The 57,671-nt window shown below is 66.1% G+C and carries 43 protein-coding genes, 2 tRNA genes and 1 riboswitch (2 of these 46 running past the window's edge); of the genes, 23 read left to right on the plus strand and 22 right to left on the minus strand.

Annotated elements, in window-relative coordinates; genetic code table 11:
* Window positions 1-1,264: the 5' portion of a TonB-dependent receptor gene (locus tag Verru16B_RS03630; RefSeq protein ID WP_069961009.1), read on the minus strand. 866 nt of this gene lie to the left of the window's left edge; only the first 1,264 of its 2,130 coding nucleotides appear in the window; its start codon is at window positions 1,262-1,264; its stop codon lies beyond the left edge, outside the window.
* A 65-nt stretch (window positions 1,265-1,329) separates the two neighbouring features.
* A riboswitch (TPP riboswitch) is annotated at window positions 1,330-1,442 on the minus strand.
* A gap of 94 nt (window positions 1,443-1,536) precedes the next feature.
* On the opposite strand from Verru16B_RS03630, the gene Verru16B_RS03635 reads away from it, so the two are divergent.
* The 4 genes from Verru16B_RS03635 (at window position 1,537) to Verru16B_RS03650 (ending at window position 9,547) form a co-directional block, all read left to right on the plus strand.
* Window positions 1,537-2,652: an efflux RND transporter periplasmic adaptor subunit gene (locus Verru16B_RS03635; RefSeq protein WP_069961010.1), complete on the plus strand. Its 1,116-nt coding sequence runs from the start codon at window positions 1,537-1,539 to the stop codon at window positions 2,650-2,652.
* Window positions 2,653-2,656: 4 nt separating this feature from the next.
* Window positions 2,657-5,749 (plus strand): efflux RND transporter permease subunit, encoded by a 3,093-nt coding sequence (locus Verru16B_RS03640; protein WP_069961011.1) that lies wholly within the window; start codon window positions 2,657-2,659, stop codon window positions 5,747-5,749.
* A 113-nt stretch (window positions 5,750-5,862) separates the two neighbouring features.
* Window positions 5,863-8,322, plus strand: coding sequence for a TonB-dependent siderophore receptor (locus tag Verru16B_RS03645; protein WP_157772176.1), 2,460 nt, complete (start codon window positions 5,863-5,865; stop codon window positions 8,320-8,322).
* Window positions 8,323-8,797: 475 nt separating this feature from the next.
* Entirely contained in the window at window positions 8,798-9,547 is a 750-nt protein-coding gene (locus tag Verru16B_RS03650; protein ID WP_069961013.1) for an SIMPL domain-containing protein, read from the plus strand.
* A gap of 24 nt (window positions 9,548-9,571) precedes the next feature.
* Here Verru16B_RS03650 and Verru16B_RS03655 read toward each other — a convergent pair whose 3' ends face one another.
* Window positions 9,572-10,759, minus strand: coding sequence for a KamA family radical SAM protein (locus Verru16B_RS03655; protein ID WP_069961014.1), 1,188 nt, complete (start codon window positions 10,757-10,759; stop codon window positions 9,572-9,574).
* Between the two features lie 230 nt (window positions 10,760-10,989).
* On the opposite strand from Verru16B_RS03655, the gene Verru16B_RS03660 reads away from it, so the two are divergent.
* The 4 genes from Verru16B_RS03660 (at window position 10,990) to Verru16B_RS03675 (ending at window position 18,726) form a co-directional block, all read left to right on the plus strand.
* Entirely contained in the window at window positions 10,990-13,662 is a 2,673-nt protein-coding gene (locus Verru16B_RS03660; protein ID WP_083270074.1) for a response regulator, read from the plus strand.
* A gap of 80 nt (window positions 13,663-13,742) precedes the next feature.
* A complete protein-coding gene (gene carA, locus Verru16B_RS03665; protein WP_069961016.1) occupies window positions 13,743-14,915 on the plus strand; it encodes a glutamine-hydrolyzing carbamoyl-phosphate synthase small subunit in 1,173 nt (390 codons plus the stop codon).
* A 213-nt stretch (window positions 14,916-15,128) separates the two neighbouring features.
* Complete coding sequence (locus Verru16B_RS03670; RefSeq protein WP_069961017.1) at window positions 15,129-17,054, plus strand: methyl-accepting chemotaxis protein; 1,926 nt, start codon at window positions 15,129-15,131, stop codon at window positions 17,052-17,054.
* Window positions 17,055-17,190: 136 nt separating this feature from the next.
* Window positions 17,191-18,726 carry a hypothetical protein gene (locus tag Verru16B_RS03675; RefSeq protein ID WP_157772178.1) on the plus strand — a complete coding sequence of 512 codons (1,536 nt, stop codon included), beginning with the start codon at window positions 17,191-17,193 and terminating at the stop codon, window positions 18,724-18,726.
* 34 nt (window positions 18,727-18,760) lie between these two features.
* On the opposite strand, the gene kdsB is transcribed toward Verru16B_RS03675, so the two are convergent.
* Entirely contained in the window at window positions 18,761-19,510 is a 750-nt protein-coding gene (gene kdsB, locus Verru16B_RS03680) for a 3-deoxy-manno-octulosonate cytidylyltransferase (protein ID WP_069961019.1), read from the minus strand.
* Window positions 19,511-19,590: 80 nt separating this feature from the next.
* Between kdsB and Verru16B_RS03685 the strand changes: the two genes are divergently transcribed.
* The gene (locus Verru16B_RS03685) at window positions 19,591-19,887 is read left to right on the plus strand and encodes an HPr family phosphocarrier protein (protein ID WP_069961020.1); all 297 of its coding nucleotides are present in this window, start codon (window positions 19,591-19,593) and stop codon (window positions 19,885-19,887) included.
* Between the two features lie 108 nt (window positions 19,888-19,995).
* Here Verru16B_RS03685 and Verru16B_RS03690 read toward each other — a convergent pair whose 3' ends face one another.
* From Verru16B_RS03690 to hrpA, 9 genes are all read right to left on the minus strand, one after another.
* Complete coding sequence (locus Verru16B_RS03690) at window positions 19,996-20,790, minus strand: TatD family hydrolase (protein ID WP_069961021.1); 795 nt, start codon at window positions 20,788-20,790, stop codon at window positions 19,996-19,998.
* Between the two features lie 134 nt (window positions 20,791-20,924).
* Entirely contained in the window at window positions 20,925-21,866 is a 942-nt protein-coding gene (locus Verru16B_RS03695; protein WP_069961022.1) for a DUF4097 family beta strand repeat-containing protein, read from the minus strand.
* A gap of 59 nt (window positions 21,867-21,925) precedes the next feature.
* Complete coding sequence (locus Verru16B_RS03700; protein WP_069961023.1) at window positions 21,926-22,465, minus strand: hypothetical protein; 540 nt, start codon at window positions 22,463-22,465, stop codon at window positions 21,926-21,928.
* The gene (locus Verru16B_RS03705) at window positions 22,462-22,827 is read right to left on the minus strand and encodes an ArsC/Spx/MgsR family protein (protein WP_083270076.1); all 366 of its coding nucleotides are present in this window, start codon (window positions 22,825-22,827) and stop codon (window positions 22,462-22,464) included. The genes Verru16B_RS03700 and Verru16B_RS03705 overlap by 4 nt, the downstream gene beginning before the upstream one ends.
* On the minus strand, window positions 22,824-23,630 hold the full coding sequence (locus Verru16B_RS03710) for a dienelactone hydrolase family protein (RefSeq protein ID WP_069961024.1): 807 nt from the start codon (window positions 23,628-23,630) through the stop codon (window positions 22,824-22,826). The genes Verru16B_RS03705 and Verru16B_RS03710 overlap by 4 nt, the downstream gene beginning before the upstream one ends.
* 42 nt (window positions 23,631-23,672) lie before the next feature.
* Window positions 23,673-25,481, minus strand: a complete 1,809-nt coding sequence (locus Verru16B_RS03715) for an ATP-binding protein (RefSeq protein WP_069961025.1) — start codon at window positions 25,479-25,481, stop codon at window positions 23,673-23,675.
* Between the two features lie 68 nt (window positions 25,482-25,549).
* Window positions 25,550-26,014, minus strand: a complete 465-nt coding sequence (locus tag Verru16B_RS03720) for a hypothetical protein (protein WP_069961026.1) — start codon at window positions 26,012-26,014, stop codon at window positions 25,550-25,552.
* On the minus strand, window positions 26,011-26,454 hold the full coding sequence (locus Verru16B_RS03725) for a CBS domain-containing protein (RefSeq protein ID WP_083270078.1): 444 nt from the start codon (window positions 26,452-26,454) through the stop codon (window positions 26,011-26,013). Before Verru16B_RS03725 ends, Verru16B_RS03720 begins: the two co-directional genes overlap by 4 nt.
* Before the next feature lie 62 nt (window positions 26,455-26,516).
* Window positions 26,517-30,488 (minus strand): ATP-dependent RNA helicase HrpA, encoded by a 3,972-nt coding sequence (hrpA, locus tag Verru16B_RS03730; RefSeq protein ID WP_069961028.1) that lies wholly within the window; start codon window positions 30,486-30,488, stop codon window positions 26,517-26,519.
* 114 nt (window positions 30,489-30,602) lie between these two features.
* Between hrpA and pyk the strand changes: the two genes are divergently transcribed.
* The 4 genes from pyk (at window position 30,603) to Verru16B_RS03750 (ending at window position 34,827) form a co-directional block, all read left to right on the plus strand.
* A complete protein-coding gene (gene pyk / locus Verru16B_RS03735; RefSeq protein ID WP_069961029.1) occupies window positions 30,603-32,045 on the plus strand; it encodes a pyruvate kinase in 1,443 nt (480 codons plus the stop codon).
* A 71-nt stretch (window positions 32,046-32,116) separates the two neighbouring features.
* Complete coding sequence (locus tag Verru16B_RS03740) at window positions 32,117-32,668, plus strand: hypothetical protein (protein ID WP_069961030.1); 552 nt, start codon at window positions 32,117-32,119, stop codon at window positions 32,666-32,668.
* Between the two features lie 66 nt (window positions 32,669-32,734).
* A complete protein-coding gene (locus Verru16B_RS03745) occupies window positions 32,735-33,376 on the plus strand; it encodes a sulfite oxidase-like oxidoreductase (protein ID WP_069961031.1) in 642 nt (213 codons plus the stop codon).
* Window positions 33,377-33,507: 131 nt separating this feature from the next.
* The gene (locus Verru16B_RS03750) at window positions 33,508-34,827 is read left to right on the plus strand and encodes a thymidine phosphorylase (protein WP_069961032.1); all 1,320 of its coding nucleotides are present in this window, start codon (window positions 33,508-33,510) and stop codon (window positions 34,825-34,827) included.
* 45 nt (window positions 34,828-34,872) lie between these two features.
* Here Verru16B_RS03750 and Verru16B_RS03755 read toward each other — a convergent pair whose 3' ends face one another.
* Window positions 34,873-35,652, minus strand: a complete 780-nt coding sequence (locus Verru16B_RS03755; RefSeq protein WP_069961033.1) for a PilZ domain-containing protein — start codon at window positions 35,650-35,652, stop codon at window positions 34,873-34,875.
* 708 nt (window positions 35,653-36,360) lie between these two features.
* On the opposite strand from Verru16B_RS03755, the gene Verru16B_RS03760 reads away from it, so the two are divergent.
* The 7 genes from Verru16B_RS03760 (at window position 36,361) to Verru16B_RS17750 (ending at window position 40,947) form a co-directional block, all read left to right on the plus strand.
* The gene (locus tag Verru16B_RS03760) at window positions 36,361-37,134 is read left to right on the plus strand and encodes a rolling circle replication-associated protein (protein ID WP_069961034.1); all 774 of its coding nucleotides are present in this window, start codon (window positions 36,361-36,363) and stop codon (window positions 37,132-37,134) included.
* Window positions 37,135-37,277: 143 nt separating this feature from the next.
* On the plus strand, window positions 37,278-37,823 hold the full coding sequence (locus Verru16B_RS17745) for a hypothetical protein (protein WP_083270079.1): 546 nt from the start codon (window positions 37,278-37,280) through the stop codon (window positions 37,821-37,823).
* A gap of 20 nt (window positions 37,824-37,843) precedes the next feature.
* Window positions 37,844-38,341 carry a hypothetical protein gene (locus Verru16B_RS03765; protein ID WP_069961035.1) on the plus strand — a complete coding sequence of 166 codons (498 nt, stop codon included), beginning with the start codon at window positions 37,844-37,846 and terminating at the stop codon, window positions 38,339-38,341.
* Window positions 38,342-38,359: 18 nt separating this feature from the next.
* Complete coding sequence (locus Verru16B_RS18220; RefSeq protein WP_157772180.1) at window positions 38,360-38,590, plus strand: hypothetical protein; 231 nt, start codon at window positions 38,360-38,362, stop codon at window positions 38,588-38,590.
* A 404-nt stretch (window positions 38,591-38,994) separates the two neighbouring features.
* Window positions 38,995-39,489, plus strand: a complete 495-nt coding sequence (locus Verru16B_RS18225; RefSeq protein ID WP_157772182.1) for a hypothetical protein — start codon at window positions 38,995-38,997, stop codon at window positions 39,487-39,489.
* Window positions 39,486-39,683, plus strand: coding sequence for a helix-turn-helix domain-containing protein (locus tag Verru16B_RS03775; protein ID WP_069961037.1), 198 nt, complete (start codon window positions 39,486-39,488; stop codon window positions 39,681-39,683). The genes Verru16B_RS18225 and Verru16B_RS03775 overlap by 4 nt, the downstream gene beginning before the upstream one ends.
* Window positions 39,684-39,693: 10 nt before the next feature.
* A complete protein-coding gene (locus Verru16B_RS17750; RefSeq protein WP_083270080.1) occupies window positions 39,694-40,947 on the plus strand; it encodes a site-specific integrase in 1,254 nt (417 codons plus the stop codon).
* On the opposite strand, the gene Verru16B_RS03785 is transcribed toward Verru16B_RS17750, so the two are convergent.
* The 4 genes from Verru16B_RS03785 to aroC form a co-directional block, all read right to left on the minus strand.
* Window positions 40,910-40,994: transfer RNA gene (locus Verru16B_RS03785), tRNA-Leu, on the minus strand. The genes Verru16B_RS17750 and Verru16B_RS03785 overlap by 38 nt on opposite strands.
* Before the next feature lie 73 nt (window positions 40,995-41,067).
* Complete coding sequence (locus Verru16B_RS03790) at window positions 41,068-42,150, minus strand: bifunctional transcriptional activator/DNA repair enzyme AdaA (protein ID WP_218918810.1); 1,083 nt, start codon at window positions 42,148-42,150, stop codon at window positions 41,068-41,070.
* A gap of 264 nt (window positions 42,151-42,414) precedes the next feature.
* The gene (locus tag Verru16B_RS03795) at window positions 42,415-43,200 is read right to left on the minus strand and encodes a hypothetical protein (RefSeq protein ID WP_069961039.1); all 786 of its coding nucleotides are present in this window, start codon (window positions 43,198-43,200) and stop codon (window positions 42,415-42,417) included.
* A gap of 83 nt (window positions 43,201-43,283) precedes the next feature.
* Window positions 43,284-44,375 (minus strand): chorismate synthase, encoded by a 1,092-nt coding sequence (aroC, locus tag Verru16B_RS03800; RefSeq protein ID WP_069961040.1) that lies wholly within the window; start codon window positions 44,373-44,375, stop codon window positions 43,284-43,286.
* Between the two features lie 512 nt (window positions 44,376-44,887).
* Between aroC and Verru16B_RS03805 the strand changes: the two genes are divergently transcribed.
* Window positions 44,888-45,115: a hypothetical protein gene (locus Verru16B_RS03805; protein ID WP_069961041.1), complete on the plus strand. Its 228-nt coding sequence runs from the start codon at window positions 44,888-44,890 to the stop codon at window positions 45,113-45,115.
* 29 nt (window positions 45,116-45,144) lie between these two features.
* Here the strand turns inward: Verru16B_RS03805 and Verru16B_RS03810 are convergent, their stop codons facing one another.
* Genes Verru16B_RS03810 through Verru16B_RS03820 form a run of 3 tightly spaced genes read right to left on the minus strand, consistent with a single transcriptional unit; the run spans window position 45,145 to window position 50,269 of the window.
* Window positions 45,145-48,222 (minus strand): efflux RND transporter permease subunit, encoded by a 3,078-nt coding sequence (locus Verru16B_RS03810; RefSeq protein ID WP_069961042.1) that lies wholly within the window; start codon window positions 48,220-48,222, stop codon window positions 45,145-45,147.
* On the minus strand, window positions 48,219-49,490 hold the full coding sequence (locus Verru16B_RS03815; protein ID WP_083270081.1) for an efflux RND transporter periplasmic adaptor subunit: 1,272 nt from the start codon (window positions 49,488-49,490) through the stop codon (window positions 48,219-48,221). Before Verru16B_RS03815 ends, Verru16B_RS03810 begins: the two co-directional genes overlap by 4 nt.
* Window positions 49,491-49,549: 59 nt before the next feature.
* Complete coding sequence (locus Verru16B_RS03820; RefSeq protein ID WP_157772184.1) at window positions 49,550-50,269, minus strand: DUF6268 family outer membrane beta-barrel protein; 720 nt, start codon at window positions 50,267-50,269, stop codon at window positions 49,550-49,552.
* Between the two features lie 381 nt (window positions 50,270-50,650).
* Between Verru16B_RS03820 and ompR the strand changes: the two genes are divergently transcribed.
* Window positions 50,651-51,376 carry an osmolarity response regulator transcription factor OmpR gene (gene ompR / locus Verru16B_RS03825; protein ID WP_069961044.1) on the plus strand — a complete coding sequence of 242 codons (726 nt, stop codon included), beginning with the start codon at window positions 50,651-50,653 and terminating at the stop codon, window positions 51,374-51,376.
* Window positions 51,373-52,671 (plus strand): ATP-binding protein, encoded by a 1,299-nt coding sequence (locus Verru16B_RS03830; RefSeq protein WP_069961045.1) that lies wholly within the window; start codon window positions 51,373-51,375, stop codon window positions 52,669-52,671. The genes ompR and Verru16B_RS03830 overlap by 4 nt, the downstream gene beginning before the upstream one ends.
* Window positions 52,672-52,900: 229 nt before the next feature.
* On the opposite strand, the gene Verru16B_RS03835 is transcribed toward Verru16B_RS03830, so the two are convergent.
* Window positions 52,901-52,973: transfer RNA gene (locus Verru16B_RS03835), tRNA-Arg, on the minus strand.
* A gap of 58 nt (window positions 52,974-53,031) precedes the next feature.
* Window positions 53,032-57,671 carry the end of an LEPR-XLL domain-containing protein gene (locus tag Verru16B_RS03840; RefSeq protein ID WP_083270082.1) on the minus strand. It continues 22,189 nt past the right edge of the window, so only the last 4,640 of its 26,829 coding nucleotides appear in the window; its start codon lies off the right edge, out of view; the stop codon is at window positions 53,032-53,034.

Consider the following 57,671-nt stretch of genomic DNA (forward strand, 5'->3'; position numbering starts at 1 on the left):
GGTCGATGCGCTCCGCGCGGAGGCCGGCCACCAGGCGCGTGCGCGGCGTGAAATCGTGACCCACCTGGCCGAACAGCGCGAGGTTGCTCGCCCGATAAATGGTCCGGAGCCCCCGGATGTCCCAGGGATCGGTGTTGGTGTAACGGGAAAACTCCTCCGTGTCGGACAGAAACGCGCCGAGCGTCCACCGGCTGATCCAACCGGCCGCCGGGCCCGGCACGGAGTCGAGGCGCAATTCCTGATTCACCACCCAACGCGTGCGCGTCAGGTCGCTGAAGCCCATGTAGGATGCGGCCGTCCAATCGTCATCATAACTGTACACCGACCGCGTGCGGGCGCCGCTGGTGACGGTGCTGAGGCGCACGCCGTCCCACCCCGCATACGTTCCCCGCAGGCTGGCGGCGAAGGACTCCTGCGCATCGCGGCCGGGTTGGTCGCTGAAGGTGTTCGTGCCGTTGTTATCGAGCGCAAATTCGTCGTAGCCGCTGTCGAGGTCGGCCGCGAGTACGGCCGCTTCCCAGCGCCAGGCCGCGTTGGGGTTCCACGTGAGGCGCAGGCGCGCGGTGAGCTCGTCCCGGGCGTTGGTGTCCCGGCCCAGCGTGACGTTCCGTCGGAAGCCGTCGCTCTCGCTCTGTTGCACGGCGAGGCGCATCATCAGCCGGTCGGGTTGACCTTCCCCCAAGGGCCCGCCAACCGCGAAGCCGCCGCTGCGCAGCGCGTCCTCGCCCGCCGTGAACTCGGCCTGCCCGGTCCAGTAGGGCGTCGGCGCGTTCGTCACGAGTCGCACCACGCCACCCGCGGCGTTGGCCCCAAAGGCCCCCGCCTGCGGGCCGCGCAACACCTCCGCCTGGCTCACGTCAAACGTGCTGCCCAGCCCCCCGAGTCCGGTGAAGTCGAGGTCATCCACCACAAAACGCACGGCGGAGTCCGGCGTCTCGCCCTCAAATTGCGAGTTCTCCCCGATGCCGCGGATCTGCAGGTGACGCGGGCGCGAGGTGCCGCCCGTCCAGGTGAGGTTGGGCAACCGGTCCACGAGGTCGCCGAAATGGCGGACCGCGCCGGCCCGCAGGGATGCTTCATCCTGGACGGTGACACTCGCGGGGATGCGTGCCAGCGGCGACTCCCAGAGGTCCGCGGTGACGCGGAGCGGGGCCAGGATCAGCGGGGCGGCGCCGGCAGGGGCCGGCCCCGGGGTTTGGGCGGGCGCGGAGAGCCACAACAGGCCGGTGAAGGCGGGGAGGAGGAGTCGGTTCGGGATTTGCATTGGGTTTGGATTGCCCGACCCGACCAGACTCCCGACAGAAGGGGCGCCGTGCGCCCGATGGCGCTTCCGCGGCGCCTGCTGTTTCCTTCGTCGGCATGATCCGTTCAGGTTCGAAGGGTCGAGCGGTCGAGCGCACCGCAATCTCAGTCCTCCGCGGAGGACACCCCTACAGGCAAGCCGGACCAAAGTCCGCCGCCGCCTTTACACAAGCCAAAGTTTTCCCGCCCCCTGCTTGCCGCCGGATGCTTTCGCCGCAATATGTTCGGATTCCGATGAATAAACGCATCCTGCTCACGGCTGTCATAGCGCTCGGTGTCCTCGGCGCGATTTTCGGCTTCAAGTATCTTCAGATTCGGCAGGCCAAGGCGGCCATGGCCGCCCGCAAGCCCGCCCCGGCCGCGGTGACCACGACGCCGGCGGTGCAGGAAACCTGGCGATCCACGCTCCACGCCGTCGGTTCGCTCGAGAGCTTCCGCGGCGTCACCTTGCGCGCCGAGATCGAGGGCCGCATCGTGCACGTGGGCTTCGAGTCCGGCGCCCGCGTGCAGGCCGGGGACGTGCTGGTCGAACTCGACTCCCAGGCGGAGACCGCCCAGCTGCGCAGCAACGAGGCCACCGCCCGCCTGGCCGCCCTCAACCTGGTCCGGGCCCGCGATCTGCGCGAAAACAGCACCAACACCCAAGCCGACCTCGATACCGCCGAGGCCACCGCCGCCCAGACTGCCGCCGCTACCGAGGCCACCAAGGCCACCCTCGCCAAGAAGCGCATCGTCGCCCCCTTCGCCGGCCGGCTCGGCCTCCGGCAGGTCAACCCGGGCCAGTTCCTCAACAAGGCGGACCTGATCGTCACCCTCGAGGCCAGCGATCCGATCTACGCCGATTTCTCCCTGCCCCAGCAGGATGTCACCCAGCTGCGCCCCGGCCTGCCGGTGAAGGTGAGCATCGACGCCTTTGCCGATCGCGAATTTGACGGCGTGGTCGAGGCCATCGACCCGCGCATCAACGAAACCACCCGCAACCTCCGCGTCCGGGCCCGACTGCCGAACCCTGATGAAGCCCTGCGTCCGGGCATGTTCGTGCGCGTGGATGTCGTACTCCCGGATGAGCGGCCGGTCGTCGTCCTCCCCGCCACCGCCATCGTCTACAGCCCCTACGGCGACTCCGTCTATGTCGTGGCCAAGAACGAACAGGGCGTGCTGGCCGCCCAGCAACGCTTCGTCCAGGTCGGCCCCAAGCGGGGCGACCAGATCTCGCTGCTCGGCGGCGTGAAGCCCGGCGAGGAGATCGTCACCGCCGGTCAGGGCAAGCTGCGCCCCGGCACGCCGGTCACGGTCAACAACTCCGTCGTCCCGACGAACAACCCCGCCCCGAAACCCGCGGAGAGCTGAGCCGATGAACTTCACCGAGATCTTCATCCGGCGGCCGATTCTCGCGACCGTCCTCAACCTCTTCCTGCTCATCGCGGGCTGGCAGGCGATTTCGGCCCTGGTCGTCCGCCAGTACCCCTACACCAGCAACGCCGTCGTCACGGTCAGCGTCGCCTACCCCGGGGCCAACGCCGACCTCGTGCGCGGCTTCGTCACCACGCCGCTCGAGCGCGAAATCTCCTCCGCCGACGGCATCGACTACGTCGAGTCCATCAGCCGCCAGAACAGCGCCACGATTTCCGCCCGCCTGCGCCTCAACTACGACCCCAACGACGCGCTCACGCAGATCACCGCCAAGGTCAACCGCGTGAAGGGCGAGCTCCCCGCCGGCGCCGAGGACCCCGTCTTCGATGTCGCCGTCGGCGAGACCACGCCCTCCGCCTTCCTCGGCTTCAGCAGCGAGACGATGCAGAGCAACCAGATCACCGACTACCTCACGCGGGTCGTCCAGCCCAAGCTCTCCACCGTGCCCGGCGTGCAGAAGGCCGACATCCTCGGCGGCCGCGTCTTCGCCATGCGCATCTGGCTCAAGCCCGAGCGCATGGCCGCCCTCGGCCTCGGCGCCGCCCAGGTCCGCGCCGCCCTCGCCGCCCAGAACTACCTCTCCGCCGTCGGCCAGACCAAGGGCTCCATGCTCACGGTCAACCTCACCGCCCAGACCGACCTGCGCTCGGTCGAGGGTTTCCGCGACATCATCATCCGCGAGAACGACGGCGAGATCGTGCGCCTGCGCGACATCGCCGACGTGGTGCTCGGCGCCGAGAACTACGACTCGCAGGTCAGCTTCTCGGGCGTGAACGGCGTCTTCATCGGCATCTCCGCCCTGCCGACCGCCAACGCCATCGACGTCATCAAGGGCATCCGCGCCGCCCTGCCCGAGATCCAGGCGCAGCTCCCCCCCGGCCTCGAGGGCAAGATCGTCGCCGACTTCACCGAGTTCATCAACGACTCCATCTCCGAGGTGATGAAGACCCTCATCGAGGCCATGGTGATCGTCATCATCGTCATCTACCTCTTCCTCGGTTCGTTCCGCTCGGTCTTCATCCCGATCGTCGCCATCCCGCTCTCCCTGGTCGGCGCCTGCGCGCTGATGCTCGCCCTCGGCTTTTCCATCAACCTGCTGACGCTCCTCGCCATGGTGCTCGCCATCGGCCTGGTCGTCGACGACGCCATCGTGGTGGTGGAAAACATCCACCGCCACATCGAGGAGGGCCTGACACCGGTCGCCGCCGCCCTCCGGGGCGCGCACGAGCTGGTCGGGCCCATCATCGCGATGACCATCACCCTCGCAGCCGTCTATGCGCCCGTGGGTTTTCAGACCGGCCTGACCGGCGCGCTCTTCCGGGAGTTCGCCTTCACCCTCGCCGGTTCCGTCATCATCTCCGGCTTCGTGGCGCTCACGCTCTCGCCCATGATGTGTTCGCGCATCCTGCGCCACAACCCGAACCCCCGTGGCTTCGAGGCTTTCCTCAACCGCACCTTCGACCGCCTGCAGTCTGCCTACGAGCGGTTCCTCCATGGCGCGCTCAACACCCGCGCGGCCATCTTCCTCGTCGCCGCGCTCGTCTTCGCCTCGATCATTCCCTTCTTTCTCCTGACCAAGAGCGAGCTGGCACCGTCGGAGGACAGCGGCGTCGTGCTCATGAGCCTGGAGGCCGCGCCCACCGCCACGGTCGAGCAGACCCTCCTGTACAGCCGGGAGGTGGTGAAGCTGATCCGGGAAGAGTATCCCGCGGAAACCGCCGAGACCTTTGTCATCGTCGGCCGCGGCGGCGGGCCCAACGGCGCCTTCATCGGCTGGCGCCTCAAGCCGTGGAGCCAGCGCACCCGCAGCGCCCAGGTCCTCCAGCAGGAAATCCAGGGCAAGCTCGGCCGCATCGCCGGCGCCCGCATCTCGACGTTCCTGCGCCCGTCCCTGCCGGGCTCGGCCGGCGGCCTCCCGGTGCAGCTCGTCATCGGCTCGACGGAAACCCACCCGCGCGTCGCCGAGATCTCGGGCGAGCTGCTCCAGCGCGCCATGCGCAGCGGCCTGTTTGTCTTCGGTGACACGAACCTGAAGTTCGACCAGCCGCAGGTGAACCTGACGATCGACCGCGAGAAGGCGGCCGCCCTCGGCATCACCATGCAGCAGCTCGGCGCCGACCTCGGCTCCATGCTCGGCGGCGGCTACGTGAACCGTTTCGCCATCGAGGGCCGCGCCTACCGGGTCGTGCCGCAGGTGACCCGCCTGGCCCGCCTCAACCCCGACCAGCTCGGCGACTTCTATATTTCCACGAGCAAGGGCGAACTGGTGCCGCTCGCCAGCATCGCCACGCCCGAAAGCGTCGTGCAGCCGCGCGAGCTGCGCCGCTTCCAGCAGCTCAACAGCGCCACGCTCTCCTTTGCCCCCGCCCCCGGCGTCGCCCAGGGCGAGGCGCTCGACTGGCTGCGCGCCGAGGCCGCCACGTTCTTCCCGCAGGGTTTCACCATCGACTACAACGGCGATTCCCGCGTCTTCATGCAGGAGGGCAGCTCGCTGCTGGCGACCTTCGTCCTCGCCGTCATCGTGATCTTCCTCGTGCTCGCCGCGCAGTACGAGAGCTGGCGCGATCCCTTCATCATCATGATGTCGGTGCCGCTCTCGATCGCCGGCGCCATGGTGTTCCTGTTCTTCGGCCTCGCCACGCTGAACATCTACACGCAGGTCGGCCTCATCACCCTCGTCGGCCTCATCACCAAGCACGGCATCCTGATCGTCGAGTTCGCCAACAAGCTCCAGGCGGAACAGGGCCTCACGATCCGCCAGGCCGCCGAGCACGCCGCCGCCGTGCGCCTGCGTCCGATTCTCATGACCACCGCCGCGATGGTCCTGGGCGTGCTGCCCCTGCTCCGCGCCACCGGCGCCGGCGCTGAGAGCCGCTTCAGCATCGGCCTGGTCATCGCCACCGGCATGAGCATCGGCACGCTCTTCACCCTCTTCGTGGTCCCGGCTTTTTACACCTTGCTGGCCCAGGACCGGCGCCAGGCGGCGGCGGCCGGGTTGCAGCCGGCCCCAACCCCTGTGCCCCATCACGCCTGAGTGGGTCCTCTGATGGAAACCAAGCCGGCCCGCCGGTCTGGTTTATATCATACACTCCGTCCAGTTGTGCATGGACAAGCCCCGGGGTGCGTGGCGAGATGCGCCTTTTCCTGATGAGGACCTCCGCTTCCACGCTCCTGACCGGCGCCCTGCTGCTGGCGGCCCCCGCCGCCGCGCAGACGAACCCGCCCGCGGGCGGCGAGGTCACCGTGTTGGAGAAATTCATCATCACCGAGAGCGCCGCGTATCGCGCCGGCGAAGTGCTGCCCACGTCGCGCCCGGTGGACTCGGTGTTCGGCCCCGGGCTCTCCGTGCTCGACCTGCCGCGCTCGGTGACCGTGCTCACGCCCGAGCTGATGCGCCGCTTCGACCTGCAGGGCCTCGGTGATCTCGGCCGCATCGGGGCGGGCACGCAGACGGCGAATTATTTCGGCATCGCCGGCACGCCGTACCTGCGTGGCGTCAAGGCCAGCGTGTTCTTCAACGGCATGGCGCGCGCCTACCAGCGCAACGAGATGCCGGTATCCTTCGGTTCGCTCGAGGCGCTGGACCTGGTGAAGGGCCCCGCGCCATCACACCTCGGCCCGGTGCCCGAGGGCGGCTACGCCAACTTCATCCCGAAGACGCCCTACTTTGACCGCGCCCGCGGCACGCTGGCCCTGACGCTGGGCTCGCACGCGCACCGGCGCGCCCAGCTCGACTACGGCAGCCCGGTGCTGCTGGGCACCCGGCCGGCCGCCTACCGGGTCTCCCTCACGGCCCAGGATTCGGGCAGCTATTGGCGGAATGTCGGCAACGACTACGTCTCCGCCTATGGCGCGCTGAAGGTTCAGCTTACCCCGCACCTCCGCCTCTTCACCGGCGCGGAATACTACGATTTCCACAGCAACGAAAACCCGGGCTGGAACCGCGTGACGCAGGACCTCATCGACCGCGGCGAGTACCTCATCGGCGAGCCGCAGAACATTGTCAGCTCCGCCTGGGGCGGCCTCGCCGACCAGTCGCTCATCACCTTCCCCGGCGCCTTCACCGGCCAGCCCGCAAATTTCCGCGCCCTCATCCTGCCCGCGGCCACCGCCGAGGCGAGGATCGCCCCCGGCCTGCTCGCGCTCATGGAGGACCGCCGCGGCCAAGACGGCGGCTATCGCTACACCAGCGCCTACTTCGCCGCCGGCGGCGAGGCCCTGACCGAGTCGATCGACGGCGCCACTGTGCTGGCCGATCCGGATGACTACGCCGACGCCCGCGATTTCCTCTGGTTCCTCGATCTCGTCTCCACGGCGAGCGCCGACCGCACCGTGACGTGGAAATCCCTCGTGGAGAAAATCGCGACCGACAAGCACTCCAGCTACGGGTACGCGGTCGCCACCGAGCAACTGGTCATCGAGAACAAATTGCTCGTGGAGCAGCGGGAGGTCCAACCCGCCGACACCACCCTGACCTATGGCGCTTCAGTGCGCTACAGCTATGGCCGCACCCTGCAGGACTTCGCCGCCGAGCCGTTCAACCGCCGGGACATCACCCGGCCGGTGATCTCCGCCAACAGCCAGGTGCCCGCCGGCACCGACCTCGATCCCAACGGCCGCAACCTGTGGTCCACCAGCATCGGCGGCAGCACCGAATCCGACCTCTGGCAGGGCGCGCTCTTCGGTCTGGCCCGGACCAAGTGGACGGAGCAATTCGACAGCATCCTCTCCGTGCGCGCGGAATCCGTGAACTACCGCGCCGACCTGCCCAAGGCCGTCGGCCGCGCGACCCTGGCCCAGCGGCTGGCCGCCGAGCGCGAGGGGGAGAAGCACCATGGCTCCGGCTCGCTCAGCATGCTGTGGCGCGTGCGTTCCGACTCCTCGCTGTACGCCACCTACCAGCGCGGCACGGCCCTCCAGCCCGGCCAGGGTGGCACCGTGAACAGCCGGAGTAACTTCGCCTCGGCCGAGCTCAAGGAACTCGGCGCCAAGTTCGCCCGGCCCAACGGCCGTCTCTTTGCCGGTCTCGCCGCCTATGAGTGGGAGAACGCCCGCTTCAACGACCGCGAAAACCGCGCGGAGCGCCTGCGGGGCCGCGGGGTCGAATTCGAGCTCACCTGGGCACCCACCGACCGGCTCAACGTGATCGCTTCCGCCGGCTCGCAGCGCGTCTTCCGTCTTGACCCGCTCGGCTTCCGCGCCCGCTACGCCACCGCGGAACGCATCGCCCTCGAGTCCGGCTCGTTTGACGCCGGCGTCACCCCGACCCCGGCGCGCAATCCGTCGCTCGTCTACCCCGGCACCCCCGAGACCCAGGCCAAGTTGGATGTCGCCTGGCAGGTCGCGCCGGCCTGGGGGCTCTCGGTCGGCGCGGTCTGGAGCCACGCCTTCTACCACAATTTCGAGCGCACCCTGGTCCTGCCAGCCTCCGTGGTCTGGCGTGGCAGTGTGCACTGGGCGCACGGCCCCCTGGCCCTGCGCCTGGGTGTGGAGAACCTGTTCGGCGAGGACTACTTCATCGGGGCCGACCCTAACTTCTCGCACAATAACCTGGTGACGAAGGCCCCCTCGACGGAAGGCAAGTTGACGGCGACTTGGAGTTTCTAGGCGCCCGGTCGGGGACCGATCCCTGACCCCGTAAATCATGCAGGGCGCCCCGTGAGGGACGCCCTGTATGACCTAACACCAAGCAAACCGTAAGAACTACTAAGACAGACGCGGCATCGCGCGGAACGTTGAATCGATTTCAGATTATTTTCGGTGGAGGCGTGGCGGCCCCGCAGGCGACACGCGAACCCCAGAAATCATGAAGGGCGCCCCGTGAAGGACGCCCTGCATGACCTAACACCAAGCAAACCGTAAGAACTACAAACAATGTTCGTTCCGTTGAACGCGCACTGATGTCGTTAGGATAGACGCAGCTGATCCCGGAAACGTTGAATTTTTCCGCCAAGATTCTTTGTGAATAAGTATTTGGGAATTCTCTGGCGCTTAGCGCTGGGGACCAGTTGGTTACGCACGGGCAAGGTTCTGATTTCAGGGCACGATGGCGTGCCCCGCCTCGTTATAAACTTACGAAATCATGAATCCCTCGAACGTCTCCCGCCCCCATCTCTTTGGGGTGCTCGCCGGTCTCGCGCTTGCCGCCGGACTGGTTTTCACCGCCCTCGTGCTCGCCAACGCCTGGACCCGCATCGCCGAGTCCCAGGTCATCCATGTCACGGGCTCCGCCCGCAAGAATGTGCGCTCCGACCTCGTCGTCTGGCGCGCCAGCTACGCCGTCGAAGCCCCGACTCTGCTCGAAGCCCAGCAGCGGCTGCGGGCGGATCACGACAAGGTTTCCGCCTTCTTCGCCCAGCGCGAGATCAAGGGCTTCGCCGCCTCCCCGATCCATATCCGCGAACTGACCGCCCGCCAGCGCCAGGACGACGATGACACCGTGACCAGTGTGCGGGTCGGTTACCGGCTGACGCAGTCGATCGAGGTGCACTCGGCGGATGTCGAGTTGCTGCCGCGACTCGCCGGCGAATCCGGCGAGTTGTTGCAACAGGACGTGGCGTTCATGTCGGGCGAGTTTGAGTTCATCTACACCAAGGCTGGCGAGGCGAAGGTGGAAATGATGGCCGAGGCCACCAAGGACGCCCGCTCTCGCGCCGAGCAGATTGCCACGCAAGGGGGCCGTCGCATCAAGGAACTGCGCGACGCCAAAATGGGCGTCGTGCAGATCAACCCGCTCTACTCCTCCGCCACCAGCTGGGAGGGAAACAACGACACCTCGGCGCTGGAGAAGACCATCATCGCGACCGTCACCACGACATTCGCGATGAACTAAAGCCGGGCCGGCCTTTGACCGAGCCTACAGGTGGATCTCCGCCGGCATGACCACGCCGGCGGATTTTTCCGTCACCGGCTCGGCCTTGAGCGGATACCGGAATTGCTTCCCCTCAAAATTGCGGAAGACGACCTCGTCGTCGGTGATCTGCTCGACGTAGTCGGGATTGACCGGGACCTTGCCGCCGCCGCCTGGCGCATCGATCACGTATTGCGGCACCGCGTAGCCCGTGGTGTGGCCGCGCAGGGCCCGGATGATCTCGATGCCCTTGCGGACGTCGGCCTTGAAGTGCGCGCCGCCGGTGATGAGGTCCATCTGGTAGATGTAATAAGGCCGCACGCGCATGCGTAGCAGGCGGTGCACGAGCGCCTTCATGACCTCGGCGTCATCATTCACGCCCTTCAGCAGCACGCTCTGGTTGCCGAGCGGCACGCCGGCGAAGGCGAGGCGCTCGCACGCGTCCTTGAGCTCCTGCGTGGCCTCCTTGGGGTGGTTGACATGGATGCTCATCCAGATCGGGCCATGTTTCTTGAAGATCTCGGCGAGCTCCGGGGTGATGCGCTGGGGCAGGAAAACGGGGATGCGGGAACCGATGCGGATGAACTCGACGTGCTTGATCGCCCGCAGGCGGCCGAGCAGGTGCTCGAGTTTCTTGTCGGACAGCAGCAGCGGATCGCCGCCGGACAGCAGGACGTCGCGGATCTCCGGATGCGCCTCGATGTAGCGCAAGGCCTGCTCGTACTCCGGATGGAAGTTATAGTCCTGCGCGTTGCTCACCAGCCGGCTGCGCGTGCAATAGCGGCAGTAGGCGGCACAGCGGTCGGTCACGAGGAAAAGCACGCGGTCGGGATAACGGTGCACCAGGCCCGGCACGGGCGAATGCTCATCCTCGCCCAGCGAATCGAGCATCTCGCCCGATGAAATCACGCTCTCGTCGCTCCGCGGGATGACTTGCTTGCGGATCGGACAGTGCGGGTCGGTGCGGTCAATCAGGTTGAAAAAGTACGGCGTGATCGCCAACGCCAGCTTGTCCTTGGCAAAGAGGCAGCCCGCCCGCTCTTCCGGGGTCAGGGTCATGTAGCGCTCCAGGTGCTCGATGCTCGTGAGCCGGTTCTTCAACTGCCACGTCCAGTCTTGCCAGTCGGCTTCCGGTACATGGGACCAGAGTCCTTGGCCCGCGAACCAGACGGAACGATCTTCGGTATACGACATTGTGCGGTAGTGGATGTACCCGGTTGCGCGGGGCTGTCAAACGGCGGCGCGGCCCGGGCATCAGGGACCCATCGCTCCTTGTTTGTTATCTATGTCATTTCATGATAATGATATAAATGAATACCCGGCGGGGCTTTTTTGATTAAGAAACACACATTTGCAGCAAGCGCCGCGGGGATTGTGCCGATAGGGAGGGTTGATGCACCAAACCCGGGTGCCTCGACCAAGTCATGCCTCCCCTACCCCAGGCCGTCTCGGCCATCACTCCCACCTCACGAGCACCTGAACGCTTCGGACGGCTCGTGCTCGTGGCGGGCGGACTGGCCCTGATGGGGGGACTCGCCGGCCTCTGGCCGCTGCTGGCCGGCCTTTCGACCTCCGTCTCGGTGCTGGTCTTCGTCCTGGGCAGCAGCGCGGTGACGCTGGCCGCCTTGGTTTATGCCGGCTCGCTGGCCGCGGCGGACCGGCGGCGCCGGACCCAGGACAGCCGCATCCAAACCTCGCTCGTTCAGCTGAAGGCCATTTGGGACAACGCCCCCCTCAGCATCATGCTCTTCGACCCGCATGACCCGGATATCCCGATCAAGATCGTGGATTGCAACCCGCTGGCCTGCGAACTCCACGGCTATACCCGCGAGGAGCTGATCGGCCAGTCGGTGGACCTGATTGAGGCCACGCCCTGGGCCTTCCGCGCTCGGGACTCCCATATCCGTGAAATGCGCCAGACGCTGCGCGCCGAGGGCTTCGCCCAACACAAGCGCAAGGACGGAACCATCTTCGATATCGAATACTCCACGAGCCTGCTGATCATCGACGGGCGTGAATTTGTCCTCGGCATGGATCGCGATGCCACCGCCCGCAAACAGGCCGAACGCGCCCTGCGCGCGAGTGAAGAGCGTTGGCAACTTGCCGTCGCCGGCAGCAATGAGGGCGTCTGGGACTGGTCGATCGAGGCCGACACCATCTGGTTCTCGCCCCGCTGGAAGAGCCAGCTGGGTTACGCGCCCGACGAGTTGCCCTGCCGGCGCGAGGTCTGGATGGATCGCATCCACCCCGACGACCGCACCCTCGTCGAATCCGCCATCGCCAACCACCTGAGCCAGCATTCGCCCATCCTGCACTGCGAATACCGCATCGTGCACAAGGACGGTTCCTGGGTCTGGGCCCTGCTGCGCGGCAAAGCCATTTTCAGCGGCGAGGGTCAGCCCCGGCGCATGGTGGGGACGCACTCCGACATCACCCGCCAGAAGGAAGCCGAGGCCGAGTTGCGCCAGGCCAAGGAAGCCGCCGAGTCGGCGGACCGCGCCAAAAGCGAGTTCCTCGCCGTCATGAGCCACGAGATCCGCACCCCCATGAACGGCGTCCTGGGTTTCACCAACCTGCTCCAGGACACCCCGCTGAACGCCGAGCAGCGCGATTGGCTGGGCACCATCCGCGCCAGCGGCGAATCGCTGCTCACCCTGATCAACGACATCCTCGACTTCTCCAAGATCGAGTCGGGGGCCATGGAATCCGACTGCCACCCCGTGTGCGTCCGCCGGGCCGTCGAGGAGGTCCTCGACCTGCTCTGGAGCAAGGCCAACGAGAAGAAGATCGAGCTGCTCCACTGGATCGAAAGCGACGTGCCCGACTGGATCCTCACCGACGGCGTCCGGCTGCGCCAGATCCTGCTCAACTTGGTCGGCAACGCCATCAAGTTCACCCGCCAGGGCGAGGTCGAGGTGCGCCTCAGTTTTGCGCCCGGCACCGGTGGCGAACCTGCCCGCCTCGCCATCAGCGTCCGTGACACCGGCGACGGCATCCCGCCCGACCGCGTCCACCGGCTGTTCAAGCCGTTCAGCCAGGCCGATTCCTCCACCACCCGCAAATACGGCGGCAGCGGCCTGGGCCTCGCCATCAGCCGCAACCTCGCCCGGCTGCTCGGCGGCGACATCCAGCTCACCGCCTCTTCCCCCCAAGGCTCGTGCTTCACCCTCACCCTGGCCGCCACGCCCACGGCCGCCCCGACCGACGCCTTCGAGCCGCCCGAGCCCGTGGAACCCACCGTCGCCCTCGCCGGGCGCCGCGCGCTCGTGGTCGACGACAACGAGGCCAACCGGCGCATCCTCACCAGCCTCCTGCAGCGCTGGGGCGTGAGCTGCCTCAGCTTCGAGCATCCCGCCGCCGCCATCGACTACGTGCGCACGCACGATGTCTTCGACCTGGCCGTGCTCGACATGATGATGCCGGACATGAACGGCGTGGAACTGGCCGCACGCCTGCATCACCTCCCCGGCCGCAGCCAGCTGCCCCTGATCCTCCTCTCGTCCATCAGCCGGGAGGACCTGCGGCCGTTCAACCCGATGGATCATTTCAACGTGATCCTCACGAAGCCCCTCCGCCAGCAACTGCTGCTGGAGGCCCTGCACCGCTCGCTGGCCCAAACCCTCGCCCCCACGGAGACCCCGGAGCCCAAACCGGCCGAACCCGCCCGGCCCCCGTCGCAACTCGACCCGGCCCTCGGCCAGCTGGTCCCCCTCCGCATTCTCGTGGCCGAGGACAACGCCGTGAACCAAAAACTCATCCTCGGTCTCCTGCGTCGCCTCGGCTACCAACCCCAGATGGTCGGCCACGGCCTCGCCTGCCTCGAGGCCCTGCAGCGCGACCGTTACGACCTCGTGCTCATGGATTGCCAGATGCCCGAGATGGACGGCTACGAGGCGACCCGTCGCATCCGGCGCGGCGAGGCGGGCGAGGCCTATGCCGGCCTCCGCATCATCGCCCTCACCGCCGCCGCCATGGTCGGCGACCGCGAACGCTGTCTCGAAGCCGGGATGAACGACTACATCACCAAACCCATCCAGGCCACCGAGATCATCCGGGTCATCATGGCCGCCGGCACCCCCGCGCAATCCCCGTCCTGAGCCGCGTTTGCGGCACTGGACGCACTATTCCTCGGAAACCGCTTGGCAGCGGCGGGCGAACCCTTTTTCGTCCGTCCTTAATGCCTGCCGCCCAGCCCGCAATCCTCGCCCTCGAAGATGGTTCCGTGTTCCGGGGCGTCGCCTTTGGCGCCGCCACCACCATTGCCGGCGAGTGCGTGTTCAACACCTCGATGACCGGCTACCAGGAGATCGTCACCGATCCCTCCTATTTCGGCCAGATCGTCACCATGACCGCGCCGCAGATCGGCAACTACGGCATCAACGCCGAGGACGAGGAATCCTCCGCCCCCAAGTGCTCCGGCTTGGTCGTGCGCGAGATCTCCCCGGTCGTGAGCAACTGGCGCAGCACGATGTCCCTCGACGCCTATCTCCGGAAGCACGGCATCCCCGGCATCAGCGAGATCGACACCCGCGCCCTGACCAAAAAACTCCGCGTGGACGGCGCCATGAAGTGCTGCCTCTCCACCCTGCCGCTGACCGACGCCGACGCCGTGGCCCGCGCCCGCGCCTGGCACGACATGGCCGGCAGCGACTACGTGAAGGACACGACGTGCACGGCCCCTTACATCTGGGGCGCCGACGACGCCTCCCGCTTCAACACGCAGTATCTCCCGGTCGGCACCACCGGCGGGGCGACCCTGATGCCGGCGAAGAAGTTCAAGGTCGCCGCCTTCGACTACGGCGCGAAATACACCATTTTCCGCAAGCTCGTGCGCCACGGCTTCGAGGTGCACGTCTTCCCCGCCACCGCCACGCACGAGCAGGTGCGGGAGGCCGGCGTCGACTGCCTGTTCCTCTCGAACGGCCCCGGCGACCCGTCCGCCCTGCCCTACATCCACCAGACCGTCACCGCGCTGCTGCCCGACTACCCGACCTTCGGCATCTGCCTCGGCCACCAGATGGTCACGCACGCCCTCGGCGGCCGCACCTTCAAGCTCAAGTTCGGCCACCGCGGCGGCAACCAGCCCGTCAAGAACCTCGAGACCGGCAAGGTCTCGATCACCGCGCAGAACCACGGCTTCGCCACCGACCCCGCCTCCCTCGAGGCACGGGGCGCCATGGTCACGGAAATCAATCTCAACGACCAGACCGTCGAGGGCCTGCGCCACAAGGAACTCCCCGTGTTCTCCGTGCAGTATCACCCCGAGGCCGCCCCCGGCCCGAACGACGCCGATCCGCTCTTTGAGGACTTCTATCGCCTCGTCGAGAAGCGGAAAGCCGGGAAGATTTAACCTTGGTAAACGGACCGGCCCTTGGCCGGGTCCAGACGCAGGTGGCCGGCCCGTGGCCTGCCTTATTTCACTATCGGCCAGCACCTTAATGGATCGCGCCGTCCATGGGCACCACGCACCGGGCCGGACAACCGCCGCCATGACGGCTAACAGGCGGAAAATCTCTGCTCAATGAGCGGGGCAATCGGCCGATCCATGCCGGTTCCACTCCGTATGAAATTCTCCGGTCTCAAAGCCCGCATGATCCTGCTCATCGGCTCCGTCGTCGTGCTCGGCCTCGGTCTGACGATCGGCATCATCACCTACCGCAACAACCATGCGGCCAGCGCCCAGGGCATCGCCGAGGCCCAAGCCCTCGCGCAACACGAGGCCGCCGACGTTGAGGCCTTCCTCAACCGCAGCTTCGAGACCGCCCGCACCCTGGCCACCACCTACGCCGGCTTGCAATCCGGCGAAACCGCCCTGGATCGCGAGGCGGCCTCCCTCGTGCTTTTGCAGATCCTCACCCAGAATCCCGAATACTTTGCCGTCTGGACCTGCTGGGAACCCAACGCCTTCGACCAGCGTGACGAGGATTTCGCCGGCAAGCGCAACCACGACCAGACCGGCCGCTTCATTCCTTACTGGTTCCGCAAGGACGGCATCATCGCCAGCGAGGCCCTGAAGGACTACGTGGAGGGCGCCCCGAACAGCGACTTCTATCAGATCGCCCGCCAAACCCGCCGCGAGGTGATCATGGAACCCTATCGCTACGAGGCGGGGGGCAAGCACGTCCTCATGACCAGTCTCGTGGTGCCGATCATCATTGAGGACAAATTCGTCGGCGTGACCGGCATCGATATCGACCTCGCCGTGATCTCCACCCGCCAGAGCGCCAAGAAGATCATGGGCACCGGCTACGCCGCGACCTTTTCCCACGGCGGCCTCTATGTCTCCCACCCCAAGACCGAGCGCCTCGGCGATCCTGGCGTGAAACATGATCCTTGGTTGGAAGCCAAACTACCCGAACTGGCCGCCGGCCGCGAGTTCATCGTCAGCACCTTTTCCCGCACGCTCAACGACACGGTGTTCCGCATCGCCGCCCCCATCGAGATCAGCCACACCGGCACGCCGTGGTCCGTGATCATCTCCATTCAGGAGGGCACGGTGCTCGCCACCACCCGCTCGCTGCGCAACACCTCCCTCACGGTCGGCGCGATCACGCTGCTCGCCGTGCTCGGCGTCGTCCTGTTCGTGGCCACGCGCATCGCCCAGCCGGTCCGCGGCATGTCCGAGGACCTGCAGGCCGGCGCCCTCCAGGCCACCAGCGCCTCCGCGGAGATCGCCCGCGCCAGCCAGACACTCGCCGCCACTTCCAGTCAGCAAGCCGCCGCCCTCGAGGAGACCAGCGCCTCGCTCGAGGAACTGGCCAGCATGACCCAGCGCAATTCCGAGGGCGCGCACCACGCCCGCACGCTCGCCGATGCCACCCGCACCTCCGCCGAGACCGGCGGCAACCAGATGAAGGACATGGTGCAGGCCATGAACTCCATCAAGGCCTCGAGCGACAGCGTCGCGAAGATCATCAAGACCATCGACGAGATCGCCTTTCAAACCAACATCCTCGCCCTCAACGCCGCCGTCGAGGCCGCCCGCGCCGGCGAGTCCGGAGCCGGCTTCGCCGTCGTCGCCGAGGAGGTCCGCGCCCTCGCCCAGCGCTCCGCCACCGCCGCCCGCGAGACCACCGATCAGATTTCCGCCTCGCTCCAGCGCACCAACCATGGCGTCGCCATTTGCAGCCAGGTCGCCGGCAGCTTCGACGACATCCTCGGCAAGAGCCGCGAGCTCAACACCCTCGTCGCTGAGATCGCCACCGCCAGCGAGGAACAGACCACCGGCATCGGCCAGATCAAGCACGCCGTTTCCCAGATGGACAAGACCACGCAGTCCACCGCCGGCCAGTCCGAGGAAACCGCCGCCGCCGCCGAGGAACTCTCCGCTCAGGCCGTGGAATTGCAGAGTATCGCCACCCGGTTGTTTGTCCTCGTCGAGGGCGCCGCGGCCAAGCCGGCCGCCGAATCCACCTCCGGCACCCCGTCCAGCCCGCCTGCTCCAGGCCGTAACGCAGAGCTCAGGCAACCCGAGTTGGTCCGCGCCTGAGCCGGGGCCCCGTGCATCCCGTCCCGGCTGGGCCGGGCAGTAGTGGCTTGCGCTCGGCGCAGGCGTTGGTGATCAACCGGGTCATGCAAAAGGGCCTGTCCGGATCGAGCGGAGCTTACACCGTGAACGACCACGCGTGCCTTCAACCCGCGACCGTATCTTTGTCCACCCGGACGGCATCGGCGAGCTCAGGACGCCGGGTGGTTCTTTTCCGCTCCTGATGCGCGCCACCCTCACCCGCTGGCTGGAGCGACCGGGGCTGCTGCCCGCGGTCTGCGCCCTCGGCCCGCTCCTCCTCTTCACCCCGGTCCTCGGCGGCGGTTTCTTGATCTGGGACGACAACGTCAACCTGCTGCACAATCCCGCGCTCTGGCAACCCGAGGGCGCGTGGCGCTGGATGTTCACCGATCTGGAAAGCGTGCAGCGCTACAAGCCGCTGAACTGGTTGCTGTGGCGCCTGCTCGGCGACGGCTTCGGCCTCAACCCGGTCGCCTTCCACGGCGTCAACCTGCTGCTCCATGCCGGGAATTCCGTCCTGCTGTTTTTCGTCACGATCGCCTTCCTCGACGATCGCGCCGCGACCGCACCCAGCTGGACCCGACGGGTGGCCGCGTTGATCGGGACGCTCGGGTGGGCCCTCCATCCGCTTCGGGTGGAGCCGGTGGCCTGGATTTCCGGGGCCGGATATCCACTCGCCACCTGCTTCGGCCTGCTGGCGGTGCTCGCTTTCCAGCGCCACCTGCGGGACGAGCGTGCAGGCTGGCATTGGACCGCGGTCGGCTGTTTTTTGATCTCGTTGTTGAGCTACCCGGCCACCGCTTCGCTCCCGGCGCTGTTGCTCGTCCTGTATCTTCTCTCGCGACGTCGCGCCTCGCTCCCCCGGGGAATGCAGCTGCGGGAAGCCGCCCGCCGTCTGGCACCCTATGCCCTGGCCGCTTTCCTCCTGCTGGGACTGACGCTGACCACCCGCCTGACGACCAGCGGTGAGGTGTGGAACCGTCCCGCCGACCTGGCCGAAGCCGGCCTGCCGGTTCGCCTCAGCCAGGCTTTTTCCGTCTGGGTCTGGTATGCGGAGAAAACCGTCCTGCCGTTGCACCTAGCCCCGGTCTACGTGGATTTCCGGGAGTTCTCGGCCGGCGGTTTTCGGGGTCTGGCCAGTCCGGTGATCCTTGGGCTGATCGGGTACCTGGCCTGGCGGCTGCGTCGCCGCTGGCCCGAAGCCGGGCCGCTCTGGGTGGCCTACCTGGCGTTGGCCGTCCTTGTGCTCGGGGTCACGGATCTGCCTTTCACCCCCTCGGATCGCTACACCTACGTACCGGCCCTCGCCCTGGCCCTGCTCTGCGCCAGCGGGGTGCAACGGGCGCTGCAGGCGTCACTCCGGACCACCGGGGTCGCCGCCCTCCTCCTGCTCACCGGCCTGACCCTCGCGTCCCATCGTCAACTGGCCCACTGGGCGACCCCCCGGGCTTTTTTCACCCATGCCCTCGCCCGGGTCGGGAACCATCCGGCCGGCGTCGACCTCCATTGGCGGCTGGGCCTGCATCATCTCATGGCCGACGACCCCATGGCCGCCCGCGCCGAATTTGAGGAGGTGCTTCGCCTCAATCCCCGGCACGAGGACGCCGCGCGCTACCTGCGGGTCCTGTCCGCGCGGGCAAAGCCGTCGCCCTGAAGCCTGCTCGCTTTCTGCCCGGTCCCGGACCGGGCTATGGCGCCTCGAGCGCCTGCTCGAAGCGTTTCGCATCCTCCGGCGTGTCGACGCCGATGGTCGGGTCGTCGGTGACGCCGATGGCGATCGGGTAGCCGTTTTCGAGCGCGCGGAGCTGCTCCAGCTTCTCGATCTGCTCCAGCTTGCCCGGCGCCAGGCGCACGAAGTTCTCCAGAAAATCCGCCCGGTAGGCGTAGAGGCCCAGGTGTTTGAAGCAGGGATTGGCCTGCACCCACGCATCGTCGATCGTCAGGCCCAGGTCCCGCGAATAAGGCATGCGCGACCGCGAAAAATACAGCGCCCGTCCGGTCTCGCTCATCACGACCTTGACCTGGTTGGTGTTGTAAAAATCCACGATCCGCTTGAAGGGCGTGGCCAGGGTCGCCATCGGGCAGGTGCCTTGGATGAGCCGCGCCAGGGCCTGCAACTGCGCGCCGGTCACCAAGGGCTCGTCCGCCTGCACATTCAGCACGTAACTGGCACGGACAGTGCGGTTGGCCTCCGCGAGCCGATCGGTCCCGCTTTGGTGCTTGCGATCGGTCATTATCGCCCGGAATCCCGCCCCCTCGATGCATTCGGCCAGCAACTCATGATCCACCGCAAACCACAGCGGATAGTCCGGGGCCTGGGCGGCGATGCGCTCGGCCACCCACAGCACAAGCGGTTTCCCCTTAATTGGATGCAAGAGCTTGCGCGGGAAGCGGGTGGACTCCAATCGGCACGGCACGATGATGGCGAAGGCGGGCATGCGGGGGTCTTTGTGGTTGCAAGCCGGGGCTCGACCGGCTTTTGCGTTAACCTTTAATCCGACCGTTCCACCGATCCGCAATGGAAAAGAGCACCACTCCCGCCAACCCGACCTTCACGAAGGAGCTCCTCGTGCAGAACAAGATGGGCATCCACGCCCGTCCGGCGGCCATGATCGTGCGCGTCACCAACAAATTCAAGGCGGAGGTCCACGTGGAGAAGGACGACGAACAGGTGAACGGCAAAAGCATCATGGGCCTGATGATGCTCGCCGCGGCCCGCGGCTCGACCGTCAAGTTCGTCGCCACCGGCCCCGACGCCGAGCAGATGCTGACCGACCTCGAGGCCCTCTTCGCGAAGAAATTCGACGAGGCCTGAGCCGATCCATCGCGGAAACGCGAAAGGACGGAACCCTGAATCGAGGCCGGCCATCCGCCGGCCCTTTTGCTTTTCCCTGCCTTATTTCGCTCCTCCGCGTTTCCGCGATCAGATCGCGAAGAACCGCTGCGCGTTCGCCGTCGTGACTTCTGCCAGCCGCTCCAAGCTCACGCCGAAAACCCCGGCCGCAAACTCCGCCGTGTGCCGGAGGTACGCCGGCTCGTTGGGTTTCCCCCGGTGTGGCATCGGGGTCAGGTAGGGCGCATCGGTCTCGATCATCAGCCGGTCCAGACCCTGGGCCAGGGCGGCGGCCCGCACGGCCTCCGCACTCTTGTAGGTGAGCACACCCGTGAAAGACCCGTAGCCGCCGCGCTGCACCAGCTCCGCCATCTCGGCCGGGCCCTCCGTGAAGCAGTGGAACACCACGCGGCTCCACTCCACCCCCGCCGCATCGATCATCGCCACGCACTCGGCGAAGGCCCCGCGGGAATGCACGACCAGCGGACAGCCCAATTTCTTCGCGAGGGCCAGCTGCTCGGCAAAGGCGGCTTTCTGCCAGCCGATGATCCGCTCCGCCTCCGTCGGGTTGTCTTTCGGCAGGTGAAACCGGTCCAGTCCGGTCTCGCCGAGGGCCACCGGCCGCACGCCTCCCCAAAAAGCTTCCAGCTGCCCCACCCGCGCCGCCCAGTCCTCCCCCACGCTACAAGGGTGCAACCCGACCGTATAAGCCACGGTCCCCGGATGATCCCGCGCCAGGTCCCGATAAAGCGTCCAGTCGTCCGTGTCCGTCCCGATGGTGATCATCCGGCCCACGCCCGCCGCCGCCGCGCGCTGCAACGCGGCCGGCAACTCGCCGCGCCGGACGAAGGAGTCCAGGTGGGTGTGGGTGTCGATCAGGTTCATGATTCTGCCCCAAGGTATTTCGCCCCGCGCCCCGGCACAACCCTTAGCTGCGCCCCCTCCCGCCGGAAAAGAGGAAGCCGGCGCTTTCGCGCCGGCTTCCACACACACACTGACTCTGACAAATTGGCTGGGGCTTAATTCGTGCGCACCACGATGTCGCCACCCGAGGAACGCAGCTTCAGGCGCGGGCCGCCGCCGTTCACGGCGCCGACCAGCTTGTGTTTGCCGCTGCCGCCCTGCTCGAGGGTGATGGTGAGGCCGGAGGCCTTCACGTCGCCGCCCGAGGTGCTGGCATCCAGGTGAAACCCGGCATTTTTCTGCACCGAAACCTCCACGTCGCCCCCGGAGGTGCCCAGCTCGGTGTCCTGCGTGAGCGGCTCAGTGATGACGGCACGCACATCGCCGCCTGAGGTGGAGGCGCTGATCAGACGGGCCACGGAGCGCAGCGTGATGTCACCACCGGAGGTCGAAACCTCGGTCGGGCCACCCGCCCGGTCCACGGTGATATTCCCGCCGGAGGTGTGCAGCTTGGCCCGCGCCGTGCCTTCCTTGATCGTGATGTCACCGCCGGATGTGCCGGCATCGATGTCACCGTCAATACGCTCGAAGGCCAGGTTGCCCCCGCTGGTGCGGGCCCGGACATCCCCCTGCACGCTCGCGACCGCGATGTCGCCGCCGGAGGTATTAAGAGTCAGGTTGTAGTGGCTGGGCACGGTCACCTCGAAGGAGACCGACACCGGCGGCCAGTTGCCAAACCAGCTGCCCGAAACGCGCTTTTCGTATTTGGCCTCGGCGGTCACGTCATTGCCGGACTGCGTCAGGGTCAGGGATAATTTTGCCAGGATCTCATCGGCCTCGGCCTCGGTCGAGGCGCGGATCACCTGCTTCACGAGCACCCGCACCTCCGGGATGTCCGCGGTGCGAATGGTGATATTACCACCTTGGGTGGCGGCCTTCAGCTGGCCACCCGGCTGGACGGAAAAAGTCTTTTCGACCGTGCGGATGATCTTGGCCTCAAGGAGGCCCGGCGAAACAAGGAAGAGACCGAAGGTCAGCAGGGGCAGGAAGTATTTCATGGGCGTGTGCTGCTGAAAACACGGCCAACCGGCGCGAAGTTACACGAAATTACCGGCTTTCATGCGGGCGGCGAAGTCAGGCTCACTTTCATCCGGGCCAACCGACGCAGGAGGCGTTCGTCGCTGCGCAGCGGCCACCAATCGTAGAGGTAGATCTCCAAGGGTCGCCACATCGCAACCCAGCCGACGATCTGCAAACCCATCTCCGTGAACTCATTCCAACCGGCGGGCAGCCAACGCTGGACCAGCCCGCCCAGCGCAAAACAGGCGGCCAGAAAGAGCAGCCCGATCAGCAGGTTGGCCCGGCCGCGGCGCAACAGCCGGCGTAATTCGCGCTGCTTCACATCCGCGCGGCTGGCAAAATAATGCCGGACTGCCTCCTCCGTGCCGGCCGCCCGGTCCGGGGCGGGGGGCGTCGTCAGGTGGATGACCAGCTCGAGCTCGCGCGCATGCGGCAGCTCATGCGCCCAGCCCACGATGAATTCCTCCGCATCGGCGTCGAGGTCCCGCTCAATGAACGGCGACGGATCCATCAGGTTGAACAACTGCGCCAGTTCCCGCAGCCGCACCTCGATCCGGTTGTCCGCGGCGGGTTTCATGGCTTGAGCAGTGCCGCCGCCCAGGCGGGCTCCCGGAAACCCACCAGGGCCACGCCCGCACCGAGCAGGAACGGCCGTTTGACCAGCATGCCGTTGCCGGCCAGCTGACGCAGGAAATCAGCCTCCGGCATCGTGGCCAGCTTCGCCGACAGCCCCAGGGCGCGGTACTCGATGCCGGAGCTGTTGCCGAGCCGGCGCAATTCGCCGCCCTGCCCCTGCAGCATGACCCGCAGTTCCGCGAGCGAGGGCGGAGTCGTGCGGATGTCCTTCTCGATAACCGCCAGCCCGTGGCGCTGCAGCCAGTCCCGCGCCTTCTGGCAGGTGCTGCACTTCGGATGGGCGTAAAAGGTCAGCGCGCTCACCGGCTTGCCCCGAAGATCTCATCGAAAAACTGCCGCATGTGGCCCCACGAGCGCCGGTCCGCCGCCGGGTGATAGGCGATCGGGATCCCGGCCCGGCGGGCGATTTCATCCGCCCGGGGATTCGTGAAGGCATGGACCGCGCCGGCGTAGCTGATGAATTGATAATCAAATTTCCCCTCGTTCATCGCCCGGGTGAAATTGGCCAGCTCGTCCGCGGAGATGAAGCCGTCGGCCGCCCCGTGGCACACCAGGATCTTCGCCCGGGTGGTCGCGGCGGCGCCGGCCGGGACGGGAATCAGCCCGCCGTGAAAGCTGACCACGCCGGCCAGCGGCGCCCCGGTGTAGGCGAGCGCCTGCACCGTCGAGCCGCCGAAACAGTAGCCGATCGCGGCAACGCGCGCCGCATCCACCCACCCGGTCGCGAGCAGTTGGTCCAGGCCGGCCCGGGCCCGCTCGGCCATCAGCGGCTGGCCATAAAACGGGCCCGCCAGCTCACCGGCCCGTTTCGGGTCGTCGGTCACGACCCCCGCGCCGTACATGTCGGCGGCAAAGGCCACATAGCCGAGCTGCGCCAGCTGCTCGGCGCGCTCCTTCGGGTAGGCGGTCAGGCCCCACCACTCCGGGAACACCACCACGCCCGGCGCCGGCACGCCAGGCTTCACCTGCGCGTCGTCGTACGCGAGATAACCTTCCAATTTCACGCCGGCGTGCTCGTAGGCCACGGACCGGGTGACAACTTTGGCAGACAGGGTGGCGACGGCACCGCACGCCAGAGCGAGGGCAAGCAGACGGGATGGATTCATGACCCGAGCCTACCGGGCTCCGCCCAAAAGACAACCGGCGGCTTAGGGATTTGGTTTGATCCAACGCTTGAGGCAGGTGCGCAATTCCTCCTGCCGGACCGGCTTGCCGATGAAGCCATCCATGCCGGCCTCGACGCTCGCCGCCCGGGTGTCCGCCTGCACATTGGCGGTCACGGCAATGATGGGCAGCCGCCGGCCCTCGAGCCGCTGCCGGATCCGGCGCGTGGTTTCAAACCCGTCGATGCCCGGCATCTGGATGTCCATGAGCACGGCGTCCCACGGCTCCCGCACGGCCCGTTCCACCGCCTCGGCCCCGTTGTCCACGATGTGCGGCTCCAGCCCCATGCGCCGCAGGAGCATCTCGATCACCCGCTGGTTGCCCCAGTCGTCCTCCACCACCAGCACCCGGCCCTCGAGGAGCGGCACCTTCGGCGGGGCCGCCGGCGCGGCCGGCCGGGCCGGATCCAGCGGCACGCCCAGCGGGAACTGGAGTTCGAAGAAGAATTCCGAGCCGACGCCCGGCGAGCTGCGCACGTCGATGCGGCCGCCCATGCGCTGCACCAGGCTCTGCGAGATCGCCAGCCCCAGCCCCGAGCCGCCGTAGCGCCGGTTGAGGGCGCTGTCCCCCTGGCTGAATTTCTGGAACAGCTTGCCCTTGGTCGTCTCGTTCATGCCGATGCCCGTGTCCTTGACCGTGAACCGGAGCAGGGCGACCTGGGCGTCGACCCGCACCTGATCGATGCGCAGCTCCACCTGGCCCTGCTCCGTGAACTTCACCGCGTTGCCCATCAGGTTGAGCACCACCTGCCGCAGCCGCGCGGGATCGCCGCACAGGATCCCGGGCAGGGCGGGATCGGGCCGGTAGAGAATGTCGAGCCCCTTCGATTCGCCGGGGGAGCGGTACAGCTCCACCACCTCCTCGCCCAACTCGGCGGGGGAAAAATCGGTTTCCTCGAGGTCGAACTGGCCGCTCTCCACCTTCGACAGGTCGAGGATGTCGTCGAGCAGGTGCAGGAGCTTGTTGGCCGACTTGTGCGCGATGTCGATCTGCTCGCGCTGCTCGCCGACCAGGGCGGAAAGCTCGAGCAGCTGGAGCATGCCGATGACGCCGTTCATCGGCGTGCGGATCTCGTGGCTCATGGTGGCCAGGAAGTCGGTCTTCGCCAGGTTGGCCGCCTCGGCGCGCTGCTTGGCCTCGCTGAGCGTGGTCACCAGTTCCTCGTTCTCGAAGATCAGGCGGAAAAGTTTCCGCAGGTCGAGGTAGTGCATCCGCGCGGTGTTGATCAGGAACAGCGCGTAGGTGAAGGCGCTGAACGCCAGCGTCCAGCTGCCCGCCTCCGGGTAACGGAGGACCGCGCCGATGAGCGGCAACAGGGTGATGGAGACGTAGGTGATGAACGCCGCCGGCACCGAGGCCAGCGAGCGGGCCGCGCCGGCGTTCATGCCCATGATGATGCAGGCCACCAGACAGCGGGGCAGCAGGCCTTGGGTGTTCAGGAAGAGCCACGCGGCGACGCCCCACAACAGGCCGGCGCCCACGACCCCCAGCATGAACCACACGCGCCAGAGTTTCACCTCTTCGTCCGTGCGGGTCCGCCGCATGAAAGCCCAGTTCAGGGCCACCCGCGCCAGGGTCACCACCGCGATCGCGGCCAGCCACCCGAGGGTTTTGCCCAACGAAAAATAGGTCCACACGCCCGCCACGAGGATCAGCGCCAGCGCCAGGTTGGAGAACAGGCCGAACCCGGCGGACCGGTACAACAACCGGGTCATCTCGGCCGTCACCCGCAAGTCGATGTCCGGCCGCGTCGAGCTGATCGGTCGCTTGGCGGTGGCAGGAAGCTCGGTCATGTCCCGCCAGTGTAGCCGGCGTCCCTTCGGCCCCCGCAAGGACATTATGCCCAGTGATATTCCCTAGGTCAGCGTAGCAATTCTACTACATCGCCCGGACGCAATTCCGGCACCGGGGACCCGGTCCGCGCGTCGTTCAGGCGCGTCGCGAGCACCCGGCCGGCCCGGAATATTTTCGCCGCCTTGAAACCCGCGTCCAGCCGGCTCGCCGTCAGCGCCTGCTGGAGCCGGAGGCCCTCACGCCACGGCAGCTCGTGGACCGCGCCGTTGCCCGCATCGACAAGGACCACCATGCCGGTGCGCGCCAGCTGCGCCGCCGTTTCGATCGTCAGCGCGGTCACGTCGCCCGAGGAACTCACGGCCGCCGCCGCGATCTTCCCGCCGGTGGCCACGGTGGTGGTCGTCACCTTGCCGGCGGTCTTGATCGTGGTCGCGGTGAGGGCGGTGGCCGTCGCGACGGTCGCCACGACCACCACGCACCCGCCGCCGAGCAGGGCGGCCGCCAGCAACACCAGCCCGGCGACGAACTTCACGTGCTCAGTTCGCCGGCAATATATTGCCGCAACGATTCCGCCTCGGCCCGGTGCGCGTTGGCCACCCAGCGCGACACGTCGCCGATCGAGATTAGCCCCACCAGTTCGTCTCCCTGCATCACCGGCAGATGGCGGCAGCGCTTGTCCGCGAAGATGTCCATGACCTGCTGCACCGTGGTGGCCGGCGGGATCGTGAGCACGTCCGCCGACATCACCTGGGCGATCGGCGTGGTCTTGGGATCACAGTTGGCGGCGATCACGCGCGTCATCACATCGCGCTCCGTGAAGATGCCGGCGAGTTTGCCGCCATTCATCACGAGGACGGCGCCCACCTTGTGCTGGTTCATTTTCTGGACGGCCTCGAGGACCGTCACACTCGTCGGCACTGCGTGCAATGCCCGGCTCTTCCCTGCCAAAATTGTCGTAATGGAGGTGTTCATGGGGTAAAGGGGTAGCCCCCTTGATAACCCCGCCACCCCGGTGCTCAAAGTCTAATCTTGGCCTATTTTCGAAACAGCTGGTCGAGGGCTCCCAGGCTTTTCAATGGGGCGGTTTTTTTGGTGACCGCCGGGGCGACGGCCGGCGCCGGGCTCGACCGGACCGCGGCGGGCGCCCCTCCCTCCAACAAACGCTGCAACCGCACGGCCGACACCGGCTCGGCGGTGCCCAGTTCCTGTGCAAACAGGCTCACGCGGAATTCCTCGACCAGCCAGCGCAGCTCGGCGGCCGGGGCGCCCGGCTTGCGCGCCGCCGCCACGAAGGGTGCGAGCTCCGCCGCGCGCTGGGCATCCTTGGCCGCATCCCGCTTCCAGCGGTCCGCCCGCACCTTCATCCCGCGCAGGTAACGCGGCAGCTCCTTGACCCGCTCGAAGGGCATGGTCCGCAAAAAATCCGGCGGCAAAAGCGCCGCGAGGTCCTGCGCCAGCCCCGGATACGGTTGCGCATGCGTCTCCAGCTCCAGCCGCAGCGTGAAGGTGTCCTTCAGCCAGTCACCCAGCCGCGGCACCAGCCCGCGCAGGTCCGCCTTGGCTCCGGCCAGGACCCGGGCAAAGCCCGCCGCCTGCAACGGACGTACTTCGCGCCGGCACACCCAGCGCCGGATGCCCGTCAGCGCGTCCGCCTGCAACTGGTCCATCGTCGTGAGGGTCACGGCCAGGGCCCCGAGCATGCGCAGGGCCCGTAGGTCCTTTTCCAGCCACATCAGGTCGTGGCGCAGCTGCCCCTCCAGCAAAGCCGCCAGCCCGGCCCGGCTGGCCGCGGCCGCCTCCTCCGGGGTCGCGCACAACCGCACCGCCACGCCGGCCGGCAGCGCCTTGAGGCCCGGGTACGCGAGCACCGGCACCCCGTGCCGTTCCTCGACCAGCACCGAGTCGGGTAGGTCGCCGAATTTCCACTCGGCGGCGGGCTCGCCCTCCCACTTCGCCCGGGCCGCCCGCCACGCGACATTCTCGACGCTCGCAGCCTGCTGGCTGACTTCCCGCCGGCTGCCATGCAACAAGGTCTGGATTTCCACCAGGTCCCGGCTCGTGCACAGGACGCGGTCCTTTGCATCCACGACCTCTATGCGCACGCGCAGGTGGTCCGGCAGCGTCTTCGTCGACCAGAGCACCGGATCAATCCGCACGCCGAGCCGGGGCTGCAGGAGCTCCGCGAGCGCCTCGGCCAGCGTGGGCTGTTTGGGCCGGGAGGAAATAAGCGCGAGTTCCCGGGTCAGTTTCTGCGCGGTCTCCGCGAGGGGGATCAGGCTGCGCCGTTGCTCCTTCGGCAGGGCCTTGAGCATCAATTCCACCTTCTCCGTCAAATGCCCGGGCACGGCCCAGTCGAGCGCGGCCACGGTCAGCGCCTCCGCCTCGGCCGGGCTCACCCGCACCGTGACGCCGTCCTCGATCTTGCCCGGCTGGTAGGCGTAGGCCAGCGGGAGCACCCGGTTGTCCACCGGCAGCGCCGCGGGAAAGGCGTCGGCGTCATGCGCCACCTCCTCGGCCGGCCGCAGGTCCTCCTCCTTCAGGAAGAGGAATTTCGGTCGCGTGGCCCGCTCATGCCGGACAAAATCCACGAGCTCGCCCACCGCGGAGATGCCTGTGATCTGCGCCGCATAGAACCGGTATACCGCCTCGTCGAGGTCGATGTAGCCTGAACTGCGCGTGCGGCTGAGCAGAGTCTCGGCCTGCTCGCGCACCTTGCGGTTGTGGGCGATGAAGTCGAAGGGCCAGGTCACGGTGTCACCCACGAGTCCCTCCCGGATGAAGATCTCGGTCGCATGCGGCGGGTTGATCCGCCCGTAGCTCACGGCGCGGGTTTCCAATTCCAAATTATAGAGCCGGCGGCGCTCCTTCACCAGCACCCGGCCGGCCTCGGCGTTCCAGAAGGGTTCGCTGTGCGCCACCCGCAGCAGGTGCGCGCCCAGGCTGAGCAGCCACTGCGGGTCGATCCGCGCGCAGGTGCGCGCAAACAGCCGGCTCGTCTCCATGATCTCCGCCGCCATCAGCCAGCGCGCCACCTTGGGCTTGGCCGCCGCCTTGCCCGGTGGCACCCGCCCACCGGGTGGGTTGGGCTTTTGCTCCCGCTTCTCAAACAAGGTCGAGCCCGGGAACACGTTCACCCGCCGGTCGTGCGCGGCCTGATAATCGCCCTCGTCCGTCCGCGTGGCGACATTGCCGAGCAGCCCCGCCAGGATTGCGCGGTGGATCGCCGCATACGCCGGCGTGCCGACCTGCAGCTTTACGTCCTGCCAGTTTTTCACGCCATCGTAAACGGAGGTCCGGGTGAAGCCATCGCGCTCGCGGAGCGTGTCCTCGAGCTGGGCGTGCACGTCGCGCCACTCCCGCATGCGCATGAATGAGAGGAAGTGCGCGGTGCAAAACTTGCGCAGCTTGCCCAGCGTCATCGCCTCGAACTCGTCGTGGTACGCCTCCCAGATGGCCAGCAGCGAAAGAAAATCCGAGTCGGGCTGCGTGAAGCGCCGGTGCGCCGCATCGGCCTTCTGCTGGGCGTCGAGCGGGCGCTCCCGCGGGTCCTGGATGCTGAGCGCGGCGGCAATGATGAGCACCTCCCGCAGCGCCTTCTCCCCGCGCGCCTGCAGGATCATGCGCCCGACGGTCGGGTCCACCGGCAGGTGCGCCAGCTCGCGGCCCAGATCCGTGAGCACGCCGGCGTCATCCGTCGCCCCCAACTCGTGCAACAGGGCATACCCGGCCCGGATACCCTTCGTCGGCGGCGCGTTCAGGAAGGGAAATACCTCGATGTCCCCCAGCCCGAAGGCCTTCATGCGCAAAATGACATCCGCGAGATTGCTGCGCTGGATCTCCGGCTGCGTGAAGCGCGGGCGGTCGTTGTAATCCTGCTCGGAGTAGAGCCGGATGCACACGCCGTCGCTCACGCGGCCGCAGCGGCCCATGCGCTGGTCGGCGCTGCTCTGCGATACCGGCTCGACCGGCAGCCGGCGCGTGCGGCTCTGGGGCACATAGCGGCTGAAGCGGGCCAGCCCCGTGTCGATCACGAAGCGGATGCCCGGGATCGTCAGCGAGGTCTCGGCAATGTTGGTCGAAAGCACGATCTTCCGCGCCTGGGTCGCGGCGAACACCCGCTGCTGCTCGGCATTGGTCAGCCGGCCGAACAGGGGCACGATCTCGAGCCGGCCGAGCCGCCGCCCCTCCAGCAGGTCCCGCGCCTCACGGATGTCACGCTCCGTCGGCAGGAATACCAGCACGTCACCCGCCGAACTTTCCAGCAGCACGCGCTCCACCGCCTCCACCGCCGCATCAATGTAGGTGATGTCGTCCCGGCGCGCCGTTCGTCCTGTCGCCGGGGGTGACGACCCCGGTGCGGCGCCCTCGCCCCCGGCCTCGCCCATTTCCTCCAGCGGCGCGTAGATCACCTCCACCGGATAAACTCGCCCTGACACCTCGATGATCGGCGCGCCATCGAAGGCCTTCGAAAAGGCCTCGGTGTCGATCGTGGCGGAGGTGATCACGATCTTCAGGTCCGGCCGGTCGTAGCGTAGCCGGCGCAGGTGCCCGAGGATGAAATCGATGTTGAGCGAGCGCTCGTGCGCCTCGTCCACGATCACGGTGTCGTAGTCGCGCAGCGTCGGGTCCGCCTGCAGCTCGGCCAGCAGCATGCCGTCGGTCATGAACTTGATGACCGTGTCGCCCGTGGTCTGGTCCGCGAAGCGGATCTTGCACCCGACCTCGCGGCCGAAGGACACATTCAGCTCCTCCGCCACGCGGCGGGCCACCGAGGTCGCCGCCACGCGCCGCGGCTGCGTGCACGCGATGCGGCCCCGCTCACCCCGCCCGGCCACCAGGCACATCTTCGGGATCTGCGTCGTCTTGCCCGAGCCGGTCTCCCCCGCCAAAATCAGCACCTGGTGGTCCCGGATGGCCGCAATGATCTCATCCGCCCGGGCGCTGATGGGCAGCTCGGGCGGATACTCGATCCGGAAAGGCCAGGGTTTGGACGGACGGGGCGGCATGGGCGGACGGTCGTTTTTGGGGGAAATGGGATTCTAAACCAGAATATTCACCCAATCGCCACCCCGTCCCTGTCACCTGGCCGGGTCCGGCATCCCTTCTGCTAACATTCCGGGGTGAATCCTGCACCCGCCAGCCTCCCCAAGGAGGCCTACCGTCTCACCAAGATCATCTTCACGCTGGGCCCGGCCTCGGCGGACGAAAAGATGCTCGAACAGCTCATCCTGGCCGGGGTGGACGTCTGCCGCCTCAACATGGCCCATGCCGACCACGCCTGGACGCGCAACATGATCCAGCGGGTCCGCGCCGTCTGCGCCCGCACCGGCCGCCACATCGCCCTGCTCATGGACGTCAAGGGCCCGGAAATCCGCACGGGCGACCTCGCCGCGCCGGTGGAACTCGCGGTGGACCAGCTCATCGACCTGCTCCCCCAGCCCGGCGAGTCCGAGCACCGGATCCTGGCCGTCAGCGTCAACTACCCGGGACTGGGCCAGGACGTGCCCGTGGGCAGCACCATTCTCGTCGACAGCGGCCTCATCCGCCTGGAAGTGGTGGCCACGACCCCCGCCCGGGTGCGCTGCCGCGTCGTCGTGGCCGGCCGGCTGGGCAATCGCCGCCACATCAACCTGCCCGGCATCAAGGTCCGCCTGCCCGCCCTGACCGCCAAGGACCGCGCCGATGTCGCGCTCGGGGTGGCGGAAGGCATCGACTTCTTCGCGCTCTCCTTCGTGCGTGAGGCCGATGACATCGACATCCTGCGCCGCTGCCTCACCGAACAGGGCAGCACGGCGCGCATCATCGCCAAGATCGAGGACCAGTCGGCCATCGCCAACCTCGACGAGATCATCGCCGCCGCCGACGCGGTCATGGTCGCGCGCGGCGACCTCGGCATCGAGGTGCCCATGGAGGAACTGCCCCTGATCCAGAAGCGCGCCGTCGACGCCTGCATCCGCCTGCGCAAGCCCGTCATCGTCGCCACCCACCTGCTCGAGTCCATGATCCAGTCGCCCGTGCCCACCCGCGCCGAGGTCAGCGACATCGCGAGCGCCGTCTGGTCCACCGCCGACGCCATCATGCTGTCGGGCGAGACGACCACCGGGCGTTACCCGCTTGAGTGTGTGCAGTTCATGAAGCGCGTCGCCGGCCGCATCGAGGGCAGCGTGACCAAGGGCTACAACACCGCGCTCCCGCTCAAGACGCACAAGGACCGCCTGCTCCGTTCGGCCATCACCCTCGCGCAGGAAATCGGCGAGTCGGGCGTCGTCGTGTTCACCCGCAGCGGCCTGCTGCCCCAGACGCTCTCCGCCCTGCGCGCCACACGCTGCCCCATTTACGCGTTCACCGACAACCCGCACGCGTTCCGGCACCTGCTGCTCGTCTGGGGCGTGGAACCTTTCCTGATGGATTTCGCCCCGCAGCCCGAGGAGACGATCCGCGGCGCCTTCGCCTACCTGTTGCGCCGTGGCTGGGTGCAGCCCGGTGACTGGCTGGTGGTCGTGACCAACGTCCTGGCCGGCGAGCAGACCATCGACACGATCCAGCTGCGCCCGGTGGAGTGAGCCGGGTACCCGCGGGCGGGGTCGCCGTGGAACGTTCTCGCCCGCCTTCGCCTAACACCTAGCGTCGGCCCATGTCCGCCGCCCCGCCCGTGCTCCCCGACCAGGCCCTGCGCCGCGTGCTGGCCATCGCCCGGGCCGATGGCTGGAGCGTCGTGCTCATCGCGGCCCTGGGTGGACTCGTCACGGTGGTGCAAGGCGCCTGGATCGAAACCGCGGCCGCCGGGCTCGTCGTCCTCGCCGGCCTAGGTGAACTCCACGGCCACCGCCGGCTGCTCCGCCGTGATGCCCAGGGCTTGGGCTGGATGATCGCCGCCCAATTGTTCCTGCTGGCCGTCATCTGGGCCTACGCCTGGTGGCGCTGGCGGTATTTCGATCCGGCCGGCCTGTGGGCGGAATTGCCGGGCTTGGTCCGGACGGAGCTGGATCGCCAGTTGCTCATCGCCGGGCTGGATCCCGAGCTCGACCGGCCTTTTCTGCTGCAGTTGGTCAACCGCCTGACCTGCTTCGTGCTCGCCGTGGTGTCCGCGGTCTACCAAGGCGGGTTGGCCGCCTATTACGCCCTGCAGGGCAACCGCGTCCGACAGGCGCTGGCCGCCCCGCCGCCGCCCTCCCCGCCCTTGTAAGAGCCGGTTTACCGGCGCTCAGGGCAATCGCTTGCCAGCCCGCTCCCACCGCCTAACCTCTCCCCCATGTCCAAGGAGCGATACATCGCGGCCAAGCAAAAGTGGGCCGAAAAACAGAAGGCGCAGGGCGTCACCCCGCGCCTCACCGCGGCGACCGACCGTCTGCCGCCCGGCCAGAAACTCACCACCGGATTCCCCGTGCTCGACCTCGGCGTCCAGCCCGCGGTCCCCCTCACCGAGTGGACCCTCACCCTCGACGGCCTCGTCACGCAGCCCGTCACCCTCGACTGGGCCGCTTTCGGCGCCCTGCCGCAGGTGACCGATGTAAGCGACTTCCACTGCGTCACCACCTGGAGCAAGTATGACTGCCGCTGGAGCGGCGTGGCCTTCACCACCCTCTTCGAGCTGGTGCAGCCGCCGCCCGAGGCCCGGTACGTCTATTTCACCGGCTACGACGGCTACTCCACCAACGTACCGCTCGAGCACTGCCTCGACGACGATGTGCTGATCGCCACCCACTTCGACGGCGCGCCCGTCTCCCGCGAGCACGGCGGCCCCGCCCGCGTGATCATCCCGAAACTCTACGCCTGGAAGGGCGCGAAGTTCGTGAAGACCGTGACCTTCCTCGCCGAGGACCGCCTCGGCTTCTGGGAGGTCCGCGGCTACCACAACATCGGCGACCCGTGGAAGGAAGAGCGCTACGCGTAAAGGCCAATCCGATCCCTACCGCTAATTGGCGCTAATGTTCGCTAATCTCCGAAGCATTCCGCAATTCCGTCCGTGTTTCCAAGCTTGGCCTTAGCGGCGATTAGCACGAATGAGCGGTTCCCCTGCTTTCCATGTCTTCCTTCTTTCCCCAGGACATCATCATCAAGAAACGTGACGGCGGCGCGCTGACGCGCGACGAGATCACCTTCTTCGCCCGCGGCGTGGCCGACGGCTCCTTCGCCGACTACCAGGCCACGGCGCTGCTCATGGCCATCTTCTGGCGCGGCATGACGCCGCAGGAAACCGCTTGGCTGACCGACGCCATGCTCCACTCCGGCGAGGTCATCGACCTGCGCGACCTGCCCGGGGCCAAGGTGGACAAACACTCCACCGGCGGCGTCGGCGACAAGGTCTCGCTCATCCTCGCCCCGCTCGCCGCCGCCTGCGGCCTCAAGGTCCCGATGATGAGCGGCCGCGGCCTCGGCCACACCGGCGGCACCCTCGACAAGCTCGAGGCCATCCCCGGTTTCCGCGTGCAGCTCACCGTGCCGGAATTCCGCGCCATCCTGCAGCAGACCGGTCTCGCCATGATTGGCCAGACGCCTCAGGTCGTCCCCGCCGACCGGAAGCTCTACTCCCTGCGCGACGTCACCGGCACCGTCGAGTGCATCCCGCTCATCTGCGCCAGCATCATGAGCAAGAAACTCGCCGAGGGCATCGACTCGCTCGTCCTCGACGTGAAGTTCGGCCGGGGCGCGTTCATGAAGCGGAAGGAGGACGCCCTCGCGCTCGCCCGGGCGATGGTCGAGACCGGCCGCGCCGCCGGCAAACCCGTGCGCGCCCAGCTCACGGCGATGAACCAGCCGCTCGGCCGCGCCGCCGGCCACACGCTCGAGGTCATCGAGTCCATCGAGTGCCTCAAGGGCCGCGGTCCCGCCGACCTGATGGCGGTCACCTTCGCCCTCACCGGCCACATGCTCATCCTCGGCGGCCTGGCCCGGGATCTCGCCGAGGCGCAGCTCAAGATGGATGCCGCCATCGCCGACGGCTCGGCCCTGCAGAAGTTCCGCGCCATGTGCACCGCGCAGGGCGGTGACGCCCGCGTGGTCGACGATTACACGATCCTGCCCACGGCGAAAATACGTGTCGCGATCAAGGCGCCCGCCGGGGCGACAGGCTTCGTCAGCGAAGTCGATGCCCTCAAGTGCGGCCACGCCATCATGGCCCTCGGCGGCGGCCGCGCGGCCGTGACCGACAAAATCGACCATGCCGTCGGCCTCGCCGACCTGATCAAGCTCGGTGAACCGGTCGCCCCCGGCACCTTGCTCTGCACCCTGCACGCCAACGACGAGGCCCGCGCCGCCCGCGCCGAGGCGTTGGTGCGCGAAGCCATCCGGTTTTCCCCCACCCCGCCCGCGCCCGAGGCCCTGCTGCAGGAACTGATCGAGTGAGACCTCAATCTTAACCACGCTGGATCCGAGCAGTTCGCCGTCTGCTCACCGCGCCGGCCGGATCACCGGCGGATTAGCCAGTGCCTGCATCCGCGCGCGCAGGTCGGCCGGGAGCTTTTTCGACAGATTGGTCGCCACGATCCGGAAGAAGCGGATCATTTCCTCGTGCCTGGGCCCGGTCACCGGGGGGGCATCAACCTGGCCCGTCGCGTGCACCGTCAGCTTGGGCGGGCCGGACTCGCTGCGGACCGTGAGCTCGCCGAGGGTCAGCTCCAAGGAGTGCAGCCGGCTCTCCGCCTGATCGCGCCAGACGGTCAGGATTGCCTTGCTCTCGGAGCGATAGCGCTCGCCCTGCAGCCCGGCCCGCGCCCGGGGAGCCGAGGCCGGGGCAAAGCCGGCGCCGATGACCACGGCCTCGAGCAACTGGAAATAACCCTGACGCTGGGTGTCGTTCTCAAATTGGAGGGAAAGTCCGCACCAGGTGCCCGCCGTCAGCGTGCGGAAATGCGCCACGGTGCACGGAATCCGGAGGGCAAAGTCATCCAGCGCCAGCACCAGCAGCGTGCGCTCACCCCGGGTGGTGACCGAAGCGGACGGCAGACGCAGGCTGACGCCGTTGGCGGAGAGGTCCGCGACGGCGCCACCCCAGCTCATGCCGGCACCGGGTGCCTCCTTGCTTATCGCCGCTTGGGCGGTGCCCAGCAAATTGACCGTGGCCTTCAGCGGGAATCCGGGCGCCACGGGATAGCGTGCCGAGCGACGTTGCTCATGCTTGCCGGAAAAGGCTGAGCGGGAGAAGTCCAAGATGCGGCTGAAGAGCAACATACCTGCAGGTTAAGCATGGATTCCCCGAGTCACAAGTCCGGTCCGGGAAATCACGGGAAATATTCCCATTAACCGGGGCCGCGGGTCCGAACACGCAAAAGCCGCTCACTTTGAAGGGTGAGCGGCTTTCGAAATGGTGCCCAAGGGACTCGAACCCCCAGAGGCTCCTTCCCAAGCTGCTATTGGTGAGAATGGTTCGGAAAGTGAGAAAACCTCACCTTCCCCAATAGCTTCCCTAAACGCAGGGAATCTCAGTCCTGAGCTGGCAAAACTTGTCGCCGCGTGGCCGGAACTGCGGCCGGAACTGCAGGCGGCCATCCTTGCGATTATCGGGTGCGGAAAAACGGGCGGTGCGTGATGAGCGCACCGCCCGACAGGCATCTTTTTGGTGGGGGGTTCCCCGCCCTTGGGGGCGGGGGAAGGGGCGTGGGGGAGAATGACTGCACACATACGCACCCGGAAGGGGCCGGACAGGCCGCCGGGTGCGGGCGCGAAGCGCCCGCGCCGGCGCCTGCCGGCCTTCCTTGTCAGAATAGTAACAATTCCGACAAACCACCCCTCCGTTATCGCCTCACAAAACTCCCGGGAGAAAACCCCTTTTACACTGACCGGGAACAAAAACACGTCTGGGACAAGCGCGACGAAGATACGCTTCAACGCATCGGGATACCAACAGGGGCCGAAGCCCGGTCCGCCTTCCATCTCCGTTTGAATGTCGCAGCCTTCATCCAGCACTGGGGTCGCAATCACTGCCTGTTCTTCACCGTCACCGATGAAGACAACTTGCACCCCGCCCAGTTTGCCCGCCGCTGGAACAACTACCTGCGCCGCCACGGCACGTGGATCGTTAGCTTTATCCGCGTCCTGGAGCCACAACGACGGGGCAATCCCCACTATCATCTGTTGGTCGCCGTCGAGTGGGACACCCTGCCCGATGCCTTCGACTGGTCTGCCTTTGCTGAGTGCCAGCAAGAGCGCCGGATCAACGGGACAACCTCTCTTTTCCGGCAGTTGCGCCTCCGCTATCGGACATCCGCCGCACCTCAACTCATCGCCATGTGGCAACTGCTCCGCAAGGTGCTGCCTCGTTACGGTCTCGGCCGGGCTGAGCTCCTCCCTATCCGTAAGGGCAAAGAGGCGATTTCCGAATACATCGGAAAATACCTCGAAGCCGGATTGACCATCCGCAAGCACTCCTGGAAGGGCTCTCGCCGCGTGGAATTCGACCGCCGCAACAAAATCGGCTGGCTGGCCTGCACGCGGGTGTTTGCCTGGCACTCACCAAAGGCCACTACTTGGCGCACCCGGGTGGGCGAGCTGGGCAAGGCACTTGGGGTTGTTGATATGGACGGAATCCGTCGCAGACTGGGACCCAAGTGGGCGTATCGCCTGCGTGAATCGATCACCATGGATTCAGACGAGGAGTGGCGATTACTCATCACCGTGCTTACGCGCGGACATTCGGAATTTTCGAGGCTTTAGCCCGCAGTGCAGGTGAACACCAAAAGCCGATCGCACGAATAGAGGCTTGAGGACAAGTAATTTACGCTGCATTGATCCCCCATGAGCCACGCGCAACTTAGGCTTTACGCCGTGGCCGAATAACACTGTTCGGCAAAAGTAAGATGCCACTCGCACCAACAGATATCTGTCGCCTTGAAAAGAGCGTCTGGTCTGAAGCCGACTTCGAAAAGATGGGCTGGCACGACGTCGTGGTTCATGCACTCGCCTTTGATACCGAGCGTCATGAGCTTCTCCTAGACATCGACTACATCTTCGCGTGGGTCGATCCTCTGCCTCCGTCGCGATATTTCAGCTACTGGTTATCGCCCTCGACTTTGGTATTTCACGACGCGTGGGACCTGAAGTTTGATTACGATTCAGCATTTGGCCTACAGCTTGGCGGGATCGTTCGGCGCGAGGCACGTGTCCGTCCGCATCCGCACCCAGAAGGAAAAAAAGAAGAGTGGCACTGGAATCTCGAAGGCAATGAGGGCGAGCTTATGTTTTGGGCGACGGGATATTCACAGTTCACCCGTCATCTACCAATGCATCACACTGGGCAGTCTTGGAGTCTTTCGGAAAGAGGCGGTGTTTCGTTTGAAAAGCCGAAAATACCCAAACCGCCGAACCAGCCGCTACAGCCAACGGCGCCAAGCCGCCGTGGCTGATCTCAAACGTTCGGCAAAATATGAAGCGCGCTCTACTTCTCATTCTTTTGCTTGCTGGCATCGCGGAATCTTCGGCTGCGTATGACAAACGGCTGGTTTACGTCTTGGAGCAGCTTCGGCACTGTCGCTCCGCGTTCGACGAAGCGCCCGAGATTGGCGGAGAGGCTGTCGGCGAAGGAGGCGCTCCGCATGCGTTTTACCTGCTTTATCCGTATGTGAGACAGTTCGCGAGTGACGTGGATTTGTCGGCGATGTGCCACGACAAGAGTCCCGTTGTGAGAGTCATGGCCGCAAAGTGCATCGTGAATCGGAAGAATTCAGCGGTCGTGGACCATCTCGACGATCTCTCAAATGATTCTGAGAAGCTGCTGGTGTTTCCGTATGGATGTTCTGGCTTTGAGATGACCGTCGCGGAGATCGTGGCGAAGCTGAAGAGCGATCCAGATTTCCCGACTGGGCCAAAAGAGCCGAACCAGACGCCAGAGCCAACGGCCCCGAGCGGCGGTGGCTCATCTTGAACGATCGACGGAAGAAAGATGAAGCCCAAAGAAAATTCAGCTCAACGCGAGTGCTTGTTCTCGAAGCGATATTCCGAGGAAGGCGAGGAAGTTTTTGTCGGGCTTTACCGAATCGCAGCTCGCCTATTACTGGTTACGTCCAAGGAAAGAGGTGGAGATATTGAAGTGGAGCTTTCGCACGATGACGCTCGCAAATTGATCGATGCGTTGGGACGTGAGACGAGCAAAGAAGCCGATCCACCGCGATGAAGCTCTGGCTGAAGATATTGTTGTTCCCAGTCCTCAATCGGCGTGCGGATGCCGACCTCATTCCCAAATGCGCTAAGGTCATCGCAACATATTTGAAGCAAGAGCCTGTTATATCGGAGCTCAATCTACAGAACCCCTTGGCGCTCCGGCTGGCTCAGGAATGTTTCCGGCGCGCGGCTGAGAGTGATTCTAAGGGGATTCCGAGATGTGGCGTAATCTATGATATGTGTGATTCTATCGGAGATAAGGCAGCCCGACTTTGCCACGGAGAAGACATTTCCGATCCTGGTCTAGTTCGCATCTTGGAATTTAATGGCGTGCACTTACCAAAGAAAGCGCCCATCCAGACGCCCGATAGATGAAATAACGATTGACGTTTCATTAACCATTTGTTGGTTGATGCCATGTCAACTGAGTTCCCTTTCGTCGTTGTCCCTGAAGAGCTGCACAAGGTTTTCGGCGTCCCGGTGCCCGGCACCCACCTTTTTCACAAGGAGGGCCCGCAAGAGGAAACCAGCTTCTGGGCCGATGCTGTTTTCCATCTAGCCGGCCCTTGTGTCTCGCCCGGTGGCGTCTCCATGTATGCACCCGTTTCCCGCGCCGCAGTCCATAAGCGCCTAAAGGACGGCAAGCTCTCTGGCTTTTTCTTCCATATCAACCAGCGCAAGCGCAATTTCTTTGGCGTCGATCTGAGCACCCGCGAGCTGGCTATCGGTTACATTCCGGTTAGCGAATGCAAAGCGTGGAAAGCCGAACTTGAGCAACGCGCAATCGATCAAGGCATCGTCACCGAAAAGGAACTCCTCGGTGACAAGCCGGACTGGCATGGGCATTTCCTTTCGTGGAATTCCCGGTGGGCAAAAGAGCAGGCACGCAAAGCCAAAGGGGGCAAAAAATGAGCACTTGTTCGCTACCCAACGGCGACGAGTTTTTCCTTTTACCGGAAATTGCCGAGGCTCTGCGCTGTTCGGTCAAAACCGTTCGCCGTCTGATTCAGGACGGCAAACTTAAGTCGTCCAAAGTCCGTGGCCGTGTGGTGGTGCTGAAAAGCGCTTTCCTCGCCTACCTCGGCACGATCACCACCAGCACCTAAGGGACACGTTATGGCATTCCGCGTTTTCAAGCAGAAGGGCAGCAATGTTTACCGGGTGCGCTACACCCTGAGCAATGGCCCGCGCCAATACGACAAGCCTCTTTACACCCATATCAAAGAGGTTGCCGAGGCGAAGGCCGCACAACTCGTGCGCGAAGAGGAAATGCAACTGCTCGGCCTTGGTGTGCCGAAGACCCTCGCGCATGCGGCCCAGCTGCCGATTGCCCAGCACCTGGCTGACTACGTGGCCGACCTCGAAGCGCGGGCACGCTCCAAGTCTCACATCCTGCACGCGAAGTATCGTCTCCAGCGCCTGTTCAAAGACTGCCGCTGGCACCTGCTGCGTGATGTGACCGCCGATCGCTTCCTCAGCTGGCGAGGCGACTGCCCCACCCTCTCGGTCAAAACGCGCAACGAGTATCTCGCGCATGCACTGGCTTTCTTCAATTGGCTGATGCGCCAAGAACGGGCAACGAACAATCCCCTCAAAAGCGTTTTCAAGCTGTCGGGCAAGGGACAGGAAACTTTTAAGCGTCGGCACCTCTCATTTGCCGAGGTCGTGCTTCTCGTCGAAAGCAGTGGCCGGCGCGGGCTGGTCTATTTCGTCGCTACCTGCACAGGTCTGCGCCGTAACGAAATCAAGCAACTCCTTTGGACGGACATCGACCTGGATGCCGCCAAACCGCACATGAAGATCCGTGCCGAAACAACCAAGGCCAAGCGCGGCGCGGTCATTCCCCTGATTCCTCCCCTCCTCGCTGCCCTGCGGGCCTCAAAGCCCGCCAAACCGCATTTCTCGGGCCGGGTGTTCCCTCGTGGTATCCCCAGCGCCAAGACGCTCGCCAAGGACCTTAAAGCCTGCGGCATCGCCTACGAGGATGTGCGGGGCTACCGCGTAGACTTCCACGCCCTGCGCCACACCTTCGCCAGCCTGCTAGCCAGTGCCGGCGTCTCCGAGTTGGCCCGCGTGAAGCTGGCGCGTCATACGGAATGGAAGCAAACGGACCGCTACACCGATGAGACCAGTTTGCCCCTGTTCTCAGAGATCGAGAAATTCAGCGCGGCGCTACCTTCCCTAATAGCTTCCCTAAATTCTGGGAAACCGCGTCCAAAACAGGGAAAAGCTGTCCAAGTTACCTCACCTATTTTGTCGGTCGAGACCTTCGTAAGTGACCAAAAGAAAACACCTTTGGTCATCGCTGACCAAAGGTGTCCACTTATCGAAATGGTGCCCAAGGGGGGACTCGAACCCCCATGCGGTTAGGCACAGGCTTCTGAGACCTGCGTGTCTACCAATTCCACCACCTGGGCAAAAAACAGAAGGTGCATGGATACCCCCCGGGCCCGGTGGCGCAAGAGTTTTGTTACCCGGGCACAACCCCGTCTAGGACGCGTATTTGCGCTCGTGCTCCAGCAGGCGCTGCTTGCGCCAGAGGCCGCCGGCGTAGCCGTTGAGGGTGCCGTCCGCGTTAATGACCCGGTGGCAGGGGATCACCAACGCCAGCATGTTCGAGCCGTTGGCGCGGCCGATGGCCCGCGGGCCCTTCGGAATCCCCAGCCGTTGCGCCATCTCGGCATAGCTGCGGGTGTGCCCCGGCGGGATGCGGCCCAACTCGGACCAGACCCGGCCTTGGAACTCCGAACCGACCGGCGCGAGCGGAATCGTGAACTCCGTTCGCAGGCCGGAAAAATACTCACTCAGTTGGACGGCCGTTTGATCCAAGATCGCATGGTTGCCGGGCACGATGGCGCACTTCAGCCGGCGGCGCAGTCCCACCAGCTCGCGCTCCAGGCCGCGCCGGTCGACGAATTCCAAGAGGCGCAATCCCGCGTCATCCGCCAGGGCCAGCATGGTCCCGAGCGGGGTTTCCATCCGGCGGGCCAGCAGGCACGCGGCGGCCTTCGCCCCGCGCGGCGGCGCCCCGAACACCCGCGCAAAGGCCTCGCGGAAGCCGCTGGTGGACTCGTAGCCGCGATCCAGCTGCACCGCGATGACCGGCTTGCCCGCCTTCACCTCGCGCAGGGCCAGGCCCATGCGGCGCGCCCGCTGGTACGCGTGAAATGTCATGCCGTGGTAAGCCTTGAACTGGCGACGCGCCGTGGTGGGCTCGACCCCCATGGCGGCGAGATCCTTGTCGGTCACGCGGCCGTCGGCCGCGGCCTCAGCCGCCCGGCGCAGGCGTTCGACGAGCGGGGGCACAGGTCGGGTGCCATCCATCGGCCGGCAGAGCCGGCACGGCCGGTAGCCGCCGTGCAGGGCCTCGGTCACGGTCGGAAAAAACTCCACGTTCTCCGCCCGCGGCCGCTTGGCCTTGCAGGTGGGCCGGCAGAAGATCCCGGTCGTCTTCACGCCGGTGAAAAACACGCCCTCATACGCCGGGTCGCGGCGGGACAGCGCCCGGTACATCGTGCGCGGCGTGGGCAGGGTCTGGACGGAGGCGGCCAAGGTAAAATCGGGTTGGATCATAGCTTCACTCTATCCCAGTCCGGGGCAAGTTTGCCGCCGTTTTTCGGGCAGGGTATTTTGGCCAATCCTGGGGGGGGCCGCCGATGGCTCTCTCAAATGGGGAACCTTTCCCCTGAATGAAGCGAAGGGTTTTGAATCAAGGTGTGGGCGGTGAGCTTGCTCACGCCACACATCACGGGAGAGGTTCGTGGCGCCAGCAAGCTGGCCGCCCACAAGGCCCGCGCTTCGCTTGGCTCAGGATGACAAACCGGGTTTACGCCCGGTCTATTGCTTCGGCAGGAAATTCCGGATGTCGGGCAGCTCCTTGTCGCGCCGACCGCTGGTCTGCCGGACAAAATACGGTTCGGGCGGGATGATGCCATCCTCCTCGCCCGGCTGGACGGCTTCTCCTTCCTCGGCCTCGTCGTCCCCGGTCTCGATCACCACGTCGCTCAGGTCGACGTAGTCCTCCTCGAAATACTGCGAGACGCGCCGGGGCGTCGGATCGAGCCACACGAGCGGGGTCGGCAGGACGCCCTTGGTCTTCACCTGCAGAAAGTGACAGGGAAAACGCTGGTCCTTGAAGTGGCTGATGAAGTCACTGAGCCACTTGTTGGCGAGGCCCACGCGGTTGGTCAGGAAGACCACGTCGGAGAAATGGATGCAGGCGTCAAACCACTGCCGGAGCACCGGGTTTTTCTCGGCCAGCCCACAGTCCACGACGGTGAAGATGCGGGCGAGTTCCCGGCCCTGCTGCTGCAGCCAGGGCTTGAGCGCCTCCACCTGGTCGATCGGGCTGGCTAGCGGGTCGGCGAGCAGGAACACCGTGGCGCCGACCGGCAACTCCATGACCGGGATCCCCGGTGCCTGCCAGGTCCAGCGGCGCACGTCCGCCTGGGCGAGGGCCGCCAGCCGTCCGTCCTCGGGGCTGGCCGTCTCGCCCCCGGGGAGCAACACGACCACCTTCTCCTCGGCCGTGAAGCCGTTCTCGATGAGGTCGCGCACGATCGCCCGGCGGCCCGAGCCGGGCGTGCCGAGGATAAAATAGACGTTGGGGATCGGGGAGCTCATCTGGGCGCACAGAGGCGCAAAAGCGGCAAAAGACAATCACCCTCTTCCGGGGGAGGCACCAGGCTCCCCGGCAGGGATGAAATTTAGAATTTGAAGGTCCGGTTCTGCGCGGCGTGGCGCATCCAGTGGTCGACCAGCACGAGGGCGGTCATGGCCTCGACGATGACGACGGCGCGCGGGACGACGCAGGGATCGTGGCGGCCGCGGGCCTTGAGCTCCGTGCCGGCGCCGCGCAGGTCCACCGTGCGCTGGGCCTGGAGGATCGTGGCGGTGGGCTTGAAACCGACGCGGAACACGAGTTCCTCGCCGTTGCTGATGCCGCCCTGCACGCCGCCGGAGCGGTTGGTGAGGGTGCCGACCCGGCCGCGCTTGTTGACGAAGACGTCGTTGTGCTGCGAGCCCTTGAGCCGGGTGCCGGCGAAGCCGCTGCCGATCTCGAAGCCCTTGGTCGCGGGCAGGGAAAGCATGGCCTTGGCCAGGTCGGCCTCGAGGCGGTCGAAGACGGGCTCGCCGAGGCCCACCGGGACGCCGCGCACGCGGCACTCGATCACGCCGCCGACGGAGTCGCCCTTGGCGCGCACCTGCTTGATGCGGGCGATCATCTTGGCCGCGGTGGCCGGGTGCGGGCAGCGCACGGCCGAGGCCTCGACCTGGGCGAGCGTGGGGAACTTGGTGAAGGCCGGGGCGGAGATGTCGTGGATCTCGGTGACGAAGGCGCGGACCTCGATCTCGCCGGCCAGGCGCAGGATCTTGCGGGCGACGGCCCCGGCGGCCACGCGGCCGACGGTCTCGCGGGCGGAGGAGCGGCCGCCGCCCCGGTGGTCGCGCAACCCGTACTTGGCGGTGTAGGTGAAGTCGGCGTGGGAGGGACGGAACTTCTCCTTCATCTCGTCGTAAGCCCCCGGACGCTGGTCCCCGTTGCGCACCAGCATGGCCAGCGGCTGACCGGTCGTGCGGCCCTCGAAGACGCCCGAGAGGAACTCGACCGCGTCGGCCTCCTTGCGCGGGGTGGTGATGTCGCTCTGCCCCGGCCGGCGGCGGTCGAGGTCGGCCTGGATCTCGGCCTCGGTGAGCGGCAGGGCCGGCGGACAGCCGTCCACGACGACTCCGACCGAGGGACCATGGCTTTCGCCCCACGTGGAGATTTGGAAGAGTTTGCCGAAGGAATTGGGCACGATGCGGGAAAGGTTGGGGATCCCGGGGAGTCAGGCAAGCCCGGGGAGAAGCCCTGATTAAGCCGCAAACGGAGGCTCCTGGGTGCGCCAACACGTGTCCACCACCCCGGATGTCGGCGTATCGCCCACAGTCCAAGCTGGCTTGCCGAGCCGTAGCCACTCCGTCTACGACGCGTATTCAATAATCCTCGTCCTGGAGAGCCAAGCCGGGCGGCCTTCCTCGCGCCTAGCTCGGCGAAGGCTGGTGCCCCCGGTCCCGAGGGCATTTTGAATGAAGTGAGCCTAATAGATTTACAATTGGCGATCACCGAGGGGAAAACGACCTAAAATCGCCACTGCCAGCCTCAGCCGGGGAGCTTGAATGAGCCCAAACCACGAGCCGAGCCTGCCTATCGATTTGAGTCATTTGACTCATTAGGCTCACCCCCACCCCTCGCCCAACCAATATGTAAGTGCCACTTTAAGGTTAAAGTGGCCACTTAACATCATGCCTAGGTGCGGGCCGCGGGATCGTGAACGAAGATCAGATCCAGTCCGCGGCCGCTGTTCGGCTCGGTATGGTGCTGGGCCAGTCGGCGGCGTTGGCCGCCGATCTGGCTTTGCGGTCCGGAGCGGCCGCGCAGGACGTGCCTTATGCCCGGCTGAGTCAGGTGCTGACGAAAGCTGGCCAGATCATGGCTTGGACCGCCTCAGGCACGGAAATCGGCGGCGAGCATGTGTTGCATGCCCAGGAGCACTAAGTTGGATTCCCTCGTCGGAGGGGACGGTTCTAGAGTAAACTGGGGTTTGCAGCTCCAGCAGAGACAAGGCCCAGGCGGTGCCTGGCGCGGATCTTGAACTCATCCACCACCTCGAAGAGCACCGGCACGACCAACAGACTGAGGCCCGTTGAAGTGATCAGTCCGCCGATCACCGCCAAAGCCATGGGCGCCCGGAAAGAAGAGGTGAGCCCGAAGGTCATCGGCAACATGCCGGCGACCATCGCGACCGTGGTCATGATGATGGGGCGCGCCCGCTTGTGGCAGGCATCGATGATTGCCTCCGTCCGGCCGAGACCAAAATCTCGGCGCGCCATGATCGCGTACTCAACCAGCAGGATCGAGTTCTTGGTGACGATGCCCATGAGCATCACCATGCCGATCAGAGAAGGCATCGACAGTCCGTGACCGAAGAGTGCCAGGGCGCAAAACGCACCCCCGAGCGACAGGGGCAGCGCGGCGAGGATCGTGACCGGCTGCAGAAAGTCGTGGAAGAGCAATACGAGAACCGCATAGATGCAGAAGACGCCGATCGCCATCGCTAGGCCGAAACTGCCAAACAGCTCGCTGAGATTTTCGGCCTCGCCGGATTCGATCCGGTGCACATCGGCCGGCAGGCGTTGGAGGGAGGGCAATCGATCGATTTCAGCCAGGATGTCGCCGGTCGGGCGGCCCTGAGCCTCAATGTCGATGGTGACATTACGGCTGCGGTCGAAGCGATTGATCTGCGTGGGGCCCCCTTCGATGGAGACCTCGGCCACCTGGCCAAGGGGAACGGCTCCACCCTTCCCGGGTACACGGAGGCTCTTGATCACCTCCAACCGTCCGCGCTGGTCCGGCGCAAGCTGCGTGCGAATTGAGATCTGCCGGGTGGACAGGTTGAGCCGGGGCAGGTCCTGATCGTAGTCACCTGTCGTCGCCACGCGCACGGCATCGCCGAGGCTGGAAGCCGTGACGCCCAGTTCGGCCGCCTTGGCGAAATCGGGCCGGACGATGACCTCAGGACGCTGCAGGCTGGCCAGCGAGAGGATGTTGCCCAGATTCGGCAGCGTTCGTAATTCGGCCATCACCTGATTGGCGGTGGCCAGGAGCGAACTCATGTCGTCGCCGGCAAGGACCAGGGAGACCTTTTCGCCCATGCCGCCACCGCCCACGGTAATCCGCACCCCCGGAATGGCCTTCATCTCCTCCCGCAGGATGGCCTCGATCTGCTGCTGCGATCGCTCGCGTTCTCCGGCCGGGGGCAGTTGCAGCGTGAGGGTGGCCTTGCGCACTTCGCCCGCACTGTCCGCCGAGCCAAAGTCGCCTGATCCACCCGCGCCGATCGTCGTGTAAATACACCGCACTTCGGCAATCCCCGCCGCGATCCGGCGTGTCCGCTCGGCCGACCCTAGGGTGTCCTCGAGGCTGCTGCCGGGCGGAAGCTCCACGTTGACGGCAATCTGATCCACATCGTCCGCCGCCATGAAGGTGACCGACAGCAGGGATCCGACCAGCACCGAGGCGGCGAGAAAGGCAGCGGCAGCCACCACGGTCTTCGCCGGATGCGCTAGACAGGCCCGAACCGCTTTCAGGTAGTTGACCATGATCCGGCCATCTGGCCGTTCCGCGGGGGCTTTCGGTTTCAGCAGGTAGGCCGCCATCATCGGCGTGAGCAGCCGTGCGACGAGCAGGGAAAACAGCACCGCGATTGCGGCGGTCCAACCGAACTGGCGGAAAAACATCCCCACGATCCCGCTCATCGCGGCGGTCGGTAGAAAGACGGCGACCAGCGTCAGAGACGTCGCGATCACGGCGAGGCCGATCTCCTCCGCCCCCTCCAAGGCCGCGTCCCGCGGGTTCTTGCCGCCAACCAGGTGCCGCTCGATGTTCTCCACCTCGACGATGGCATCGTCTACCAGCACGCCGACCACGAGGGTCAGGGCCAGCAGGGTGATGGTGTTGAGTTGAAACCCCAGGAGGGACATCACCGCGAAGGTCGGGATGACTGAGAGCGGCAAAGCCACGGCGGAAATGAACGTCGCGCGCCTGTCGCGGAGGAAAAGCCACACCACCACGACGGCAAGAAACGCCCCTTCGTAGAGAGCGTACATGGCCGCATCGTAATTCTGGATGATCGGTTCGATGATGGTGCCGACCTCCCGAATGGTCACGCTGGGATGGAGCTTCGCCACTTCGGTCAACTTGATCCGGGCGCCCTCCGCCACGGCGATCTCGCTCGCCCCCCGGGCGCGCATCACCTGGAAAGTTACCGCGGGTTTCCCGTCGAGCAGCGCGACCTGCCTGCGCTCGGCGGCAGCGTCGAGGATGGTCGCCACGGCGTCGAGCCGGAGGCTGCGTCCATCAGCGAGAGGAACGGTCAGCTTCGCGACGTCGGCGGCGTCGCGCACCGTGCCGACGGTGCGGACCGACTGCTCCAGGCCGCCGATGTCGGTGCGTCCGCCAGGCGCCTCCTGCTGCACGCTGCGGATCACGGACGATATTTCCCCGGCGGTGATGCCCAGTGCGAGGAGTTTGGTTTGATCCAGTTCCACCCGCACCTCGCGCGTGATGCCGCCCAGCCGCATGACCTGGCCGACGCCGTCGACGGAGAGAAGCGCCTTGCTGATCTCGTTGTCGACGAACCAGGACAGATCCGCCTCGTCCATGCCGTTCGACTCGACAGCAAAGGTGATGACGGCCCCACCGACGGTCGTCACCCGCGAGACGATGGGGGCCGGCATTTCTGCGGGTAGCTCGGAGCGGATACCGTCCACGGCATTGCGCACATCGTTCACCGCCTCCTGCACGTCCTTCTCCAGGTTGAACTCCACCATCGTGGTGGAGGCACCGTCATTGACCGTGGAGGTGATGTGCTTGATCCCGCTAACGGTCGCGACCGCATCCTCGATCTTGCGCGTAACCTCGGTTTCCAGCGTCGAGGGCGTGGCTCCGGGCAGCATGGCGGCGACAGTCACCATGGGCAGATCCATGTCCGGGAAGTCCTGCACCGGCAGAACCTTGAAACCCAAGCAACCCGCCACGGTGAGCAGGCCGAACAACAGGATCGAGGGGATGGGCTTCCTGATCGCCCACGCGGAGAAGTTCATGGCCGGTCGACTCCCTCGGCGTCGGACTCCCCCTCGCCTCCGACGGCCGTCTCGTTGGCAACCACCCGGACCGTGTCCCCGTCGTTGAGAAAACTGCCTCCGGACCGCACGATGCGGTCCGCCACCGTCAGGTGTGGGCCCAGGATCTCGACCATTCGGCCGGACCGGCGGCCGGTCAGAACCTTGGCCTGCCGCACCCGGTTGGCGTCATCGACCTTCATGAGATAGTGATAGCCGTCGCGGAAAACCAGGGCCTGCTCCGGCACAGAGAGCGCCGGGGTTGCGGGCAACAGCAGTTCGCCCGTGACGAACATCCCCGCGCGCAGCGGGCCGGGATCAGGCAGGTCGACATACACCAGGCCGTTCAAGGTCCCGGCGTCGACCACCGGTGACACCTGCCGGACAAATCCCGTGAGGTCGGGCTGTCCGGCCACCCGCAGCGTTGCGAGAAGATCGCGGGTAACCCGGGCTAGCTGGTCTGCGGGCACTTGCGCGCGCCATTCGAGGCGGCCCCGCCGGATGAGCCTGAACAGTTCCGTGCCCGGGCCGGTGACGGCCCCGACGGTCGCGGATCGCACCGAGATCACCCCGTCGTCGGGCGCCCGGACCTCGGTGTACAACAGCCGCAGGCGTTGGAGCTGAAGCTGCGCGCGGGCCGAGGCGAGCTGGGCGGCGCCGGCCTTCTCCTCCGCTTCGTATTGCAGGAGGTCGTCCTGACTGAGGCCGCCGGAGTTCCCAAGGCGCCGCGCGCGCGCGGCCTTGTCCCCGGCCCGGGCGGCGACCGCCTCGGCCTGGGCGACCCCTGCTTCGGCCAGGGCCAGATCGGCGGCGGGCCCTTCGGCGTGGAAACGGGCCAGCACCTGCCCCTTGGTGACCACGTCGCCGACATTCACCAGCACGTCCATAAGGCGCAGATCGCCGACTTCGGCCCCGACGACCGACTCCTGCCAGGCCGCGATGCTGCCGTTGGCCTCGATCCGTTCCGGCCAGTTGGCCAGAGCCGGGGCCACGAGTTCGACCGTGAGCGCCGCCTTGGCTTCGGCTGCAGCCGGCGCGTGCGCCCGGCTGCAGCCGGTCAGCAGTGCAGTCGCGCCCAGCAGATGCACGGCGGTGGAGGTCAGAACCCGGCGGATTGTGAACGGAGAGACCTGACGCCTGTCGGAGTCAGGCTGGGTCTCCGCCTCATCCGGCGGACTTTCGTCACCTCCGCCTTGGTCGGTGGCCACCAGCACGACCAGCGCGATTAGGATCACGATGACCGCGATCATGAGATGGGAAGGTCAGTCCGCTCACCGGGCACCAACCACGACGGGTTCAGGGTCATCGGTCAGAACTGGAATTTGAGGCTGAAACTGCCGTAGCCGGCCGCCTTGCCATCGAACTTCATATTCCGATCGTAGTAATCGAAGGTCCGGTTTGCGGTCGTGCCTCCGTCGACCACCACGGAAAGATTCCGGCTGAACTGGTATTCGGCGCTCAGCCCGAGGCGGATCTCCTGAAAGTCCAGGTAGGTGTTGCCCAGCCCGGCGGCCGGTGCCTTGGCAACGTGGTAGGTGCCGCCGTGGAACTTCGCCCCCGCCTTCAGGGTAAGCGCCTCACTGAATTTGTAGGACAGGCCGGTGTCCGGAAACCCGAGTTGCAGGTCCCAACCGGGCGCGAAGCCCCAGCGGACTCCCAGCATGGGGAACACCTTCATGTCGCCCCGCGACATGCCCACGATCCCCACGTTCCAGGAGAAGGTCGGGCTGACCTCCTTCCCGATCATGGCGAAGCCCATGAGCGAGAAACTGTCGCCCGATAGTTTTCCTGAATCAGAGGAAAAGCTGGGGCTGAGCATCGCCATCGCGGACCAGCCGGGCCCGATCTCCTGGGCGAGATCCTTCATGGCCATGAAGTTGAGGCCGAACTCCTCCAACTCCTCCGGGACCGGCACGGCGCCGGTCAGGTCGAACTCGTAGCGCTTCCAGGAGAGTGCGGAGGAGAACATCCAGGAATCGGGCGCCGGCAGCGAGAACGACGCCTCGAACTCGTAGTGGCTGACTCCCACGGAACCGATTTTGCCGTTTCGCTCCACATCTCCGTCGGACGAGAATGAATACGTCGCGGTGACGTCACTCAGCGCGAAGGTACTGGGCGGACCGCCGGGGCCATCCGGGCCACCGGGTTGGGCGGAAAGTCTGGCCGGGGCGAGACCTGCGGTCAGAACGAGCGCAACAGAGAGGAGAAGGGCCGAACCGCGCGGTGCGTGGCCCCGTGGACTGGGTTTTGTGGAGTGGTTCATTCGCCCAACTCTGTCTGTTCCCTGTCGCCAATGTCCCCGCCGAGAGTGCAAAAGATTGTTTCCGGAGGCCCGCTTGGAAACAACTTGTTACACATTCAGGTCTCCCTTCTGCGGCGGGGTCCGCCTATTCTCGAATAAAGCAACACCATGGAAACCCAGCCGAAGCTCCTTATCGTGGAGGATGATACCCGGACGCGCCTGCTGCTGGAGCGTTACCTCAAGGAACAGGGTTTCCCGGTGCTCTCCTTGTCTGGCGGCCGGCGCGTCGACGAGACCTTGGCGGCTCAGCCGGTCAAACTGATCATTCTCGACCTGATGTTGCCGGGCGAGGACGGGCTCTCCCTCTGCCGCCGGCTGCGGGCAAGGGGCGAGGACGTGCCCATCATCATTCTGACGGCCAAGGGGGATGAGGTGGACCGGGTGGTGGGACTTGAGGTCGGCGCCGACGACTACGTGGCAAAGCCTTTCAGTCCCCGCGAACTTGTGGCGCGGATCAACGCCGTCCTTCGCCGACGCAACCCGGCGGCGGTTCACGGGGCGCCCTCCCCGATTTCCCAGGTGGTGCGCTTTGGCCCCTGCGAGCTGAACTTCGGGACCCGTGAACTGAGCCGCGAGGGTAAGACGCTCGTCATGAGCACCGGGGAGTTTGCCGTGCTGGAAGCGCTCGCCCGGCATCCGCATGTGCCGCTCTCTCGCGACCGATTGATGGATCTGGCCCGGGGGAAGGAACAGGGGGCCCACGACCGCAGCATGGATGTGCAGGTCTCGCGGGTGCGCCGCCTGATAGAGGACGATTCGTCGAAACCACGCTACATCCAGACCGTGTGGGGTTTTGGCTATGTGTTCGTGCCCGATGCCCCCGCCACGCCATGAAATTCTTCCCCAAGACTCTCCTCGGCCGCACCGCACTCTACCTCGGGGCCCTGTTCTTTCTTGTACAGGCGCTCTGGTTCGCGACCGCCCGGTATCTCCTGGAGACCCAAATCAAACCCGCCTACGGGCAGCAGATCATTGACATGGTCGCCATGGCCCAAGCGCTGGTTGAAGGTCAGCCGCCAGGCACCGACCTCACATCGATCGAAACGCTGCGGCTGCCATCGTTGGGAGCATTGGAGATTGTCTCAGACTCCCAGCCTCGACCCGACCTGATCCCTCATGACGGCCACGATATCCCGGGAGATTTGAGCGCAAGCCTGCAGCAGCGATTCGGTCCCTCCGCCCTTTTCCTGCGGGAAAAGGATGTGGAGATAACGTGGCTGCGTTTTCCGGCGCGGGGACAATATTTCTGGCTCAAGTTCCTGACTGAGCCCGACCAAAACGCCATCACCTCCGCCAAGTTTCTGCTGATCTCGGTGCAGCTTGCCCTGGCCGTGGGCGGAGCCTACTTGATCGTTTTTCGGCTTACGAAAAAGCTACGGTATGTCACCGAAGCCGCCAAGGAGATCGGTCGCGGCAAGCCTCCCGGGATCCTGGAGGTGAGCGGGCCGGAGGAAATCCGTGCACTCTCTGATGGCTTCAACCAAATGTCGCGGGATCTGATCAAGCTCGAGGCGGACCGCCGGCTCATGCTCGCGGGTATCTCGCACGATCTCAGGACCCCGTTGACGCGCCTGCGAATCGCCGCCGAACTCAACCACAGCAACGATGGCCCGGCGATGGTCCACGACATCGAGGACATGGACGCGATCCTCCGGCAGTTTCTTGATTATGCGCGCGACGGCAGCGAAGAGCCTCCTGCCGAGCACGACCTCAATGCCCTCATCAGGGAGACGGTCGGGCGCTATGCGGCGCGCGACCAGATGGTGAAAACCGATCTCGGCGCGGTGCCGCCGTTCCCCTTCCGGAGAAACTCGATGCGACGTGTCCTGGACAATCTGATCGATAACGCCGTGCGGTATGGCAAGAAGGGGGTGCGGGTGACAACAACCTGCAACGCGGAGATAATATCGATCACCGTTACTGACTCCGGGCCCGGGATTCGCAGCGGTCATCCTGCAGACTATATCAAGCCCTTCGCCCGGGAAGATGTGTCGAGGTCAGAACGGGGCGCAGGGCTCGGCCTGGCCATCGTGGACCGGGTGGTGCGTCTTCACCATGGCTCGTTGTGCTTGGAGAACACGAGCGAAGGTGGATTGCGGGCCACGATCGAGCTTCCATACCGTCCTTAGGACGGCTCCAGGAATGGGAGCTAGCCGGAGTGAGGAACCACCTAATCACGCCTCATTCGAGGCGCGGAAATTGCGGATTCGTTTGCCAGATCCCGAAGCGTTTCTACGCGATAACCTGAACAAATTCCTCTCAGATTAGAATCAACGCGTTTGGAATAGCGCTCAATCCAAGCACTTAGACAGAACACCTAATCCGCTCGAAGTCGTTCAAGTGGCGCCGACCGGGGTGTGCCCCCGTCCGGAATTGAACCGGAATCACACGTTTAGGAAACGCGCGCTCTATCCATTTGAGCTACAGGGACCGAACCTGCGGCGGAAGTTGCCGGAGTCGGGCTCGCTCTGCAAGCCGGCGGAACCGCCTCAGTTGGCCGGCGGGGCCTCGTCGGCCGGGGGCTCGGCGGGGGCCTCCGGCTCCTCGGTCGCGGGGGTGCCGGCCTCAGGCGTGGGCTCAACCGGCGGGGTTTCGCCCTGGGGGGCGGGGGGATTGTTGTCGGCGGGCGGTGTCGACTCGGCCGGGTTCGGCTCGCTCGGCTCCGTCTCGTCGGCCGGGGTCTCCGGGGTCGAGGGGATCTCGGTGGTGGGGATCTCCGGCAGGGCCTCGCCCGCCGGCGGGGTCACGCTCTCATCATTGAGCAGCTCGGCAAAAGAGGTGGAGGGACCAACCAGGTTGGACGGACGGCCATAGTCGGTCGAGGTGAAGACGCCGGGCACAAAGATCTGCCACTGGCTGCCGCCATTGGCGAGCACCGGGTCGCCACCCGCGCCGAGCCACATGTCGCCGCTGTCGCCGACGCCCAAGTAGAGGGGGGTGAAGAGCGCGCCGACGGACGGGGTGCCGGCCGGGAGGGAGAGCAGGGCCACCGGGAGGTTGGCAGCCATGGCCACGAAGTTGGGCAGGAGGGGATCGTCACCGACCAGCGAGGATTCGCCATCTTCGGAGTTGCCCGGATCCGCGGCGCTGCTGCCCGGCGCGGGTGGCGGCGGCTTGAGCTCATCGCTATGGGAAATGGAGTCGTCGCCGCCACCGCCGAAGATGTTGTCGTCACCCTGGCCGCCGTAGAGGTTGTCGTCGTTGCCGTTGCCCTGCAGCAAGTCGGTGCCGACCTGGCCGTGGAGGCTGTCGTCGCCCGCCTCACCGTAGATGTTATCCGACTCACCGATGTCGTCCGGCGAGGACGGGACCGTGTAGTCGAGTAGGGCAAAGCCGCGGACGATGATCCGCATGGTGCCGGCCGCGTCGTAGGCGAAGGTCAGGAAGGCGCCGATGGAGACCCCGTTCAGGCCGACCAGGCGGAGGATGTCGGCGTTGTCGCCCAGGATCACATCGGCATCGCGGGCGCGGCCGTCGAGCGAGGCGTCGCCCATGTCCTCGAAGGCGGCGGCGGTGCCGTTGCCGCCGAAGATGGTGTCGGCGCCGTCCGGCCGGAGGTTGCGGTTGTTCAGGCCGTACATCGAGGAGCTGCCGCCCACGATGTCGTCCTGGCCGAGGCCGCCAAAGATCAGGTCATCGCCGCCGTTACCCTCGATGTAATCGTCGGCATCGGTGGCGGCGCCGGCCCACGGGCTGGTGGTGAAGAGGGCGAGCGCGGCGGCGCGGGCCGCGGCGCGATCGAGGGTGCCATCGGCGGCGGCGGCCGCGGCGAAGGTGGCGTCGCCGTGGATGAAGTCATCACCCAGCTGGCCGAAGAGCATGTCGCCGCCAGCGCCACCCACGAGCTGATCGGCGCCGTGGAGGCCGGCGGCCGTGTCAAAGGCGTGGTCGAGAATGAGCACGGCGCGTTCCTGGATGCCGGTCGGCCAGGATTGCGGGGTGTCGGTCACGAGGAAGTTGCCGCGGTCGTCGAAGAGGGCGGTGCCGGCCAGGGCGCGGGCGCGCGGGCTGACGTTGCTGCCGGTGCGAAGGATCGAGGCGTTGTCGCCGGCGACCACATCGAAGCCGGCGCCCGCGTCGATCAGGTCGTCGCCATCCTGGCCGAGGGTCACATTGTGGCCGCCGATCAGGTCATCATCGCCGTCGCCGCCGAGGAGGATGTCGTCACCCTGCTGGCCGAAGACGATGTCGTCACCCGCGTCGGCGAAGACCACGTCATCCCCCGCCACGCTGCGGCCGTCGGCCCCCGTGTTCTGGGTGGAGATGGCGGTGAAGGTGAAGGGATCGAGCGGCTGGGCGAGCGGCAGGAGGGCGAGGTCAATCGCGCCGGCGACCCGGACATGGTCACCAAAGATCAGGTCGTTGCCCGCGCCGCCGTGGAGGGTGTCGCCCGCGGTGCCGCCGATGATCAGGTCCTGGCCCGTGCCGGTGAAGATCAGGTCCACGCCGCCATCGGCGAAGGCCGTGGACTCGACGAGGGTCAGCGCGCCGAGCTCCTGGATGATGAGGGCATGGTCGCCCACGACCACGTTGTTGCCGTTGCCGGCGTCGATCCAGTCGGCGCCCGTGCCCGCCACGATGCGGTCGTCGCCGCCGCCGGTCGTGATCGTGTCGGCTCCGCCGATTTCCGGGGTGGTGGGCGTGAGCGTGGCGAACACACCGCCGAGGAAGGTGATGGTGGCCTGGTCGCCGGCCACAACGTTGTTGCCGTCGCCGGCCACGATGACGTCGCCCGCCGTGCCGCCGATGATGATGTCGTTGCCGCTGCCCGTGGTGATCGTATCAGCGCCACCAGTGGCGGGAGCCAGCACCGCGAGGTTCACCGCCACCCCACTGGTCAGGGTCAGGATGGCGTTGTCGCCGGCGATCAGGTTGTGGCCGTTGCCCGCCGTGATCGTGTCCAGGCCGTGGCCGCCGATGATGATGTCGGCGCCCTCGCCGGTGGTGATGCTATCCGCGGCACCCGCGGCGAAGTCCGTGGAGGTGATTTCCGCCAGGACTCCCGCGGCCAGCGTGATCATGCCTTCGTCGCCCAGGATAACATTGTCGCCGTCGCCGGCGGTCACCGTGTCGGTGCCGTCGCCCGCCAGGATAACGTCGCGACCGGCGCCGGTGGCGATGGTGTCGTTGTCCGAGTTTTCCGGGGTCAGGGTCTGGAAGAGCTCGGCCAGCCCGCTGCTGTACAGCGCGGTGCCGTTGTCGCCGAAGACCACATTGTCGCCGTTCCCGGCATTGATGTTGTCGAGACCAAAGCCACCGAAGACGAGGTCGTTGCCCGAGCCGGAGGTCACGGTGTCGTTGGCGCCCAGATCCTCCGCCAGAGAGAGGGCCTCGGCCAGGCGGCCGGCGCTATCGTAGGTCAGTTCGCCTTCGTCGGCAAAGATCGTGTTGTTGCCATCGCCGGCCGCGACCACGTCGACGCCCGCACCCGCCAGGATCGTGTCGTTGCCCGAACCGGTGGTGATCGTGTCGTTGTTGGCGTCCTCCGGGGCGAAGCTGCCGAAGTACACCGGCACCGTGGCCAGCCACTCCGCCTCGCCGTTATCACCGAAGACCAGGTTGTCGCCGTCCCCGGCGTTGATCGTGTCCGTGTCCGTGCCACCGAAGACGATGTCATCCCCGGAGCCGGCCGTGACCGTGTCCGCGGCCCCCTGGTCGGATTCCAGCGTCGTGGCCAGCTCAAGGTTGCCATCGGCATCGTAAGTGAGCTCGCCCTCGTCGGCGAAGACCGTGTTGTCGCCGTCGCCAGCCGTGACCTCGTCGGCGCCTGCGCCGGCCAGGATGATATCGCGGCCGGAACCGGTGCGGATGACGTCGTCGTTGGCCGAGGCGTAATCGTAGGTGCCGAAGTAAACCGGAACGCCGGCCAGCCACTCGGCCTCGCCGTTGTCGCCGAAGACCAGGTTGTCGCCGTCGCCGGCATCGATGTTGTCTGCGTCCGTGCCACCGAAGACGATGTCGTTGCCGGAACCGGTGGTGACCTCGTCGACCGCGCCCTGGTCGGAATCCAGCGTGGTGGCCAGCTCAAGGATGCCGTCGGCGTCGTAAGTGAGTTCGCCCTCGTCGGCGAAGACCGTGTTGTCGCCGTTGCTCGCATCGACAATGTCGGCGCCCGCACCGGCGAGGATGACGTCATCGCCCTCGCCCGTCGTGATGACGTCGTCGGCCGAGTTCTCGGTCGAGAAGGTGGTGAAGTGGACCGGCACGCCCGCCAGCCAGGTAGCCTCGCCGTTGTCACCGAAGATGAGGTTGTCGCCATCGCCGGCCGTGATCTCGTCCTCGGCCTTGCCGCCGACCACGATATCGTCGCCCGCGCCGCTGGTGACCGTGTCGGTGCCGCCGGAAGTCTCATCCAGCGAGAGCAGGTGCTCCAGGATGCCGTCGGCGTCGTACTCCAGCTCGCCCTCGTCGGCGAAGATCGTGTTGTCACCGTTGCCCGCCGCGACCTCGTCGGCGCCCGCGCCGGCCAGGATGATGTCGTCGCCCTCGCCCGTCGTGATGACGTCGTCGGCCGAGTTCTCGGTCGAGAAGGTGGTGAAGTGGACCGGCACGGTGACCAGCCAGGTGGCCTCGCCGTTATCGCCGAAGACCAGGTTGTCGCCGTCGCCCGCGGTGATGGTGTCGGCATCTCTGCCGCCGACCACGATATCCCGGCCGGCGCCACTGGTGATCGTGTCACCCGCACCCTCGGACGGGGCCAGGCTCCGGACGAGGTTGAGGTCGCCGACGGAGGAGAAGGTCACCTCGCCGTGGTCGCCGAGGATGACGTTGTCGCCCTCGCCGGCGGTGAGCGTGTCGGCGCCGAGGCCGCCGATGATGAAATCATTGCCGGTACCGGTGGTGACGGTGTCGTCGCCGCCGATGGCGAAGTCGGTCGAGACCGCCGACCGGAGGTCGCCCTCGACAAAGTCGAGCGTGCCATGGTCGCCAATCACCAGGTTGTTGCCATTGCCCGCGGTGATCGTGTCCGTGGCCGCCCCGCCGATGATGAGATCGTCACCGGCACCCGTCGAGATGGTGTCATTGGCGCCGTAGGTCGCCTCCAGGCTGCGCGCCAGGTCGTAACGGCCGGCCGCGGTATAGATCACCTCGCCGTGGTCACCGAGGACGACGTTGTCACCCTCGCCGG

Origin of the sequence: Lacunisphaera limnophila (assembly GCF_001746835.1) — a bacterium.
Classification (GTDB): Bacteria; Verrucomicrobiota; Verrucomicrobiia; order Opitutales; family Opitutaceae; genus Lacunisphaera; species Lacunisphaera limnophila.

Bases quoted from the DNA above. Each gene is read 5' to 3' on its own strand.
- Verru16B_RS03695 (WP_069961022.1), bottom strand. From the start codon at position 21,866: ATGAAATACTTCCTGCCCCTGCTGACCTTCGGTCTCTTCCTTGTTTCG.
- Verru16B_RS03715 (WP_069961025.1), bottom strand. From the start codon at position 25,481: ATGACCGAGCTTCCTGCCACCGCCAAGCGACCGATCAGCTCGACGCGG.
- Verru16B_RS03775 (WP_069961037.1), top strand. From the start codon at position 39,486: ATGAGCACTTGTTCGCTACCCAACGGCGACGAGTTTTTCCTTTTACCG.
- Verru16B_RS03810 (WP_069961042.1), bottom strand. From the start codon at position 48,222: ATGAACTTCTCCGCGTGGGCGATCAGGAAGCCCATCCCCTCGATCCTG.
- kdsB (WP_069961019.1), bottom strand. From the start codon at position 19,510: ATGCCCGCCTTCGCCATCATCGTGCCGTGCCGATTGGAGTCCACCCGC.
- Verru16B_RS03640 (WP_069961011.1), top strand. From the start codon at position 2,657: ATGAACTTCACCGAGATCTTCATCCGGCGGCCGATTCTCGCGACCGTC.
- Verru16B_RS03710 (WP_069961024.1), bottom strand. From the start codon at position 23,630: ATGAATCCATCCCGTCTGCTTGCCCTCGCTCTGGCGTGCGGTGCCGTC.
- Verru16B_RS18220 (WP_157772180.1), top strand. From the start codon at position 38,360: ATGAAGCCCAAAGAAAATTCAGCTCAACGCGAGTGCTTGTTCTCGAAG.
- Verru16B_RS17750 (WP_083270080.1), top strand. From the start codon at position 39,694: ATGGCATTCCGCGTTTTCAAGCAGAAGGGCAGCAATGTTTACCGGGTG.
- Verru16B_RS03830 (WP_069961045.1), top strand. From the start codon at position 51,373: ATGAAATTCTTCCCCAAGACTCTCCTCGGCCGCACCGCACTCTACCTC.
- Verru16B_RS03670 (WP_069961017.1), top strand. From the start codon at position 15,129: ATGAAATTCTCCGGTCTCAAAGCCCGCATGATCCTGCTCATCGGCTCC.
- Verru16B_RS17745 (WP_083270079.1), top strand. From the start codon at position 37,278: ATGCCACTCGCACCAACAGATATCTGTCGCCTTGAAAAGAGCGTCTGG.
- carA (WP_069961016.1), top strand. From the start codon at position 13,743: ATGCCTGCCGCCCAGCCCGCAATCCTCGCCCTCGAAGATGGTTCCGTG.
- Verru16B_RS03655 (WP_069961014.1), bottom strand. From the start codon at position 10,759: ATGTCGTATACCGAAGATCGTTCCGTCTGGTTCGCGGGCCAAGGACTC.
- Verru16B_RS03740 (WP_069961030.1), top strand. From the start codon at position 32,117: ATGTCCGCCGCCCCGCCCGTGCTCCCCGACCAGGCCCTGCGCCGCGTG.
- Verru16B_RS03790 (WP_218918810.1), bottom strand. From the start codon at position 42,150: ATGATCCAACCCGATTTTACCTTGGCCGCCTCCGTCCAGACCCTGCCC.
- Verru16B_RS03650 (WP_069961013.1), top strand. From the start codon at position 8,798: ATGAATCCCTCGAACGTCTCCCGCCCCCATCTCTTTGGGGTGCTCGCC.
- Verru16B_RS03645 (WP_157772176.1), top strand. From the start codon at position 5,863: ATGAGGACCTCCGCTTCCACGCTCCTGACCGGCGCCCTGCTGCTGGCG.
- Verru16B_RS03725 (WP_083270078.1), bottom strand. From the start codon at position 26,454: ATGAACACCTCCATTACGACAATTTTGGCAGGGAAGAGCCGGGCATTG.
- hrpA (WP_069961028.1), bottom strand. From the start codon at position 30,488: ATGCCGCCCCGTCCGTCCAAACCCTGGCCTTTCCGGATCGAGTATCCG.
- ompR (WP_069961044.1), top strand. From the start codon at position 50,651: ATGGAAACCCAGCCGAAGCTCCTTATCGTGGAGGATGATACCCGGACG.
- Verru16B_RS03755 (WP_069961033.1), bottom strand. From the start codon at position 35,652: ATGTTGCTCTTCAGCCGCATCTTGGACTTCTCCCGCTCAGCCTTTTCC.
- Verru16B_RS03635 (WP_069961010.1), top strand. From the start codon at position 1,537: ATGAATAAACGCATCCTGCTCACGGCTGTCATAGCGCTCGGTGTCCTC.
- Verru16B_RS18225 (WP_157772182.1), top strand. From the start codon at position 38,995: ATGTCAACTGAGTTCCCTTTCGTCGTTGTCCCTGAAGAGCTGCACAAG.
- Verru16B_RS03745 (WP_069961031.1), top strand. From the start codon at position 32,735: ATGTCCAAGGAGCGATACATCGCGGCCAAGCAAAAGTGGGCCGAAAAA.
- Verru16B_RS03750 (WP_069961032.1), top strand. From the start codon at position 33,508: ATGTCTTCCTTCTTTCCCCAGGACATCATCATCAAGAAACGTGACGGC.
- Verru16B_RS03700 (WP_069961023.1), bottom strand. From the start codon at position 22,465: ATGAAACCCGCCGCGGACAACCGGATCGAGGTGCGGCTGCGGGAACTG.
- Verru16B_RS03765 (WP_069961035.1), top strand. From the start codon at position 37,844: ATGAAGCGCGCTCTACTTCTCATTCTTTTGCTTGCTGGCATCGCGGAA.
- Verru16B_RS03660 (WP_083270074.1), top strand. From the start codon at position 10,990: ATGCCTCCCCTACCCCAGGCCGTCTCGGCCATCACTCCCACCTCACGA.
- Verru16B_RS03690 (WP_069961021.1), bottom strand. From the start codon at position 20,790: ATGAACCTGATCGACACCCACACCCACCTGGACTCCTTCGTCCGGCGC.
- Verru16B_RS03685 (WP_069961020.1), top strand. From the start codon at position 19,591: ATGGAAAAGAGCACCACTCCCGCCAACCCGACCTTCACGAAGGAGCTC.
- Verru16B_RS03795 (WP_069961039.1), bottom strand. From the start codon at position 43,200: ATGAGCTCCCCGATCCCCAACGTCTATTTTATCCTCGGCACGCCCGGC.
- Verru16B_RS03815 (WP_083270081.1), bottom strand. From the start codon at position 49,490: ATGATCGCGGTCATCGTGATCCTAATCGCGCTGGTCGTGCTGGTGGCC.